The 55888-nt window shown below is 71.7% G+C and carries 54 protein-coding genes, 2 pseudogenes and 1 riboswitch (1 of these 57 cut by a window edge); of the genes and pseudogenes, 25 read left to right on the forward strand and 31 right to left on the reverse strand.

Annotated features, from left to right (window positions below; all coding sequences use genetic code 11):
* Window positions 1-262 precede the first annotated feature (262 nt).
* The 11 genes from IRQ30_RS16735 to yczE form a co-directional block, all read right to left on the reverse strand.
* The gene (locus IRQ30_RS16735) at window positions 263-1012 is read right to left on the reverse strand and encodes an FHA domain-containing protein (RefSeq protein ID WP_338089760.1); all 750 of its coding nucleotides are present in this window, start codon (window positions 1010-1012) and stop codon (window positions 263-265) included.
* Window positions 1009-2286, reverse strand: a complete 1278-nt coding sequence (locus IRQ30_RS16740; RefSeq protein WP_193614119.1) for a vWA domain-containing protein — start codon at window positions 2284-2286, stop codon at window positions 1009-1011. Before IRQ30_RS16740 ends, IRQ30_RS16735 begins: the two co-directional genes overlap by 4 nt.
* A complete protein-coding gene (locus tag IRQ30_RS16745) occupies window positions 2279-3490 on the reverse strand; it encodes a PP2C family protein-serine/threonine phosphatase (protein WP_193614120.1) in 1212 nt (403 codons plus the stop codon). Before IRQ30_RS16745 ends, IRQ30_RS16740 begins: the two co-directional genes overlap by 8 nt.
* Window positions 3487-5868 (reverse strand): serine/threonine-protein kinase, encoded by a 2382-nt coding sequence (locus IRQ30_RS16750; protein ID WP_193614121.1) that lies wholly within the window; start codon window positions 5866-5868, stop codon window positions 3487-3489. The genes IRQ30_RS16745 and IRQ30_RS16750 overlap by 4 nt, the downstream gene beginning before the upstream one ends.
* Window positions 5865-6998, reverse strand: coding sequence for a hypothetical protein (locus IRQ30_RS16755; RefSeq protein WP_338089761.1), 1134 nt, complete (start codon window positions 6996-6998; stop codon window positions 5865-5867). The genes IRQ30_RS16750 and IRQ30_RS16755 overlap by 4 nt, the downstream gene beginning before the upstream one ends.
* Window positions 6995-7981 carry a glutamate ABC transporter substrate-binding protein gene (locus tag IRQ30_RS16760; RefSeq protein WP_193614122.1) on the reverse strand — a complete coding sequence of 329 codons (987 nt, stop codon included), beginning with the start codon at window positions 7979-7981 and terminating at the stop codon, window positions 6995-6997. The genes IRQ30_RS16755 and IRQ30_RS16760 overlap by 4 nt, the downstream gene beginning before the upstream one ends.
* Entirely contained in the window at window positions 7978-9261 is a 1284-nt protein-coding gene (locus IRQ30_RS16765; RefSeq protein WP_193614123.1) for a hypothetical protein, read from the reverse strand. Before IRQ30_RS16765 ends, IRQ30_RS16760 begins: the two co-directional genes overlap by 4 nt.
* Complete coding sequence (locus IRQ30_RS16770; RefSeq protein WP_193614124.1) at window positions 9258-10826, reverse strand: AAA family ATPase; 1569 nt, start codon at window positions 10824-10826, stop codon at window positions 9258-9260. The genes IRQ30_RS16765 and IRQ30_RS16770 overlap by 4 nt, the downstream gene beginning before the upstream one ends.
* Complete coding sequence (locus IRQ30_RS16775) at window positions 10819-11334, reverse strand: hypothetical protein (protein WP_227467734.1); 516 nt, start codon at window positions 11332-11334, stop codon at window positions 10819-10821. Before IRQ30_RS16775 ends, IRQ30_RS16770 begins: the two co-directional genes overlap by 8 nt.
* Before the next feature lie 21 nt (window positions 11335-11355).
* Window positions 11356-12612, reverse strand: coding sequence for a toxic anion resistance protein (locus IRQ30_RS16780; RefSeq protein WP_193614125.1), 1257 nt, complete (start codon window positions 12610-12612; stop codon window positions 11356-11358).
* A 67-nt stretch (window positions 12613-12679) separates the two neighbouring features.
* Window positions 12680-13345 carry a membrane protein YczE gene (yczE, locus tag IRQ30_RS16785; protein WP_193614126.1) on the reverse strand — a complete coding sequence of 222 codons (666 nt, stop codon included), beginning with the start codon at window positions 13343-13345 and terminating at the stop codon, window positions 12680-12682.
* 62 nt (window positions 13346-13407) lie between these two features.
* Between yczE and yczR the strand changes: the two genes are divergently transcribed.
* Window positions 13408-14850, forward strand: coding sequence for a MocR-like transcription factor YczR (gene yczR, locus IRQ30_RS16790; RefSeq protein WP_193614127.1), 1443 nt, complete (start codon window positions 13408-13410; stop codon window positions 14848-14850).
* Window positions 14851-14869: 19 nt separating this feature from the next.
* On the opposite strand, the gene serA is transcribed toward yczR, so the two are convergent.
* Complete coding sequence (gene serA / locus IRQ30_RS16795; RefSeq protein WP_193614128.1) at window positions 14870-16456, reverse strand: phosphoglycerate dehydrogenase; 1587 nt, start codon at window positions 16454-16456, stop codon at window positions 14870-14872.
* A gap of 218 nt (window positions 16457-16674) precedes the next feature.
* Here serA and IRQ30_RS24380 point away from each other — a divergent pair.
* From IRQ30_RS24380 to IRQ30_RS16820, 6 genes and pseudogenes are all read left to right on the forward strand, one after another.
* Window positions 16675-17172, forward strand: a pseudogene (locus tag IRQ30_RS24380) (ATP-binding cassette domain-containing protein); the annotation flags it as partial.
* 570 nt (window positions 17173-17742) lie between these two features.
* Window positions 17743-18123, forward strand: a pseudogene (locus IRQ30_RS24385) (ATP-binding cassette domain-containing protein); the annotation flags it as partial.
* Window positions 18124-18257: 134 nt separating this feature from the next.
* On the forward strand, window positions 18258-18644 hold the full coding sequence (locus tag IRQ30_RS16805) for a GNAT family N-acetyltransferase (protein WP_193614130.1): 387 nt from the start codon (window positions 18258-18260) through the stop codon (window positions 18642-18644).
* Window positions 18617-18757, forward strand: coding sequence for a GNAT family N-acetyltransferase (locus tag IRQ30_RS24390; RefSeq protein WP_193614131.1), 141 nt, complete (start codon window positions 18617-18619; stop codon window positions 18755-18757). Before IRQ30_RS16805 ends, IRQ30_RS24390 begins: the two co-directional genes overlap by 28 nt.
* Before the next feature lie 43 nt (window positions 18758-18800).
* Window positions 18801-19337 carry a dihydrofolate reductase family protein gene (locus tag IRQ30_RS16815; RefSeq protein WP_193614132.1) on the forward strand — a complete coding sequence of 179 codons (537 nt, stop codon included), beginning with the start codon at window positions 18801-18803 and terminating at the stop codon, window positions 19335-19337.
* A 120-nt stretch (window positions 19338-19457) separates the two neighbouring features.
* On the forward strand, window positions 19458-20258 hold the full coding sequence (locus IRQ30_RS16820; RefSeq protein ID WP_193614133.1) for a hypothetical protein: 801 nt from the start codon (window positions 19458-19460) through the stop codon (window positions 20256-20258).
* Between the two features lie 49 nt (window positions 20259-20307).
* Here the strand turns inward: IRQ30_RS16820 and IRQ30_RS16825 are convergent, their stop codons facing one another.
* The 8 genes from IRQ30_RS16825 to IRQ30_RS16855 form a co-directional block, all read right to left on the reverse strand.
* The gene (locus tag IRQ30_RS16825) at window positions 20308-20952 is read right to left on the reverse strand and encodes a response regulator (protein ID WP_193614134.1); all 645 of its coding nucleotides are present in this window, start codon (window positions 20950-20952) and stop codon (window positions 20308-20310) included.
* On the reverse strand, window positions 20949-22118 hold the full coding sequence (locus IRQ30_RS16830; RefSeq protein WP_193614135.1) for a sensor histidine kinase: 1170 nt from the start codon (window positions 22116-22118) through the stop codon (window positions 20949-20951). The genes IRQ30_RS16825 and IRQ30_RS16830 overlap by 4 nt, the downstream gene beginning before the upstream one ends.
* A 3-nt stretch (window positions 22119-22121) precedes the next feature.
* On the reverse strand, window positions 22122-24236 hold the full coding sequence (locus tag IRQ30_RS16835) for an MMPL family transporter (protein ID WP_193614136.1): 2115 nt from the start codon (window positions 24234-24236) through the stop codon (window positions 22122-22124).
* A gap of 401 nt (window positions 24237-24637) precedes the next feature.
* Entirely contained in the window at window positions 24638-24847 is a 210-nt protein-coding gene (locus IRQ30_RS16840) for a KTSC domain-containing protein (RefSeq protein ID WP_193614137.1), read from the reverse strand.
* Window positions 24848-24872: 25 nt separating this feature from the next.
* On the reverse strand, window positions 24873-25253 hold the full coding sequence (locus tag IRQ30_RS24395; RefSeq protein WP_420827613.1) for a ubiquitination-like system serine protease family protein: 381 nt from the start codon (window positions 25251-25253) through the stop codon (window positions 24873-24875).
* Window positions 25250-26722, reverse strand: coding sequence for a HesA/MoeB/ThiF family protein (locus tag IRQ30_RS16845; RefSeq protein ID WP_193614138.1), 1473 nt, complete (start codon window positions 26720-26722; stop codon window positions 25250-25252). Before IRQ30_RS16845 ends, IRQ30_RS24395 begins: the two co-directional genes overlap by 4 nt.
* Window positions 26722-27111, reverse strand: coding sequence for an E2/UBC family protein (locus IRQ30_RS16850; protein WP_193614139.1), 390 nt, complete (start codon window positions 27109-27111; stop codon window positions 26722-26724). The genes IRQ30_RS16845 and IRQ30_RS16850 overlap by 1 nt, the downstream gene beginning before the upstream one ends.
* Window positions 27112-27114: 3 nt before the next feature.
* On the reverse strand, window positions 27115-27438 hold the full coding sequence (locus IRQ30_RS16855; RefSeq protein WP_193614140.1) for a multiubiquitin domain-containing protein: 324 nt from the start codon (window positions 27436-27438) through the stop codon (window positions 27115-27117).
* A gap of 331 nt (window positions 27439-27769) precedes the next feature.
* Between IRQ30_RS16855 and IRQ30_RS16860 the strand changes: the two genes are divergently transcribed.
* The 5 genes from IRQ30_RS16860 (at window position 27770) to IRQ30_RS16880 (ending at window position 33647) form a co-directional block, all read left to right on the forward strand.
* On the forward strand, window positions 27770-28768 hold the full coding sequence (locus tag IRQ30_RS16860) for a hypothetical protein (RefSeq protein WP_193614141.1): 999 nt from the start codon (window positions 27770-27772) through the stop codon (window positions 28766-28768).
* Window positions 28769-28973: 205 nt separating this feature from the next.
* Window positions 28974-29960, forward strand: coding sequence for a hypothetical protein (locus IRQ30_RS16865; RefSeq protein WP_193614142.1), 987 nt, complete (start codon window positions 28974-28976; stop codon window positions 29958-29960).
* A gap of 2 nt (window positions 29961-29962) precedes the next feature.
* On the forward strand, window positions 29963-31066 hold the full coding sequence (locus tag IRQ30_RS16870) for an ImmA/IrrE family metallo-endopeptidase (protein ID WP_193614143.1): 1104 nt from the start codon (window positions 29963-29965) through the stop codon (window positions 31064-31066).
* 335 nt (window positions 31067-31401) lie between these two features.
* Window positions 31402-32775 carry a hypothetical protein gene (locus IRQ30_RS16875; protein WP_193614144.1) on the forward strand — a complete coding sequence of 458 codons (1374 nt, stop codon included), beginning with the start codon at window positions 31402-31404 and terminating at the stop codon, window positions 32773-32775.
* 215 nt (window positions 32776-32990) lie between these two features.
* Window positions 32991-33647 (forward strand): hypothetical protein, encoded by a 657-nt coding sequence (locus IRQ30_RS16880; RefSeq protein WP_193614145.1) that lies wholly within the window; start codon window positions 32991-32993, stop codon window positions 33645-33647.
* A 138-nt stretch (window positions 33648-33785) separates the two neighbouring features.
* Here the strand turns inward: IRQ30_RS16880 and IRQ30_RS16885 are convergent, their stop codons facing one another.
* The 5 genes from IRQ30_RS16885 to IRQ30_RS16905 all read right to left on the reverse strand — a co-directional run bounded on the left by IRQ30_RS16885 (window position 33786) and on the right by IRQ30_RS16905 (window position 38097).
* On the reverse strand, window positions 33786-35087 hold the full coding sequence (locus tag IRQ30_RS16885) for an HNH endonuclease (RefSeq protein WP_227467735.1): 1302 nt from the start codon (window positions 35085-35087) through the stop codon (window positions 33786-33788).
* Between the two features lie 128 nt (window positions 35088-35215).
* Window positions 35216-35950, reverse strand: coding sequence for a hypothetical protein (locus IRQ30_RS16890; protein WP_193614146.1), 735 nt, complete (start codon window positions 35948-35950; stop codon window positions 35216-35218).
* A gap of 191 nt (window positions 35951-36141) precedes the next feature.
* Window positions 36142-36288 carry a hypothetical protein gene (locus IRQ30_RS16895; protein ID WP_193610218.1) on the reverse strand — a complete coding sequence of 49 codons (147 nt, stop codon included), beginning with the start codon at window positions 36286-36288 and terminating at the stop codon, window positions 36142-36144.
* A 31-nt stretch (window positions 36289-36319) separates the two neighbouring features.
* Window positions 36320-37081: a hypothetical protein gene (locus IRQ30_RS16900; protein WP_193614147.1), complete on the reverse strand. Its 762-nt coding sequence runs from the start codon at window positions 37079-37081 to the stop codon at window positions 36320-36322.
* A 122-nt stretch (window positions 37082-37203) separates the two neighbouring features.
* A complete protein-coding gene (locus IRQ30_RS16905; protein ID WP_193614148.1) occupies window positions 37204-38097 on the reverse strand; it encodes a hypothetical protein in 894 nt (297 codons plus the stop codon).
* 468 nt (window positions 38098-38565) lie between these two features.
* Between IRQ30_RS16905 and IRQ30_RS16910 the strand changes: the two genes are divergently transcribed.
* The 3 genes from IRQ30_RS16910 (at window position 38566) to IRQ30_RS16920 (ending at window position 41326) form a co-directional block, all read left to right on the forward strand.
* Window positions 38566-39117 carry a GNAT family N-acetyltransferase gene (locus IRQ30_RS16910; protein ID WP_193614149.1) on the forward strand — a complete coding sequence of 184 codons (552 nt, stop codon included), beginning with the start codon at window positions 38566-38568 and terminating at the stop codon, window positions 39115-39117.
* 325 nt (window positions 39118-39442) lie between these two features.
* A complete protein-coding gene (locus IRQ30_RS16915; RefSeq protein ID WP_193614150.1) occupies window positions 39443-39667 on the forward strand; it encodes a tautomerase family protein in 225 nt (74 codons plus the stop codon).
* Window positions 39668-39706: 39 nt separating this feature from the next.
* Window positions 39707-41326: a LuxR C-terminal-related transcriptional regulator gene (locus tag IRQ30_RS16920; protein WP_193614151.1), complete on the forward strand. Its 1620-nt coding sequence runs from the start codon at window positions 39707-39709 to the stop codon at window positions 41324-41326.
* A gap of 42 nt (window positions 41327-41368) precedes the next feature.
* Here IRQ30_RS16920 and IRQ30_RS16925 read toward each other — a convergent pair whose 3' ends face one another.
* Window positions 41369-42385: a hypothetical protein gene (locus IRQ30_RS16925; protein WP_193614152.1), complete on the reverse strand. Its 1017-nt coding sequence runs from the start codon at window positions 42383-42385 to the stop codon at window positions 41369-41371.
* Window positions 42386-42411: 26 nt separating this feature from the next.
* On the reverse strand, window positions 42412-42777 hold the full coding sequence (locus tag IRQ30_RS16930) for a DoxX family protein (RefSeq protein WP_193614153.1): 366 nt from the start codon (window positions 42775-42777) through the stop codon (window positions 42412-42414).
* Window positions 42778-42876: 99 nt separating this feature from the next.
* On the opposite strand from IRQ30_RS16930, the gene IRQ30_RS16935 reads away from it, so the two are divergent.
* Both IRQ30_RS16935 and IRQ30_RS16940 read left to right on the forward strand, forming a co-directional pair.
* The gene (locus IRQ30_RS16935; RefSeq protein ID WP_193610211.1) at window positions 42877-43254 is read left to right on the forward strand and encodes a winged helix-turn-helix transcriptional regulator; all 378 of its coding nucleotides are present in this window, start codon (window positions 42877-42879) and stop codon (window positions 43252-43254) included.
* Between the two features lie 4 nt (window positions 43255-43258).
* Window positions 43259-43774: an NUDIX domain-containing protein gene (locus IRQ30_RS16940; protein WP_193614154.1), complete on the forward strand. Its 516-nt coding sequence runs from the start codon at window positions 43259-43261 to the stop codon at window positions 43772-43774.
* Window positions 43775-43935: 161 nt separating this feature from the next.
* Here the strand turns inward: IRQ30_RS16940 and IRQ30_RS16945 are convergent, their stop codons facing one another.
* Together IRQ30_RS16945 and IRQ30_RS16950 are read right to left on the reverse strand one after the other, a co-directional pair.
* On the reverse strand, window positions 43936-44409 hold the full coding sequence (locus tag IRQ30_RS16945; protein ID WP_193614155.1) for an SRPBCC family protein: 474 nt from the start codon (window positions 44407-44409) through the stop codon (window positions 43936-43938).
* A 53-nt stretch (window positions 44410-44462) separates the two neighbouring features.
* Entirely contained in the window at window positions 44463-44741 is a 279-nt protein-coding gene (locus IRQ30_RS16950; protein ID WP_193614156.1) for a hypothetical protein, read from the reverse strand.
* A gap of 195 nt (window positions 44742-44936) precedes the next feature.
* Between IRQ30_RS16950 and IRQ30_RS16955 the strand changes: the two genes are divergently transcribed.
* The 8 genes from IRQ30_RS16955 to IRQ30_RS16990 all read left to right on the forward strand — a co-directional run bounded on the left by IRQ30_RS16955 (window position 44937) and on the right by IRQ30_RS16990 (window position 53479).
* Window positions 44937-45557 (forward strand): RNA polymerase sigma factor, encoded by a 621-nt coding sequence (locus tag IRQ30_RS16955; RefSeq protein ID WP_193614157.1) that lies wholly within the window; start codon window positions 44937-44939, stop codon window positions 45555-45557.
* Window positions 45554-46024, forward strand: a complete 471-nt coding sequence (locus IRQ30_RS16960) for a hypothetical protein (RefSeq protein WP_193614158.1) — start codon at window positions 45554-45556, stop codon at window positions 46022-46024. Before IRQ30_RS16955 ends, IRQ30_RS16960 begins: the two co-directional genes overlap by 4 nt.
* 13 nt (window positions 46025-46037) lie before the next feature.
* Window positions 46038-47606, forward strand: a complete 1569-nt coding sequence (locus IRQ30_RS16965) for a S8 family serine peptidase (protein WP_193614159.1) — start codon at window positions 46038-46040, stop codon at window positions 47604-47606.
* A 4-nt stretch (window positions 47607-47610) separates the two neighbouring features.
* On the forward strand, window positions 47611-50028 hold the full coding sequence (locus IRQ30_RS16970) for a CHAT domain-containing protein (RefSeq protein WP_193614160.1): 2418 nt from the start codon (window positions 47611-47613) through the stop codon (window positions 50026-50028).
* A 64-nt stretch (window positions 50029-50092) separates the two neighbouring features.
* Window positions 50093-50764 (forward strand): response regulator transcription factor, encoded by a 672-nt coding sequence (locus IRQ30_RS16975; RefSeq protein ID WP_193614161.1) that lies wholly within the window; start codon window positions 50093-50095, stop codon window positions 50762-50764.
* Between the two features lie 218 nt (window positions 50765-50982).
* Window positions 50983-51366, forward strand: a complete 384-nt coding sequence (locus tag IRQ30_RS16980) for a VOC family protein (protein ID WP_193614162.1) — start codon at window positions 50983-50985, stop codon at window positions 51364-51366.
* A 110-nt stretch (window positions 51367-51476) separates the two neighbouring features.
* Window positions 51477-53051, forward strand: coding sequence for a hypothetical protein (locus IRQ30_RS16985; protein WP_193614163.1), 1575 nt, complete (start codon window positions 51477-51479; stop codon window positions 53049-53051).
* Window positions 53052-53091: 40 nt separating this feature from the next.
* A riboswitch (guanidine-III (ykkC-III) riboswitch) is annotated at window positions 53092-53156 on the forward strand.
* A gap of 8 nt (window positions 53157-53164) precedes the next feature.
* A complete protein-coding gene (locus IRQ30_RS16990) occupies window positions 53165-53479 on the forward strand; it encodes a DMT family transporter (RefSeq protein WP_193614164.1) in 315 nt (104 codons plus the stop codon).
* A 6-nt stretch (window positions 53480-53485) separates the two neighbouring features.
* On the opposite strand, the gene IRQ30_RS16995 is transcribed toward IRQ30_RS16990, so the two are convergent.
* Both IRQ30_RS16995 and IRQ30_RS17000 read right to left on the reverse strand, forming a co-directional pair.
* Window positions 53486-55240 carry a substrate-binding domain-containing protein gene (locus IRQ30_RS16995; protein ID WP_193614165.1) on the reverse strand — a complete coding sequence of 585 codons (1755 nt, stop codon included), beginning with the start codon at window positions 55238-55240 and terminating at the stop codon, window positions 53486-53488.
* Window positions 55241-55321: 81 nt separating this feature from the next.
* A protein-coding gene (locus IRQ30_RS17000) for an RNA polymerase sigma factor (protein WP_338089762.1) crosses the window boundary here: on the reverse strand, window positions 55322-55888 show its 3' portion. It continues 693 nt past the right edge of the window; the window shows 567 of its 1260 coding nt (coding positions 694-1260); its start codon lies beyond the right edge, outside the window — the gene reads right to left on this strand; it ends in the stop codon at window positions 55322-55324.

A 55888-nucleotide genomic window follows, 5' to 3' on the forward strand; every position in this document is an offset into this window, starting at 1 on the left:
AAGCCGGTCGAGAGAGGCTCCGGGTCAAGGACGCCCGAAGGGCGCCGCGAAGCGGGCGCCGCAGGCGATCCTTGAGGCGGAGACGCGACCGGCTAAGCGCGCGGCACCCCAGTCCGGCCCCGAGGAGGCAGCCAGAGGTGCAGGGGTCTCGACGGACGCTCGTCGCTGGCGCTCCTCGCTGCTCGACCACCGGTGCAGTGCGTCCGGCGTGGTTTCGAGGCTCGCTGCGCTCGCACCTCAACCACCGACGCGGTGCGCCCCGCTAGAACTCGCCGTCGGTCGCCCGTCGGACGACGATGCGGGTCCAGGCGCCGACGTAGACGCGGTCGTCGGAGGCGATCTCCTGCTTCTGGCCGGGAGGGACCGGGGTGCTGGGGAGGGGGCCGACGGAGCTGCCGACGTAGGTGCCGTTGGAGGAGCCGAGGTCCTCGACGAACCAGCGGGTGCCGTCGGTGGTGAGCTGGGCGTGACGGCGGCTGATGCCGTTGTCGGACGAGAGGTCGATGTCGGGCGTGATGTTGCGGCTGCGGGACGCGCGGCCGATGAGCACCGACGTGTGCTTGAGCGGTACGACGGTGGGCAGGCCGGGCGAGGGCAGGGGGTCGGTGCTCTTCTGGTCGGCGTACCAGTCGGGGTCGATCCACACCTCCGCCACCCACGCGTCGGCGAGCGGCGGGGCCGGGTTGGCGTCGGCCGGAGCAGCTGAGGCCGCCGGAGCCGCAGGTGCCTCCGGAGCCGGATCGGCCGAGGGCGACGACACGTCCAGCGGGTTGAGCGGGCGAGGCAGCGTGCCGGTGGTGAAGTCGTAGCCGCACGCCTCGCAGAACAGCGCGTTGGGCGGGTTGGCCGCCGAGCAGTGCGGGCACGAGGTCGTGTCCGGGGCCGCGGCCGGGGTGACCGGCAGCGTGCCGGTGGCGTCGCCGGGGTCGCTGCCGCCCGCGGGCATGACGATGCCGCAGACGTCGCAGTAGTCGGTGGCGGTGGTGTCGTGGCCCGCCGGGCAGACGTTCACTTCTTGATCCGGGTCGTCTTGGTCGACGCGGTGTCGAGAGCCATCTCGTCGGCCTTCGCGATGGCCGCCTTGAGCCGGACGGTGCCCTCGCGCTCGTCGGTGATGTCGACGACCTTCTTCAGCTTGGAGGTGGCCTCGTCGTTGCCGGTCTCGGCGGCCAGCTGGACGGCGCGGCCGAGCTTGGTCGTGGCGGTCGCCTCGTCGCCGGACGCCTTGGCGGCGAGGCCCTCCTGGATCATCGAGGCCAGCTCGGTCTGCCCGGTGTAGTGGGCGACCTGCTGGTCGATGCGCGTGGTGAGCTCGGAGTTGTTGGACCAGGTCGCCTTCACCAGCGCCTGCGTCACGACGTTCTCGCCCAGCGCCAGCTGCACGCGCGCGGCCAGCTGCTCCTGGCCGATCGCCTTGGCCGCGACCCGGACGGCGACGTGGTAGTCGCGCGACTCGTCGGCCCAGGCACCGGTCGGGTAGGAGCCGGTGAGCGGGTTGACCTCGACCCGACGGTCGGTGAGGTCCTCGACCGTGGGCGAGACCTGGCGGACGAACAGCACCTGCGCGCCCTGCGGCGTCCACACGCGCAGCTGCGCGTCGGCCACGCCCCGGGCCATGGAGCTGCGCATCATCTCCTGGAACTGCGCCTGCATCTGCGAGGGCTCCGGGATGATGTCGACGCTGCCGAGCAGCGCCTGGGCGATGCGGCGGATCTCCTCGACCTGCCAGTCCGTGCCGGCGCCGCGGCAGTCGCACTGGAAGACGCCGGTGGCGCGGCGGATGGCCTCGTCGAGAGAGCCGGGCTGCTCGCGGTTCTCGCCGTCGGTGAGCAGGATGGCGTGGCGCTGGGTCACCTCGGGCACCGACGCGAACAGCGTGCCGGCGAGGTCCAGCCAGGTGCTGATCGCCGTGCCGCCGCTGCCGATGAAGCGGCCGACGGCCGCCGAGGCCTCCTGCCGAGTGCGGGCGTCGGCCTGGATCATGCCCGGTCCGGACGAGACCTGGGGGTAGGCGAGCATCGCGCGGTCGGAGCCGGCGACGACAGCGAACCACGTGCCGTCCACGATCTCCGCGATCGCGGCCTGGGCGGCCTGCTTGGCCGCAGCCATCGTCTGCGGGCCCATCGAGCCCGAGGTGTCGACGATGATGATCTCGCCCGCGGACCCGCCGCCGGACTGACCGGCCGTGCCGGCGCCTGCGCAGGTCACGGTGACGATCGCGTTGACGTCGGTCCCGCCGTCCGGCAGGAACTCGTTCTGGTAGACGGCGGCGGTGAACTCAGCCATGGGTCTCCTCCTGGGGTACGACGGGGTAGGCGGCGGTCTCGGCGTTCGGGTCGCTCGCGCCCTGGGCCGCCGGAACCGCATTCTGCCCCGCAGGCGGCAGGTCCAGTCGTGCCACGGTGACCGTGATGTTGTCGATGCCGCCCTGGGCGTTGGCCCAGTCGGTCAGCGCGAGCGCGAGGGCGGCGGGCTCGGTCGTTCCGCTGGCGCGGATCTGCGCGGCGAGCGCCTCGGGCTCGGAGGCGTAGTTCCACAGACCGTCGGAGCACACGAGCACCCAGCCGGAGCCGGCGACCTGGAGCTCGCCGACGCGCGGCGAGATGTCGCGGGCGTCGCGCCCGAGCCACTTGGTGATCGCGTGGGCCTGCGCCGAGGTCTCCGCCTGGTGGCGCGGGGTCCCGGCGGCGATCATCTGCTGGGCGACGGAGTCGTCGACCGACAGCTGGACGCCGGGGGCGCCGTCGGGGAGCCAGTAGGCGCGCGAGTCGCCGACGTTGGCGAAGGAGAGCGTCGAGCCCTCTACGACCACGCACACGAACGTCGCCGACGGCGGGCTCGGCGTGCCGTCGGGGGCCGTGGCGACCACGGCATCGTTGGCGGCCGAGACCGCGTCGGTGAAGACCTTGGTCACCGCAGCGATCCGGCTGTCGGGCGTCCCCATCCCCCGCGGCAAGGGCGTGCGCAGCACCTCGACGGCGGCGCGCGCCCCGGCGAGCGAGGCGATGTGGGAGTCGTCGGTGTTGGAGACGCCGTCCATGACGAGCAGCACGGCCCGCTCCCCCGCGGTCGGCGAGGCGAGCAGCGCCATGGCGTCCTCGTTGCGGCTGTGGCGGATCCCGCGGTCGCAGACGCCGGCCACCCACGGCGCCGGGGCCTCGCGGAAGTGGTCGCGCTCGCTGGGCGCCTTGGTGCCGCACTGACCGCAGTAGCCGTCGGGTCCGACCTCGCCGCCGCAGGTGCGACACGGGATGCGTCCCGGCACGGCGGTCGGCGCGACCGCGCCGCCGGTGGCGTGGGTGGCCGCGCTGATCGGGGCGACGTCGTCGATCGGGGTGCTCGCGTCGGGCGCGACAGCCCCCTGCAGCGAGACCGGGAGGGGGTTCTCCCCCGTCGGTGGCGCGCCCAGCGAGAACCCGCAGTTCTCGCAGAACAGCGTGCCCGCGGCGGTGGCGGCCCCGCAGGAGGGGCAATGAGGGGCGTCGGTCATGTCAGCGTCCACATCCGTACGGCGTTGGCCTGGTTGACGAGCTCGACACGCTGCCGCAGCTCGGTGGCATCACGGGCGAGGGCCCGGAACGAGCGCTCCAGCGCGTCCCGCAGCCCAGGCTCGGTCGCCGGGTGAGCGCCTACCTTCGCATCCGGTCGCGGCGCACCCTTCAGCACCACGTCCAGCGCCTGCTCGAGGATCCGCACCGCGTAGGTCTCGCGGGTGCGCGGGTCCATCGGCACCGACTCGATCGAGCGCATCGCCTGGTCGAGGAGCGCGAGGTCGCTGCTGCCTCCGGAGAGGAGGACGTCGGCGCGCAGCTGACGGCTCTCGGGGTAGCCGCGGCTGGTCTTCGGCACCATGTCCAGCGCGGCGACGGCGCCCTGGAGGTCGTGGCGCTGGGTGCGCACGCGGGCCATCCCGAACGACGCCGCGGCGACGTACGTCGCGTCCGTGGCGGCACAGGTCGCGTAGAGCCGCTCCGCGATCTCTCCCTGCCCGCCGCGCTCGCACGCCAGCGCCAGCGCCAGCTTGGGCGCGAGCTCGCCGGGGACCTGCTGGTAGACCGCGTTGAACGACGCCGCGGCGGTGTCCCAGTCCTCCAGCTGCAGGGCCGCGAGGCCGTCCATCCACAGGGCCCGCCACTCCCACGGGTCCTGCGAGAGGAGGTCGGCGGCGTAGCCGCGCGCCTGCTCCGGCTGGCCGAGCTCGAGCGCCGCCTGGGCCCGGGCCAGCCACACCTCGGCGGTGCTCTCGGGGGCCGCCTGGAGGTCCTCGAGGCGCTGCTTGGGGTCCTCGGCGCCGATGCCGGAGAGCCAGGCGTGCTGGTCGTCGGTGGTGTCGGGTCGCAGGTCGGGCAGCTGCGACCACTCCAGCGCGGACGCCGACGTGGACGGCGACTCGAAGAGCACCGACGCCGCCGAGGTGAGCGCCGTCCCGCTGGTGCGGCCGGCGACGACCTCGCGCAGGACGCCGAGCAGCTGCGTGCGCAGCTCGTCCGCGGACGCGAAGCGGTCGGCCGGGTCGGGCGCGCAGCACTTGGCGATCAGCCAGTAGAGCGAGTCGTGCTCGGCGAAGAGCGGCGTCGACTCCGGCGGGGGCAGCGCGTGGAGGTAGGTGCCCTGGTAGCCGCGGAACTCCATGCACAGCACGACCAGCGTGCGGCCGATCGTGTAGATGTCCGAGGCCACGCTCGGGCCGACCTCGGCCACCTCGGGCGCCTGGTAGCCGACCGTGCCGTAGATCGCCGACTCCTGGTCGTCGATGCGTCGCACGCCGCCGAGGTCGATCAGCTTCACCGCGTCGCCGACCTGGATCAGGTTGTCGGGCTTGAAGTCGCAGTAGACCAGGCCGAGGTCGTGCAGGTACTGGAACGCCGGCAGCACCTCGAGCAGGTAGGCCAGCGCCTGGTCGACCGGCAGCGGGTCGTAGGCGCCGTTGTTGTCCTTCATCCGCTGCTTGAGGATCTGCTTGAGCGACTTGCCGCCGACGTACTCCATGACGATGTAGCCGGCACCCTCGTGGGTGACGAAGTTGTAGATCTCGACGATCAGCGGGTGCTCGACCTGCGCGAGGAACTGCTGCTCCGCGATCGCCGCGGCGAGCGCGTCGGGGTCGCCGGAGTTGAGCAGGCCCTTGAGCACCACCCACCGGTTGGAGACGTTGCGGTCCTTGGCGAGGTAGATCCAGCCGAGCCCGCCGTGCGCGATGGCGCCCACGACCTCGTACTGCCCGCCCACCACGTCGCCGGGCCCGAGCTTGGGCGAGAACGAGAACTCCTGGCCGCACTGCGGGCAGAAGCCCTCGCTGCGCCCGGGCTTGCCGTCGCGCGAGCGGCCGATCTCGGTGCCGCACTTGGAGCAGACCCGCTTGTCCTCGGGCACCGAGGGGTTCGGGTTGATGGCCTTGCTCGCGTCGACCGGCGGCGCGGGCGGTACGACGGTCAGGCCGGCGCCGAGCCGGGCGGCGCGCATCCGCTGCGACCCCGCGCGGGTGCGGTGCGTGGACGAGGTGCCCTGGGCGCGGCGGGAGCCGATCGCGGCCGACTGCACCTGGCTGGAGGACGTGCGCGCGGAGACCGCCGCGTCGGCGTCGAACGCGGCGGGGGCGGCGTCTGCGTCCGAGCCGCCCGCCATCCCACAGGTGTCGCAGTAGCCGTCGGCGATGGTGCCGGTGCAGCCGGGCTGCGCGCAGGGGCTGCCGTCGGCGACGGGGCCTGCCCCAGCGGCCGGGCTGGACACGGGCGCGGCAGGCGCCACCGGCGAGACGCCGACGGACGGCGGGGCCGTGGCCGCGCCGCCGGCCGGAGCCATGCCGCACACGTCGCAGTAGCCGTCGGCGATGGTGCCCGTGCAGCCGGGCTGGGTGCAGGTGGTCATGCGGTCTCCTGCTGGTGGGAGGTGGTGCCGGCCTGGGTGAGCCAGGTCTGGTAGGTCGTCACGAGCTGGCGGCAGACGGCGATCGGCGCCGGCCGGCGGCCCAGCACCTGGCGGGCCTGGCGCTCGCTCTCGCGCAGGTCGTCACGTTCGGCCAGGCCGAGCGCGCGGGCCTTGGCGACGTAGGCGTCGAGCAGCTGGGTGAGGTCGGTCAGGTCGGCCAGCGCGGCGGCGTACTTCTCCTGCGCGAGGCTCATCGCCTGCCCCACGCGGTCGAGCCGCTGGAGGTAGGGGCCGATCAGCTCGGGGGTGTTGGGGATCGGGCCGAGGGCGTCGACGTCGGGCACGGCGTAGCGCGGCGCCGGCTCGACCGTGCGCACGCAGGTGTCGGCGAGGCTGGCCAGCGCCGCCTCGCGGGCCTCGAGGTCGGCGCGCAGCTCGCGCGCCTGCTGCACCTGACCACGAGCCTCGCGGCGTCGCGCGTTGCCGACGATGAGGTCGCGCTCGAAGCGGGTCGCGTCGATCTCGAGCGGGCCGAGGAGCCCGCCGACGTCGGCGCCGCGGCGCGCCCTCTCGGCGACGGTCTCCAGCCTGCTCATCAGGCCGGCGAGCTCGCGCACCGCAGCGTCGCGGCCGGCGGCCGGCTCCAGCCCGACCTGGTCGCGCAGCCGCTCGCACTGCGCGCGCAGCTCGCGGATGCGGGCCGCCGCGGCGTCGGCGCCCGGCGTCAGCGCCAGGCGCGTGCGCAGCTGGCCGGCGAGCGCGTCGGAGAGCCGGCAGGCCTCGGGCAGCGAGACGACGAGGTTGCCGGGCAGCGAGGCGGCACCGTCGAGGCGCCCCCAGATCAGCGTCGAGATGCGCTCGCGCTCGGCCTGGAGCACCCGGCCGCCGTCCCAGGTCGCGAAGACCAGCTGGTAGCGGTCGGAGACCGCCTTCCACAGCGCCAGCGACAGCGCCATGTCGGAGGCCACGTCGGCCCCGCGGCCCGCGGCGAGCGCGGCCTCGTCCAGCTCGTCGAGCTCCGTGCGGCGCCCACGGACCCAGGCCTCGAGGTCGCCGAGGTAGGCCTGGAGCACCGTCGGCTCCAGCGCCTGACCCATGCGCCCCGGGGCGGCAGGCGCTGCCAGGGTCACGGCTGCCTGCCGTAGACCGGCGCCGGCTGGGTCGCGGGGACGTTCAGCGCCGGCTGGAGCCACCGCTCGTAGCTCTTCTGCCAGCTGCCGTCGGCGCGCATCCGCTCCAGCACGCCGTTGACGAACCGCACCAGGTCGACGTCGTCCTTGTTGACGCCGATCCCGTAGGGCTCGTCGGTGAACGTCTCCTGCGGCGGTACGACGGCGTACGGGTCCTGCGTCGCCAGGCCGGCGAGCACGGTGTCGTCGCCCGTGATCGCGTCGACGTCGCCCTGCTGGAAGAGCGCGAGGCAGCCGGTGTGGTTGCCGGCCTCCTCGATGAACGCGTCGGGGGCCTGCTCACGGATGTTCTCCAGGCTGGAGGTGCCGGTGGGGGCGCAGACCCTCACCCCGTCGAGCTCGGCGACCGAGTCCACGCCCTCGTCGGCCAGGTCCTGGCGCACCAGGATCTTCTGGCCCGAGCGGTAGTACTCCGCGGAGAACGCGATCGACTGCCAGCGCGTGCAGTTGATCGTCATGTTGCGCACGACGATGTCGACCCTCTGCTCCTCCAGGGCCTTGAGCCGGTCGGCCGCGGTGATCACCTTGAGCTCGTAGGCCTTCGGGTCGCCGAAGATCGCCTTGGCCACCTGCTCGACCATGTCGATGTCGAAGCCCTCGATCTGGCCGGTGAAGGGGTTGTTGGACCCGAGCAGATAGGTGTCAGCCGAGACGCCCGCGACGAGGCGGCCGCGCCGGCGGATCTCGGCCATGGTGCTGCCGGCCGGCATCGCACCGGCTGCCGGCAGGGCGCCGGTCGGCTCGTAGGAACGGGTCGCGCCGGCGGGGTCGCACTCGGGCGCCTGCGGCGTCGCGGGCGCGACGGGTCCGCCCGCCACGTTCTTGACGGGGCGGGGCTCGGTCTCGTCGTAGCCACCGCAGCCGGCGAGGGCCAGCGCGGCCACCACGACGAGGGCGGCGAGGGGACGTGCGCGCCTGCTCATGCGTACTCCTTCCGCCGCTGGTTGACTCCCCAGGCGACGGCGCCCGCCGACCCGAGACCCACCAGCAGGGTGACGGCCATCAGCAGCCAGGCCATGACGCCTCCGGAGCGCAGGGAGTCCGAGGTGCTCTCGGCCGCGTCGCTCACGAGCTGCTGGGAGGCCTGGTCGAACGCCGTGAGCGCGGCGCTCGCGCTGCCCGGCTCCGTGGACGTGGCGAGCCCGACGGCGGCGTTCCAGTCGCCCTCGTCGTCACGTGCCGCCACCGCCTCGTGGAGGAGGGTGTAGTCGTCCCACAGCGGCAGGGTCTCGCGCGACGCCGACTGGCGCACGAGCGCCGCCTTGTCGGCCCAGCGCTCCTCCGCGGTGGCCCCGGACCCGCGGGCGATCAGCCGCAGGCTCTCCTCCACCTTGGCGTCGTTGGCCGCGGTGCGCGCCGCCGACTCCTCGATGGCCCGGGCGAAGCTTCCCTCGCGGAGGCGGTCGTGGCTGCCGGACGTGCCGGCGCTGACCGCCGCCACGATGAGGGTCACGACCGTGATCGCGAGGGCGGCGACGGCGACGCCGACGTTGAAGCGGCGGCGGAAGCGCTTGGCCAGCTCGCGGTTGACCCACCACAGCGCGACCACGGCGGCGAGCCCGACCAGGAGGATCGGCAGGGTGTTCTGCCCGTCCATCTCGTCCTCGGCGCGCTGGGTGTTGGCGTCGCTGAGGCCCTGGAGGATCGGCACGGCGTCGGCACGCAGCTTGGACCCGGCCTGGCGCAGGTACTCCGCGCCCACCGGGAAGCCCTGGCGGTTGTTGTCGCGTGCCTGAGTGATCGCCGTGGCGTACGCCGCCACCTCGGTGTTGAGGTCGGCCAGGACCTTGCGGTCGGCCGGCTGGGCGTCGGCGGCGTCGGCGATCTGGCGCAGGGCCTGGTCGAGCGCGGCGTCGTACTCCGCGCGCTGGTCGGCGTCCTCGAGCCCGCCCACCAGGAACGCGTTGGTGGCCAGGGCGTCGGCGCGGAAGAGCGAGGACTGGATCTGCTGCACCCGGACCAGCTGCTCGGTGTTGTCGGCGGCGCGGCCGCTGGCCTGCCAGGCGAGCAGCTGCAGCAGCGCGGCGAGCACGCCGAACAGCACGCAGACGGAGACCGCGACGACCTGCAGCCGGTTGAGCAGCCTCGGCACGTCCTCGACGGTCGCCGGGGCGGGGTGGCCGGCGATGGCGACCTGCGTCTGCACCCGGCTGGCGGGGGAGACCGCGGCGGGCGACGGCCGGCCCTGGGTGGCCTGGCTCATGCGGGCTCCTCCTCGGTGGGGGCGTCCTGCTCGACGTCGGGCTCGGGGGTGGGGTCCCACTCGACGGGCTCGGCGGGGCCGTCGGGCACGACCTGGTCCAGGTCGTCGGCGTGGAGCGTGCGCAGCTCCTCGAGCGTGGGCTTCTCGACCTCGCGCAGGCGCCAGGCGTGGCGGCCGATCGCGGCCTCCAGCACGTTGCGGACGTAGCGCGCGTTGCCGAAGCTCGAGCCGCGCTGCACCGCCCCGAGCAGCTCGCGGAGCCGGGCCAGGACCGCGTCGTCGACGTCGTACTCCGCGCCCTTCGCCATCACGCCGAAGATCCTCGCCAGCTCGTCGTCGGTGTAGTCGGCGAAGTCGATCTGGGTGCGGAAGCGGCTCTCGAGGCCGGGGTTCTGGGAGATGAAGACAGCCATCGGGACGGGGTAGCCCGCGACGATGACGACGAGGTCGTCTCGCTTGTCCTCCATCTCCTTCACCAGGGTGTCGATGGCCTCCTGGCCGTACTGGTCACCGGCCAGCGAGTACGCCTCGTCGATGAAGAGCACGCCGCCCTCGGCGGACGCCACGACCTCCGCGGTCTTCATGGCCGTCTGCCCGAGGTAGCCCGCGACCAGCTCGGAGCGGTCGACCTCGACGAGCTGACCCTTCGAGAGCAGGCCGAGCGCGCGGTAGATGCCGGCCACGAGCCTGGCCACGGTGGTCTTGCCCGTGCCGGGGTTGCCGTTGAAGATCATGTGGCGCGTGATCGTGGGCGACGTCAGGCCCGCGTCCTTGCGGAGCCCCTCAACCCGCAGGATCGCCGCCTGGCGGTGGATCTCGGCCTTCACGTCCGTCAGCCCGACCAGCTCGTCGAGCTCGGCCAGCAGCTCCTCCACCGTCTTCGGCTCGGGCTCAGGGACGGGCTTCTCGTCGGTCGAGGAAGGCGCGCCAGCTCCTGTCTCGAGACCCCCGGGCGGGGGCGCGGCGGCGACCGGGTCACCGGGGTTTCGAGACGGTTGCTGCGCAACCTCCTCAACCCCCGGGGAGGGCGTGCCCTGCTGCTGGAGGTCGAGGTTGGCCAGCGTGCGCTGGACGGTGCCGAGCTGGTCCATCATCTGCGCGAGGAAGTGGTCGCCGACGCCGGGCACGGGCTCGCGCACCGGGGGCAGGTCGAGGCTCGGCGCCGGCGTGCGCCGCTCCCCCAGCTGCGCGGCCGCCGCCGTGGCGGCGTTGCCGACGGTGCGGGGGTTCTCCTCGCCGAGGGTGGCGGCGGCCAGGGCGACGTCCGCGAGCGCCTGCGCGTACGCCGGCGCGTGGGCCGAGCCGGCGAGGGACAGCTCGCCCATGGCCGGCGTGGGCGCGGAGCGGTAGCGGCGGCCGCGGGAGGCGGCGTCCATGAACTCCTCGGCGGAGCGCTCGCGGCCGGTCGCGGCGGACCAGTCGACGAAGGCCCCGCGGGCGGGCTCGGCGATGGTCGCGGCCAGGCACTCCCCCTCACGGCGCGCGGTGGAGGCGTCGACGCCGGCGGTCGCGGCGACGGCGACGAGCGCGTCGAGCGCGGCGGAGAGGGACAACGCGTCAGGCATCAGGAGACCCCAGTGTCATGTCGGTGCCACCGGAGTGGCCGAACTTGCTCTCGAGGAACATGCCATGCGCGAGCAGCGCCTGCGCGTCGGCGCGGTTGGCGGCGTCGAAGATCTTGTCCATGGTCGAGCCGAGCAGCTCCAGCTGGTCGATGAGCACCATCAGCGAGGTCTTGTAGCCGTCGATCGGCCGGGTGTCGGCCCACTCGCGCGGCAGCCGGAGGTAGCCGCCGACCGCCTCCGGCAGGTAGTCGGTCGCGGTGGCGACCACCGAGTAGCTCTCCATGCTGCCCAGGCCGAGGTGGCGCAGCCGGGGCAGCGTGTCGTTGATGGTGCGCGCGATCCGGATGACGCGCGACGTCACCACGGGCGGCGCGTTGCCCTCGGTGAGCATCGCGTGGACGCGGTTGAGCGAGACCAGGATGTCCTGCTCGGTCGGCGCCGCCGGGACGGCCGGCTGACTCTCGTCGTCCGGCTCCCGCCGACGCTTCAGCCACGACTTGAGACTCAAGGTGTCCTCGGGGATCGGGCGTCAGCGGGTGGGCACGTTGGTGAGGTCCAGGGTGCCCGCGGAGTTGCGCTGGTCGTGGGCCTGCACCCGGTCGAGGTAGTCGCGCGACTTCACGACCTCGCCCTCCAGCACGCCGATCGTCGCCGACATCGAGTCGAGCGCCTTCAGCTTGAAGTCGTCGATGGAGTCCATCGTGGCGTAGATGTTGGCGAACGCCGCCTGCAGCTGCTCCATGCCGATCGTCGAGGACGCCGCCTGCTCCTGGATCGCCGCGCTGTTCTCGCGCAGCATCTCCGAGGTGCGCTGGATCATGTTGGACGTCGTGGTGTTGAGCGCGGTGATCTGGTCCAGCACCAGCTTCTGGTTGCCCAGCGCCTGCGCCACGATGACCGCCGTGCGCAGCGCGGAGATGGTGGTGGTCGAGGCCCGGTCGACGCCCTTGATGAGCTCGACGTTGTTCTTGATGATGATGTCGATCGCGAGGTAGCTCTGGATCGACACCGCCAGCTGGGTCAGCAGGTCCTGGTGCTTCTGGCGGACGTAGAAGAGCACGTCCTGCGACATCGCCTTCGCGGCCTCGGGGTCGGACAGCTCGAGCTCGGCGATCTTGGCCGAGAGCTTCGCGTCGAGGCGCTCGGCGACGTAGACGTACTGGTTGAGCCGGCCCATGACCGACCACAGGTTGGTCTTCTCCAGGTTGAGCGCGACGTTGTCCTTGGTCAGCTCGTCCTGGCCGTTGCGCAGGCTGTGCAGGATGCCGTTGAGCTGCGTCTGGCTCGACTGGTACTTGCGGAAGTAGTCCTCGACCTTGTCGCCGAAGGGCAGCCAGTCCATGAACTTGCGGGCGCCCTTGGCCTCGCTGGGGTCGAGGTCCTCGATGGTGCGGCGCAGCTCGAGCAGGGTCTTGCCGACCTGGGAGCCCTGCGAGAGGCCACCCTCCTTGAGCGCGCGCACAGGCTGGTTGAGCATCCGGTTGGACGTCTCGGCGGCCTTGCGGATGTCGGCGTCGCCCATCGTGCGCACGCTCTCGGCCTGCGCGGCGAACTCCGGGCTGCGCGCGGCGGTGTTGGTCAGCGCGGTCATGAAGGAGTCGACCTTGCCGTCGAGCTCGGGGATCGCCTCGGCCGAGACCTGCGGCGCCATCTTGGGCGCCTGCGTCTCGATCACCAGCGCGGGGGCCGCGGGCGCGGTCAGCGTGAGCGCCTGGTCGGGCGGGGCCAGCGGCGCCGGGGCAGCGGCAGAAGCCGCGTCGTTCGGGGATCCAGCGGGTGTCGTCATGGGGGCCTCCGGAGGCTGTGGACTGCGCCGTCGGCGGAAGTCTGTCACGCCCCCGTGGTTCCGTCTCCTAGGTAGTCCGCCCGCGGTCCAGGTCGACGGTGAAGAGCGGCAGCAGCACCTGCGTGATCGGCCCGATCGTGAGCGCGAAGACGACCGTGCCGATGCCCAGCGCGCCGCCGAGAAGCAGGCCGAGGAGCACCACGCTGACCTCGAGGCCGGTGCGCACGAGACGGATGGAGAGGCCCGTGCGCCGGACCAGGCCGGTCATCAGCCCGTCGCGCGGACCGCGGCCCAGCTGGGCGCCGATGTAGAGCGCCGTCGCCAGCCCGCAGGTGCCCACGCCCCCGAGCATCAGCGCGATCCGCACCGCGAGCACGTCGGGGCGCTCCAGCACGGCCAGCGTCGCGTCGCAGGCGAGCCCGACGACGACGGCGTTGCTGATCGTGCCGAGGCCGGGCATCTCGCGCAGCGGGATCCACAGCAGCAGCACCAGGAAGCTCATCACCACGACCGCCTGGCCCAGGGTCATCGGCAGGTGGCGGATCAGCCCGGAGTGGAGCACGTCCCAGGGCGCGAAGCCGAGGTCGGCGCGGGCCATCATCGCCAGCGAGGCGCCGTAGATCACCAGGCCGACGTAGAGCAGCGGCAGCCGGACGGCCAGGCGCCCGGCGCGCAGCTGCGCGACCGGCCCCAGGTCGACCAGGGGCGGGGCGGCGGGGGGGCTGATGCTCATGGGTCCATGCTGGACCCAGATTGGCCCTTGAACAAATAGCCAATCGTGAGACAGTGGCCTGCATGAGCACGTCCACCGCGATCTCCCCCGCCCGCACCGCCGCGCTCGTGGGCGACTTCGACCGCAGCCCCGCCTACGCCGGCCTCGCCGACGCACTCACCCTCCTGATCGGCGACGGCCGGATCGGCCTCGGGACCCGCCTGCCCAGCGAGCGCGAGCTCACCGACGCCCTCGGGGTCTCGCGCACGACCGTCACCCGCGCCTACGCCGCCCTGCGCGACACCGGCTACGCCGAGGCCCGCCGCGGCGCCGGCACGTTCACCCGGGTGCCCGGCGGCCGGGCCCGCGCCCACGACCGGGCCCTGCTCCCCCGCGCCGGCGACCACGAGGCGATCGACCTCAACTGCGCGGCCTCCTCCGCCCCTCCGGGCGTGGCGGCGGCCTACGCGGAGGCCGCGACCGAGCTGCCGGCGTACTTCGGCGGGCACGGCTACTTCCCCGCCGGGCTGCCCGAGCTCCAGGCCGCGATCGCCACCACCTACGACGCGCGCGGCCTCCCCACCACGCCCGACCAGGTGATGGTGACGCCGGGGGCGCTGTCGGCCGCCGCGATCGTGGCGCAGGCCTTCACCGGGCCCGGCGACCGGGTGCTCGTCGAGTCGCCGGTCTACCCCAACGCGACGCTGTCGATCCGCAACAGCGGCGCGCGGCTGGCCGGCGTGCCCGTCGACCCCGACGGCTGGGACCTCGGCGCGGTGGGCGCCGCGCTGCGCCAGACCTCGCCGCGGCTGGCGTACCTGATCCCGGACTTCCAGAACCCCACCGGACACCTCATGTCCGAGCAGCAGCGCGAGCAGTACGCCGCCCTGCTGCGGCGCGCGGGCACCGTCGCCGTGGTCGACGAGGCCCACCAGGCGCTGCCGCTCGACGGCCAGGAGATGCCGCGGCCGTTCGCGGCGTTCGCGCCCGACACGATCACCATCGGCAGCGCCAGCAAGACCTACTGGGGCGGCCTGCGCCTGGGCTGGATCCGGGCCCCGCACGGGCAGATGGACCGGCTCACCCAGGCGCGCGTGGGGCTCGACCTCGGGGCGCCGGTGATGGAGCAGCTGGTGCTGGCGCGGCTGCTGGCGCGCGGGGCTGAGGTCGTCGACGTGCACCGTGACCGGCTCCGCGAGCAGCGCGACCGGCTCGCCGCCGGGCTGCGTGAGCAGCTGCCCGAGTGGCGGTTCCGGCTGCCCGGCGGCGGGCTCGCGGTGTGGGTCCAGCTCCCCGGCCCGCTCGGCACGGCGCTGACCGACGAGGCCGAGCGCCGCGGCGTGATCATCGCGCCCGGGCCGGTGTTCGCGGCCGAGGGCGGGCTCGACCAGTTCGTCCGGATCCCCTGGACCCGGCCGCCCCACGTCATGGACGAGGCCGTCACGCGGCTCGCCGCCGCCTGGACCGCCGTACGAGACGGTCAGGCCACCACCCGGCGCCCCTCGGCGCGCGTGATGGTGGCCTGACTGCGGCGGTCGGTGGGCGTCAGCCGAGGTCGACCGCGCGCACCGAGGACGCGGAGATCGCGCCCTCGATCTCGGCGAGGGCCTCGGCCGGGATGACGGAGTCGACCGAGAGGGCGACCAGCGCCTCGCCGCCCTTGGCCGCGCGGGCCACCTGCATGCCGGCGATGTTGACCTGGGCGTCGCCGAGGATCTGGCCGACGGTGCCGACCATGCCCGGGCGGTCGCTGTAGGTGAAGAAGGCGAGGTGGTTCGTCGGCTCGATGTCGATCTCGAAGCCGTTGACCTCGACCAGGCGCTCCTTCTGGTTGAGGCCGACCAGGGTGCCGCTGACCGAGACCTGCGAGCCGTCGGCGAGGGTGCCGCGGATCGTGATCAGGTTGCGGTGGTCGGGGCTCTCGGCGTCGGCGACCAGGCGTACGGCGGTGCCGCGCTCGGCGGCCAGCAGCGGGGCGTTGACGTAGGAGACCTGCTCCTCGACGACGTCGCTGAAGACGCCCTTGAGGGCGGCCAGCTCGAGCACCTTGACGTCGAACTCGGTGATCTCGCCGCGGACCTCGACGTCGATCTGCTGGGCGACCTCGCCGGCCAGCGCGGTGAAGACGCGGCCGAGCTTCTCGGTGAGGGGGATGCCGGGGCGCACGTCCTCGGCGATCACGCCGCCCTGGACGTTGACCGCGTCGGGCACGAGCTCGCCCGACAGCGCGAGGCGCACCGACTTGGCGACGGCGATGCCGGCCTTCTCCTGCGCCTCGTCGGTCGACGCGCCGAGGTGGGGCGTGGCGACGACGTTCTCGAGCTCGAAGAGCGGGCTGTCGGTGCAGGGCTCCTTGGCGAACACGTCGAGGCCGGCGGCCGCGATGCTGCCGGTCTTGAGGGCGTCGTAGAGCGCGGCCTCGTCGACGATGCCGCCGCGGGCGGCGTTGACGAGCACCAGCGAGGTCTTGGCCTTCGCGAGCTCGTCGGCGCCGATCAGCCCGACGGTCTCGGGGGTCTTGGGCAGGTGGACCGACATGAAGTCGGCCTCGGCGAGCAGGGTGTCGAGGTCGACGAGGCGCACGCCCATCTGGGCGGCGCGGCCGGCCTGCACGTAGGGGTCGTAGGCGATGACGTTCATGCCGAAGGCGCTCAGGCGCTGGGCGACCAGGACGCCGATGCGGCCCAGGCCGACGATGCCGACGGTCTTCTCGTAGAGCTCGATGCCGGTGTACTTGGAGCGCTTCCACTCCCCGCCCCGCAGCGCGGCGTGGGCCGGCGAGATGTGGCGGGCGGCGGCGAGCATCAGCGCGACGGCGAGCTCGGCGGCGGAGACGATGTTGGAGGTCGGGGCGTTGACGACCATGACGCCCGACTGGGTCGCGGCCTTCACGTCGACGTTGTCCAGGCCGACGCCCGCACGGGCGACGACCTTGAGCCGGGTGGCCGCGGCCAGGGCCTCGGCGTCGACCTTGGTCGCGGAGCGGACCAGGATCGCGTCGACGTCGGCGATCGCGGGCAGCAGCTCGGCGCGGTCGGCGCCGTTGCAGCTGCGGATCTCGAAGTCGGGTCCGAGCGCCTCGACGGTGGCGGGGCTCAGCTCTTCGGCGATGAGTACGACGGGCTTGCTCACAGCGATGTCCTCAAGGTTGATGCAGAAGGGAGGTCGCACGACGCTGTGCCGGGTCCACGTTACCTGACTGACACACGGGTAAATGAATCGCGCGCCGGTCGCAAGACACCTAGCCTGGAGGAGTCCGTGTCCCCGACCGAGGTGGTCGTCTTGCTGCTCTGAGGTGCCGTCCCCGCGCCGCCTGCCGGCGCACCGACCCCACCCTGCTCGGAGCACGCATGTCTGCTGTCATCACCTTCTCCTCCGTCGGCTTCTCCTGGCCCGACGGCACCCCCGTTCTGGACGGGCTCGACCTGCTCGTCGGCTCCGGCCGCTCGGGCCTGGTCGGCACCAACGGCGCCGGCAAGTCCACCCTGCTGCGGCTCGCCGCCGGCGCGCTGACGCCGAGCGCCGGCCGGGTCACCGTGACCGGCGAGGTGGGCTACCTCGCCCAGGACCTCACGCTGCGCACGACGCAGCCGGTCACCGACTTCCTCGGGATCGGGGGCGTCCTGCGCGCCCTGGCGGCGGTCGAGGCCGGCTCGGTCGACCAGGCCGACTTCGACGCCATCGGCGACGACTGGGACGTCGCGCACCGCGCCGAGGCCGAGCTCGCCCGGCTCGGCCTTCCGCCCGACGTGCTCGGTCGCACGATGGGTGGGCTCTCCGGCGGCGAGGTCACCCAGCTGGGGCTGGCGCGGCTGCTGCTCCGACGGCCCGACGTCCTGCTGCTGGACGAGCCGACCAACAACCTCGACGCCGCCGCGCGCGAGCGGCTCTACGACGTCGTGGAGACCTGGAGCCGCACGCTCGTCGTGGTCAGCCACGACCGTGAGCTGCTGGGGCGCGTCGACCGCGTCGGCGACCTGCGCGACGGCGTCGTGCGGTGGTACGGCGGCGGCTACTCCTCCTACGCTGCGCAGGTCGCGGCCGAGCAGGAGGCGGCCGAGCACGCCGTCACCAGCGCGCGCTCCGACGTACGCCGCCAGCGTCACGACGTCCTCGAGGCCGAGCGGGTGCTGGCCCAGCGACGGCGCACCGGCCGGCAGGCGCAGCTCTCGGGCAGCCTCCCGCGCATCGCCGCCGGCCGGCTGCGCAACAACGCCGAGCGGTCCGCCGCCTCCTACCGCAAGGTCCACGAGGAGCGGCTCGGCGACGCGAGGTCGCGGCTGACGGAGGCCGAGTCGCGGCTGCGCGAGGACCGCGAGATCCGGGTCGACCTCCCGGACACCGTCGTGGCGCGCGGCAGCTCGGTGCTCACGACGCGGGACCTCGTCATCCGCACGGGCGCGGCCGTCGAGATCGACGTGCACGGCCCCGACCGGATCGCGCTGGTCGGCGCCAACGGCAGCGGCAAGACCACGCTGCTGCACACGGTGGCCGGCCGGGTGGCGCCGGTGTCGGGGTCGGTCGAGGTGCACGTGACGCTGGGGCTGCTCCCCCAGCGCCTCGACCTGCTCGACGACGACGCCACGGTGTTCGAGAACGTCGCCGCGCGCGCTCCGGGCGCCGACGTGAACGCCGTACGGGCTCGGCTGGCGCGGTTCCTCTTCCGGGGCGCGGCCGCCGACCGGCCCGTCGGCGTGCTGTCGGGCGGCGAGCGCTTCCGCGCCTCGCTCGCGGCGGTGCTGCTCGCCGAGCCCGCTCCTCGCCTGCTGATGCTCGACGAGCCCACCAACAACCTCGACTTCGCCTCCTACGACGCGCTGGTCTCCGCGCTGTCGTCGTACGGCGGGGCGCTGCTGGTCGCCAGCCACGACGAACGGCTGCTCGCCGACATCTCGGTCGACCGCACGGTGGAGCTGCTGCCAGAGTGACGCCCGTGCATCTCGAGACCGACCGGCTGCTCATCCGTCCCTGGCGCCTCGACGAGGCGCCCCGCGTCCTCGACATCCTCAGCCGCGTCGAGGTCGTCCGCTGGCTCGGCGACGGCGAGCCGGACCTCCTCGCCGACCTCGACGCCGCGCACGCCAAGATCGAGTCCTGGCACGCGATCGAGGCGCCGCGCGGCGTCTGGGCCGTCGAGGTCAGGGAGACGGGCGTCCCGGCAGGGTCGGTGATGCTCGTCGGGATCCCCGACTCCGACGGCTTGGTGCAGATCGGCTGGAACCTGCACCCCGACAGCCACGCCACGGCTACGCCGCCGAAGCGGCGCGCGCGGTCCTCGACCACGGCCTGGCCGTGGGGATCGGCGAGATCCGAGCGCTGACCCACCTCGACAACGAGCCGTCGATCAGGGTCGCCCAGCGCGTCGGCATGCGCGACCTCGGCACCACCGACCTCTGGTACGACAGTCCCTCGCGCGTGTTCATCGTCCCCTGAGCGCGGACCGATGAGTCCGGGGTGACCCGCTGGTCAGAGGCCCATGCGCAACCTGGTGATGTACGAGCTGATGTCCCTCGACGGCGTGGCGGAGGAGCCGGGCGACTGGATGTTCGACGTCGACGACGACGTCTTCGCCAACCTCGGCCGCGTCATCGCCGCCCAGGACGACGTGCTCCTCGGCCGCGGCACCTACGACTACTGGTCGGGCTACTGGCCGACCTCCGACGTGCAGCCCTTCGCCGACTTCATCAACACCACCACCAAGCACGTCGTCACCTCGGGCGCTCCCGAGGAGCCGTGGGAGAGCTCGGTGGTCGTCCAGGAGCCTCTCGTCGACTACGTGCGTGCCCTCAAGGAGCGCCAGGGCGGCGACATCGGCGTCCACGGGAGCCTCACGCTGGCCGCCTCCCTGCTCGAGGCCGATCTCGTGGACGTGCTCGAGCTGGTCGTGGTGCCCACGCTCGCGGGCGCGGGGCGGAGGCTCTTCGGCGACCGGTCCGAGCCCGGACGGCTCAGGCTCGAGAGCGTCGCAGGCAGCCCCACCGGGGCCGTGTTCCTGCGCTACGCCCGCGGCTGACCTCGACGTCAGCGGATTCGCCACGCGATCGCTTGGTAAAGACCGAGCCGAAACGCCGCGAGGCGCTTCTGTGGGAACTACGTTCACAGGTGACCTGACCCCGACCCCCCGGAGCACCCCATGCGGAAGAAGTCCTGGCTGTACCTGTTGCCACTCGTCGCCGGCCTGCTGGGGGCGTCCGGGGCGCCCGGCCAGGCCGCCGCCGCCGAGAGCTGGTCCGTGACCGGAGTGAACTCGACGGGGTGCGCCAGTGGCGACTGGAACATCGACGTCTTCGCCGCGAACTTCGACGGGAACGACTACGTCATGCACACCATCGTCACCTCGGGCGGCCTCGTCTACATGAACGAGGACGCCGGGTCGATCACCAACGGCTCGGACACCTGGGGGCTCTACGCCACGGACACCTACGGCCCCACGACCGGCACCTACCCGATCCCGGCAGGACAGCCGATGAAGGTGGTGCTGCGGGTGGAGCGCCCGAAGGGCACGGTGCTGTCGTCGTGGACCATGGAAGCCAAGTCGTGCGACAGCGCGACGCTGCTGTTCAACGGCTCCGACCTCGACGACGACCGCCTCTCCCCGCCTGCAGACAAGTGCCCCACGCGTGCCGGCAAGAGCGCCAACGGCTGCCCCGTCGTCACCCGCGCCCTCAGCGTCAGCAAGAAGAGCACCCCGATGCGGGTCACCGGACGCCTCCGGGCGCCCGGCCAGCCGGCGTACGCCGCCAAGCGCAAGGTGCGGGTCTGGAAGGTCCGCCCCGGTCCGGACAAGCTGGTCGGTGTCCGGACCACCACGGCCAAGGGGACGTTCAGCAAGCGCGTGCGCGCGGGTCGCTACTACGTCACGACCGTGGCCGTGCTGGACCCGGCGACCGGCTACGCGCCGCCGATCAGGTCACGCAAGGTCCGCGTCCGCTGACGGCGCTCCCACGAGCCGTGGGGCTCCACCGTGATGCACCGCGAGGCGACTAGGCGAGGCCTGCCTCGTACGCGGCGATCACGAGGTGGACCCGGTCGCGCGCGCCCATCTTTGCGAGGATGCGAGCCACGTGCGTCTTGGCGGTCAGCGGGCTGACGACCAGCTCGTCCGCGATCTCCTGGTTGCTCCTTCCCGCGGCGACCAGCAGCAGCACCTCGCGCTCGCGCGCCGTCAGGCTGGCCAGGCGCTCGGGCGCCGGCGCGTCGGGGCGACTCAGCGCCCGGGTGATGACCGTCCTGGTGGCGCCGGGCGAGAGCAGCGCCTCGCCCGCTGCGACGGTGCGGATGGCGTCGAGCAGCGCGTCCGGACGGGTGTCCTTGGGCAGGAACCCACAGGCGCCTGCGCGAAGGCCGCGCAGCACGTTGGTGTCCGTCTCGAACGTCGTCAGGATCAGCACCTTGCTACCGCTCGATCCGGCGTCGGCGACGATCTGGCGAGTCGCCTCGATGCCGTCGGTGCTCGGCATCCTGATGTCCATCAGGACCACGTCGGGTCGCAGGTCCCGGGTCAGCGTCACCGCCTCGTCGCCGGTGCCGGCCTCCCCGACGACCTCCATGTCGGCAGCGGAGCCGACCAGCAGCGCGAACGCGCCGCGCACCAGGGCCTGGTCGTCTGCGAGCAGGACCCGGATCACGGCGACACCCGCCAGGTCCTCGGCAGCGGCAGGCTGGCCCGCACCGCGAACCCTCCGGACCCGTCCGGGCCGGCGGACAGCTCGCCGCCGACGGCCTGCGCCCGCCCTGTCATCCCGAGGATCCCGAAGCCGGCCGGTGTCACGGTCGAGTCCGCTCGCGCCGGTCCGTCGTCGACGACCACGATCCGCAGCTGGTGGTCGTCCTGGTCGAGCCGGACGGTCGCGTGCCTCGCCGTCGAGTGTCGAACGACGTTGGTGAGCGACTCCTGGATGATCCGATAGGCCACGACGGACACCGTCGACGGCAGCTCGTCCGACACCCCGTCCGCCTCCACCTCGACCTGCACATCAGCCGCCCCGGCCGTCTCCACCAGGCGCTGCAGCTCACCGAGGTGGGGCGCTGGTCCGGTCGGCTCGGCCTCGCCGCCGTGCAGCACGTCGAGCACGGCACGCAGCTCGTGGAGCGTGTCCCGGCTCGTGTCCGACAGCTGGTGCAGCGTGCTGGACAGCTCCCGCAGCGACGCGTCCCCGCGCTCCGCCTGCTGGTCGATCAGGTGGGCGGCGACGGAGGCCTGGACGTTCGCGACCGCGAGGCCGTGCGCCAGGACGTCGTGCAGCTCGGCGGCGATCAGCACCCGCTCCTCGGCGACCCGGCGCTCGATCTCGTCGGCACGCTCCTGCTCGAGTCGCGCGGTGACGGCGGCCGTCCAGTTTCCGTAGAAGCGGACCGTGAGGCCCGCGAAGAAGGCCATGAACAGCCAGCCGACGCCGAGGAGAGCGTCGCCCAGCGCCCCCGACGCGGCGACGGCCGGCAGGCCCACCGTGGCCAGCACCACCAGGGCGGCGTACCCCGGTCGCGGCCGCTCGCTGTATCGCGCCGCCGTGAACGCCGCCACGACCAGGGCCGGCATCGTGGCCTCGTGGGGGTAGTCGAGGAGGTGGTAGGGCGTCGACACGGCGAGGACCGCCAGGACGACGGGGATCGGCCACCGCCGCCGAGCCAGCAACGGAGCCGACGTCGCAGCCAGGAGCGCGATCGCGCCGAGGTCCACGCCTCGCTCGTCCTCGGCAGTGACCGCCTGGAGCGTGAAGGCCATGACGACGCCGAGCGCGAACGACCCCGCCGCCAGCAGCCGATCGGCCACCGGCGGACGGAGCGCCGTCATCGTTCACACACGGTCATCGACACTGTCCTCACTCGTCCGCGAGAGGTTGCTGGGCCACCAGATCCTCGAGCCCAGCGACATCGTCAGCGCCGGCACCACGACGGACCGCACCAGCAAGGTATCGATGAGCACGCCGACGGCGACCAGTATCCCGATCTCGACGAGCATGACGAGCGGCAGCGAGGCGAGCACCGCGAACGTCGCCGCCAGCACGACGCCGGCCGAGGTGACCACGCCGCCGGTGACGGCGAGGCCACGCTTCGTGCCCTCGACGGTGCCGTGCCGGACGGCTTCCTCGCGCACCCGGGTCATCAGGAAGATGTTGTAGTCGACACCGAGCGCCACCAGGAACAGGAACCCGATCAGGGGCACCGACGACTCCAGCCCGGCGAACCCGAGGACATGGTCGAACACCAGGGTGCACAGTCCGAGGGCGCCGAGGTACGACACGACGACGGTGGCGACCAGCACCAGCGGAGCCACGATCGCCCGGAGCAGCAGGCCGAGGATGGCGAGCACCACCAGCAGGATCAGCGGCATCACCAGGTTGCGGTCGGTCCTGTTGGTCTCGGCCTCGTCGAGCTTCTCGGCGCTCGGCCCGCCGACCAGCGCGGCCTCACCGGCGACCTCGCGCAGGCTCTCCCGCAGCTGCTTGATCGTCGCCGTCTCCCCCGCGCTCTCGGGAGGGCCGACCGGGAGCACGGACATCTCCACCCAGTCGTCGCTGGACCGGCCGATCTCGGCCCGGGCGACCCCCGGCGTTCCCTCCACCGCGGCCAGGACCTCGCGGCTCTGGTCCGGACGACTCAGCACGGTGAGCGGCTGCCCGCTCGCGTCGGGGTAGCGCGCCTCGATCAGCTTCGCGCCCGTCACGGAGTCCGGTGTCGATCGGGCGAACTGGTCCAGCTGCGGGAGGGCGCTGTTGACCCCCACGATCCCCAGCGCGAGAGCGCCCAGGATCACCATCGGGACGGCCCAGCTGACGACGCGGCGACGCGCCACCAGCTCGCCGAGCCGAGCCCATCGCGACCCGGACGCGCGCGCCTCAGCCCCGAGCCTCGGCACGAACGGCCAGAAGACGCGGCGACCGAGCACCACCAGCAGAGCGGGGAAGAGCGTCAGCATGACGAGCAACGAGGCCCCGATGCCCGCCGCCCCCACGGGGCCGAGGCTGCTGATGCTGTTGAGGTCCGCGGCCAGCAGGCACAGCAGACCGGCGACCACCGTCGCCGCCGACGCGAGGATGGCCGGACCGGCGCCCCGCAGGGCCGCCACCATGGCGTCCATCGGTCGCTCGTGGCGGTGCAGCTCCTCGCGGTAGCGGGACACGAGCAGCAGGGCGTAGTCGGTGCCCGCGCCGAAGACCAGCACGATCAGCAGCGCCGAGCTCATGCTCGTGATGGTGAAGTCGAACAGCTGGGTCAGGGCGTAGACGACACCCATCGACGTGACCGCCGCGACCCCGACCGCCGTGAGCGGGACCAGCCACAGCAACGGACTGCGGTAGGTCAGGATCAGCAGGACCGCGACGACGATGGCCGTCGCGAGCATCAAGGTCGCGTCGACGGCATCGAAGACCTCGTCCATGTCGGCCCCCAGCGCGGTCGGACCGGTGACGTAGGCGTCCAGTCCACTCGGCCGGTCGTCAAGGAGGGCACGCGCATCCGCGGTAGCGCCGGCCTCCTCGGCGACCGCCTCGCGGTCGAGCGGAAGCGTGTACATCAGGGCCGTGCCGTCGTCGGAGCCGACGATCTCGGGCAGGGCGTCGGCGTCGCCCCCGAAGCGCTCCGCGAGCTCGGACTGGCCGCGCTCGACGGCCTCCCGGTCGCCCGGCTGGAGGCCGCCCGGTCGTTCGTACACGACCATGAGCAGGCCGCTCTCGCCGCCGGGCAGCTCGGCCTCGGCCTGGAGGACCTTGGTCGACTGGGCGCTGGCCGGCAGGTAGTCGGCCTGGCCGTCGCGGGTGACCGAGTCGAGCTTGCCGGCGAGCGAGTAGCCGCCCACCAGCAGCCCGACCCACACGGCCAGCACGAGCCAGGGCAGCACGGTCATGGTGCGTGATCTCGTCGGGCTGGTGTCGGCACCGGACTGGTCGGGCGCCGTGAGCTGAGAAGTCATGGCGTTCACGCTGTCAATCCGGCGGCGCCGACGCGTCTGGCCACGGCAGGCACTTCGCCGTACTCCGTTCGGCGTACGGCGGGAGGGAAGGATCGCCGCGTGATCCGGGTTTTCAGTACGTGGACAGAGGCTTCGGCAGGCTGAAGCTGGTCGTCTTACCCGCACTCGCAGGGTCCGGGCGCAGCCCGTGCGGTGACCGCTCGAAGCCCCGGACACCCCAGGCTCAACACCGTGGCCCGGCAGTCCCACCGGTGCAGTTTCCTGAGCCACCTCCGAGGCTGACCTCTGTGACCACCTAAGAGCCGGCTCGGCCGCCCCTGCGGCTAGGGCGCCGGATCGCGCCGTATGAGGTTGGGGCATTCCGCCCAGAATGTCGCGGGCGCGCTGTGCAGCGAATCTTGTCAGGCCGCGATGCGCCGGTACCGGTGGGCACGGATCTGTCGGCCGACGCGGCGCCAGGTGTGCGGGAGCAACATTGCCTCGCACAGGAAGGCGGGGACGTCGTAGTAATCGTAGGTGCCGCCACTGCGGAACCTGACCCGCAGGGTGCGCGTGGCGTGGTCGTAGCCCATGAAGGCGACGTTGTCGGAGACGACGGGGACCATGTTCATGTTCCGCTCCTCTGGTTGAGGTTGTTCAGCTGCGGGTCCGGTTGGGGACCCAGTGAATGCGGCCGTCGCGGAGCCAGTAGTGGCATCGGGGATTGCCGCGGTAGTCGATGGACGGGTGGACGGACGGCTGCCCGGCCGTATTGGCGGTGACCGTCCAGCGGGTCCGTGCGGGGTTGGCCAGGTTGAGCTCGATGGTGTGGCCGCGTCCGCACGGGCAGTCGAGGAGCGCCCACTTGGGTGTCGTCGCTCCGAGGACGTAAACGCACCGGGGGTCCAGGTGCTCAGGCAGACCACTGCGGTCTGCAAGAACCACTACCTGGCTGACGCGGGACTTCGCGTGGCTGTTGCGGGCACGCCGGTACGCGCGGACGACACGGGTGCGGGCGTTGGCCAAGAGACGCTTCACTGGAGGACTCCGAGGAGGTCCAGGTACGGGGCGCGGATGCCGCGGCCGATGAAGGCCGCGGTGGCGCAGAAGCAGCCGCGGCGTGCCGGTCGGGCGTTGCGGCGCAGCTCACTGAGGTGGGAGCGCATCAACAGCTCCGTCGCTTCGGTCTTCCCGAGGCCGGTCAGGCGCAGGACGAACTCGGTCGCGCCGAGCGCCGCGACGCTGGTGGTGAGGGTGACGACCGCGGGCTGCGGAGTCTCGGCCGCCTGCACGTACCCCTCGCCGGCGAGCGCCTTGCGGGTCTCGGGGTCGAGGTTCTCGGCGGCCGCGAGGCCCGGGTCGATCCGGCCGCGGCACAGCAGGCACGCCGTGCCGGGCGCCACCCAGGTGACGCGCTGCTCGATCTGCACCTCTCGGCCTCCGTCCTCGCGCTCGGTCGGCGCGACCAGGACAGCGACATCGACGACGGGAGCGATGTGCGCGTACGCCCATCGGTTCAGGATCAGGCGGGCGCCATGCCCGTCGACGCAGCTGAACACGACGTCGGAGTGCGCGATCGCGGCGAGCGCGTCCGGGTGGTTCAGCGGCTTGTCGATCCGGACCACCGGGGTGCCTAGGCCGATCTCGTCGAGGTGGTCACCGAGCGCGTCCACCTTGAGGCGGCCGACGTCACCGGTCGTGATGCCGTGCCCGCGGGTCGGCGTCGGGTCGGTGACGACGTCGTCGTCGACGATGACGAGCTCACCCAACCCCAGGCGTGCGACCTGCACGGAGACCGCGGACCCGGTGCCGCCGCCACCGATGACGGCGGCGCGCACGTGCTTCAGGGTCCGGTTGCCGTCCGGGCCGAGCATCCGAATCTGCCGGTCAAACACCGACATCTGCTCCTCGTTCGCCAGATCGCCCAACTCCTCAGCGTCAGCGGGCGGCAGGTACAGGCGGAGACCAGCGCCAGCGACCCGGACCGCGTCGACGACGACGAACTGCGGCGCCTGTGCGTCGAAGGTCTCGCCAAGGTCGTACAGGCGGGCGGCGACCTGCGGGGCGTCCAGGCTGCCGGCGACCACGATGGCCGCGTAGTACGGAGCGCCGAACTCGCGGGCCGCGTTCGCCAGCTCGACGTCGACCTGGTCGTCGTAGGTGGAGAACTCTGGCAGGCCACGCGGGTGGGTGTGGACGAACATCGGGACCTGGTCGTGCGCCACGGCCGCACGGAACGCCGGCACCCACCCGGACGAGGAGATCGACAGGCTTATCGGGCCGCGCTCGACGTAGGCCCCCTCGGGGACCGGCGTGACGGTCTGCGCGAGCAGCGTGATCGACCCGGCCACCTTCGGGATCTCGGCACCGGCGACGGACGTGTCCACGGTGGTCGCCACGGCCCCCACGAGGGAGGTCGCGACGACCGCCGCGGTTTCGTCACCGGCGCCGAGGGAGGAGGCCAGCGGGGTGAACTGGTCCTCGGTGAACGCGATGCGGGTCGACATCAGTGGCCGCCCGCGATCGCCATGGCCCGGCGGACGTACGCGAGGTACGTCTCGAGGTTGTCGATGCCCGGTCGCCACTGGCCCCCGATGTGGCGGCTCCACCGCTGCCAGACCCGGCCGACGTGGTTCTCGATCACCTCGGTGCCCGGAATCGCGGCGCCCTTGGCTGTCAGGGCCGGCGACACCCAGAACATGTCCGGGGTGGCGTCGGGGAACCCGATCGGCAGGCGCAGCAGAAGGTCGGCCTCGGACCGGTCGAGACCCGGGGTCGGGAAGTCGGCCAGAACGACGTTGATGAACCCGTCAGACACCTCGACCGTGGAGCTATAGCCCAGCGAGTCGAGGAGGGATTGGTCTTGTTCGCGGAGGACCGCCACGAGCGCACCCATCGCTCAGGTCCCGGAGTGCGGTTCGATGACCTGGCCCGGGTTGATCACGCGCGGCACGGTGAAGAACCGCATGTTCTTCTCCAGTTCGACGACCTCGTCGTCCTCGATGAGCTTGTCGAGCTCGTCGATGATGTCGAGCCACAGGTCGCGGTCGCTGCTCACCGGCGGGGACGGGACGGTACGCAGCTGCGCCCCGGTGAGCTTGCTGCCCTCGGGGTGGTACTTCGTGCCGTCGATGTAGATGGGCACCTTGCCCGGCTTCTGGTCCTTCGCGTTCTCCGTAGACACACTGCGTCCGTTCTGCTCGGTGTTGTCGTTGTCGTTCATGGGGTGTTTCCTCCTTGACTTCCGGGATCGCCCGACGGGCGCGAGTGGGCTTGTGCAACGGACCAGGTCCGTGCACGTGCTCACCCGGAACAGACGAGCCAACTCTGGGAGACCGATCGGCCGGATTGGATGCGCATGACGAGGGCATCCAGCTGGCGTTGCGACACAAGCGGAGAGACCGGTATGAGCCACCGCTCGAGCCGGCATCCGCGCTCAATGGACTCGCCCGTCAGGCGCAGATGCGGGCCCACCGCTCGTCGAAACGGCACACTGACCTAGGGCGGGAGGGATGTACCCGCTGGCCAGTCGCGCGCGGGGATGGAACAAGGGCATGTCCAGCTACGAAGAGGAAGACGAGCTGACGCTCGTTGTTCGCCTCGTCTGGCAGGTTGTCCGGCAGTCCTCGTTCCCGCCGCCCGGGGACCACGACAGTTGGACCGAGACCGCGGTCACCGACCAGGCCGTCGACCTGTACCTGCACAAGGGCGCCGCCATCGTCGCCGAGGCCAAGGCAGCCGCAGGCGGCGACCCGGGTCACCTGGAACGACGACTCCTCAAGACCATCCGCAACTACATGATCGACGTCGCCAAGAGCACTCCCGTCGGCCTCATGCGGAACCGACTCGCGACGATGCTGCTGCGCCACCCTGACTACGTCCGACTCGACGACGCCGCTAACCCGCTTGACGGGTGGGCGCCCGTCGCGTCCCGGGGCGCCCGCGGCGAACTGTGGCAGGGCGACGAAGATGATCTTCACGCGGCTGCGGCACGAACCCCGGTCCCGCCTGGCGTGAAGTTCAACAGGTCCGGCCCGCCGCCCCCGGTCACGAAGCAGGCACTACTCGACGTCATCACCGCGATCTTCACCGCTGCCGGCAGCTGCTACCTCCCTGACCAGATCCTCGCTCGGGTAGTCGCCCGCCGCTTCGACGAGTTCCTCGACCCGGACAACCGCGACGTCTCCGACACCACCAGCCCGACCGACCCCGAACACCTCGCCGTGTACGGTCCCGCCGACCCGACTGCCGAGGACCAGCTCGACCGAGTAGCAGCAGCAGACGCCGCAGACTGGCTCTGGGTCGAGTTCTCCGCCGAGGAACGCTCGATTTATCCGTTCCTCGACGTCCCCGAGACTCCAGATGCGCGCATCGCAGCGGTGGTCCTCATTCTTGGCTGCGGAGAAGGCGAAGCCCAGGCCATCCTGGAGGCAATGTTCGCCAAGATCCGTGAACACGCACCGACCCCCGAGTTCGGCCGGCACATCCTGGACGAACTCACAGCTATCTACAGCCGCGAGCACCCCAACGGCCCCCCGGGCGGAACCCCATGACGCAAACAACCACCGGGACGGGCCTCGAACTCCTAATCGCACGAATGACTAACTCCTGTCCGACCAGAACCTGTAGTCGTGGCTCTGGGCGAGATGGCTCGTCAGTTCACATGGAGAGGCGAGCAACGCTGCCGCCCATGAACCGCGACCATGTCGAAGCACTCGCCACCGCCGCCGTCGCAGAAGGTGCTCTGTCGGTGCGCCCATGGGCGGCTTCAACGATGATGAACGTGGAAACGAGGTGACTATGGGCGACGGACAGCGCACCCCGAACGGTGGTGACAAGTTCAACTTCGCAGCGGCGGCAGACTCCGTTCGCGAGCGACTACTCGCCGCACGAGGCATCAGTGCGCCCACCTTTGCCGACGAGACGGCCGAACCGCCCGACCCCGGAATCAATCAGATCTGGCGAGCACGATGGGAGAAGACGGCGCTCGCGGTCATCATCGTGACCAACCCAGACGACGACCATGTGAGGGTCGCAGCAGTCACCTTTGACCCGGACCTTGCTGACTCCAGCGCAACGGTGACCCCAGCGTCCGCAACGACGATCGGGATCTCCGCGGTTCTCTGGCTCGACGCCACACAGACCATTCCTCTCGCCACACTCGACGCGCATCTGGGGAACGTGAAGACGCCGTCCCCGGAGCGGAAGCTCGCCTCGAACGAGCTCCTTCACTATCAAGCTATCCCGACCAACCGGACCTACGACGGCGTCATGCGCGCGAGCATCATCGACGACCTCAAAACCCTTACCTACGCCAGCTGGATCCCCGAATCCGGTGGCGACATAACAGAGCTCCTCGCCAACGTCAAAAGTTCCGAGATCGTCCAGGCCGTCGGCGTGAGCACTGCCGAGGCGCTGCAGATCAAACGCGGCCAAAGACCGCTTCAACCTGACGAAGCGACCATGATCGCTCCCCTTGCCGGGCACTCGGCCGATGAACTCGTCGCAGCTGCCTCACAGCTCCCGTCCGCTGTCATTCACCTGTTCAACACACCAGCGGTCCGCGCCCGCATTACTAAATACGCGAGGGCGACTGGCGCCGACGAAATCACCGCGCGTCGCGATTGCGCCTACGGGGTCTACGCAGCAGCGGCGCGCGCCACCGGACAAGCCAACGACAACGAACTCGACCAGTGGCGCCAACGCATCAACCAGTACCTCGACACCCACCTGCCCCAGGACTAGGCATGGGCAATCCCATGCCGTGGAGCCTCGTCAACAAGATGGTCCTCGTCGCACTGCGCGCACTCCAAGACCTCGTGGACGATGGCATCCTTGACCGCCGCGGACTCGAAACCGACCCACTCACTGAGCTCGAAAGTTGGGACGACGTCATCGTGCGCCGACTCCAACCGGCCATCAACGTCCCACCCTCAGCAACTCTCGGCAAAGAGTGCAGCGTCGCAGGCACCTACTACGACCCCAGCACCGCCGTGCGCGCCATCATCGCCGTCGCCGAATCCGGAAACACTCGCCGCGACGCGTTTACCGCACTGCACGAACTCGGCCACCACACCCACACCACCCCCGAGATAGCTGACGTACTCGCCGACCTGCCATTCGATATCACCTTCGCTGTCGAAGACCGGATCTGCGAACGGTTCTCCGCAGCCCTCCTCATCCCCAACGACACGGCGACTTCCATCCTCGGGACCGGAACACCCACGGCCGCCGACATCGTCGCCCTCGCCCAGAGCACCTCCGCATCCCGCCAGGCAGTCTGTGTCCGCGCCATCGAGAACTTCGTTGTCCCTGGCATGGTCGTCCTGCTCGACAACGAAGACGTTGTCCAGATTGCCCCGGCTCACGGTGTCCCACCCCCGCGCCGAGGCTCAAATCAGTCGAACTCCGACATCGTGAAGAAGGGCCGCCAACGCCAAGCCGACGGCGACCGAGACTTCAGAATCACCGAGAACGACACCACCTTCGAGTACCGCGACGGCATCCGAAGCTCGCCGATGTACGCCCAGGTCGCCGACATCGGCAGCGGCCACCTGGTTATCGTCGCCGTCACCGAGAAACCACCCTGGGCAGACCGCTTCACCCTCCCGAAGTACGACACCGGCCCTCGCGCCCCAGACCGCGAATGCCGAAACGCCGAGTGCGGCGAGTCCTTCCAAGCATGGACGCCGATCCACGACGTCTGCAGCGAGCCGGAATGTCCGGCGTGTGGCCGATGTGGCTGCTCAGCCAGCCATGTCATGGAACGGGTCTGCATGGGCTGCTACCTCATGCAGCCCAACCACTTCTACGAGGACGACGCCGCCACCCACTGCAACGACTGCGCATAGACGCCACGCGCTCCGTTCATCCCCTGCGTCACTCCGCCGCCTGAGGGCGCTTCTATCCGCGCATGCCTAGACGAGTTCTGGTGACGGCGATTGTTCCGCAACCTCCCCTACACCAACCCACCGCGCTGACGATCTGAGCCACGCAGGTGCTCCACCGCACGCCGTCACTGATTGAAGCGACTTTCACTCACGTGGCGCCGTCCCCGACTACGTCGGTCGGTACGCGTCGTCAGACTGCCCGCACGCTCGTCTTCTGCACGACCGCGTACAGCGTTGAGCCTCCTGCGTCGGCACCCGCCGATAGTCTCCAGTATGCGAGTGTTCGGGAGAAGGCGATGACAGGCGAGATCCAGCTGATCAGCGACGGCGACGGGCTGGCGGTCGTGGGGCAGAAGGCAGACGTGGAGGCCTTCTTTGCCGACCGCGAACTGAGCGAGACGTCAAGACCGCTCGAACTGCACCAGGTGAAGGCACTGCTGAACGCGGGCTCCGGTGTCGCAGGGATCGGTTCCGAGTGGGCCGCAACGCACGGCCGCTGGATGAAGTTGACCGAGGATTCCTACCAGCGGATGAAGAAGGAGGGTCTGCGGAAGTCGAGGCGCACCGGGTTGCGCACCGGGGTGTTCGACGGCGGCAAGGGTCAGACTGGCGGCTTCACCGAGTTTCTGGACACCGGCCGCTCCTTCCTCGCGAATCCCGCCAACTTGGCTGGCGCTGCGGGTGTCATGGCACAGCTGTCAGCGCAGGCGATGATCGGTGAACTGAAAGCTCACCTTGACGCGATCGAGGTGAAAGTCGACGAGGTGCTCGCCGCTCAGACCGACATGCTTGTCTCCGGTCTAGTAGGAACCGGGAGGGTCATCGACGACTGCCTGCTCGTGCGCGAACTCGAAGGCGGGATCGATGAGCGCACATGGGCGAAGGTGCAGGGCTCGCCGGCCCAGATCCATCACGTGCTCGAGTACGCGCTGACGCAGTTAGGCAACGCTGAGCGAAAGTTGCGCGGCGAGACGAGCGTGCGGGACCTGGCGGTGGCAGCCCAGGAGGCCGAGGGCACGGCGCTTGAATGGCTGGCTGTTGTGGCCCGGTGCGTGCAATTGCTCGATGAAGTCGATGTGCTCGAGCTCGACATCGTGCTCAGCACCGACCCAGGTCGCGCGGAGCGGCGACTCAGCACGATGCGGCAGGCACGTGCTCGACGGCTTGAACAGATCTCTGCGCGAACCGAGTCCCTGGTTGGACTGCTGAATCAGGCGGCCGAAAGGGCGAACGCGAGGGTACTGCTGCACCCGAGTGCGTCCCCCGCTGTGGTCGAAGCGCGCAATCATGCTGCTACCCGGGTGCAGCGGTTGAACGCGGTCCTTGGCGGCGCCGACGATGAGCCGGAGGAGGACCTGGCCTTAGTGCGCACGTGGACAGGCGCGATGGCCGAGGTGAGGGTGAGAACCTCGAGTCGAGCGAGCTCGGCCCGGGACCGAGCGTTCGACGCAGGTGCCGGTGGCGCGGGTGCAGCGGCGCGGCTCGGTGCGCAGGCACGCTCGCGGGCCGCGCGGACACGTGGCAGGTTGGCGGGGCCAACGACGACCCAGGCGTGGCGCCGCCTCAAGGGACCCCAGGACTTCGGTGAATTGAGCTCGCCGGACGAGCGCGAGTTGATTGAGCCACCCCGACTTCCAGCGCCAGCGGACGATGTCGAGAAGCTGGAGTAGGGCGGATCCGCCCGTCCTGGTCCGCTGACGAGCAACGTCTTGCCGCCGCCCGAGGTCGAAGGATACGAACGGTGTGTCCCCAAATCGCAGCGGTTCTCGGCGGCGGGTGAGAACCTGCTCACGTGCAGTCAAGTGACTTGGTGTCAGCACCCGGGCCGGGCGAGATTAGTGTCCGGGCGCGCCGCGGATTGGTCGCTACGGGCCTACTTTCGTGGGTGGCCGGAGCAGTTGCGACTTTCACCAACAGCGACGCTTCGGGTGCGGTCGCGCTGATTGCTACTGGCGCCCTCGGCGGCCTTCTTGGTCTGGTCGGCCGCTGGCCCACAAAACTGGTCGTGTCAGGGAACGAAATCTCCTGGTCCGAGGTGACGGAGACAGTTGACGAGCAGATCGATGCTGCCCAAGACGCAGGCGACCAGGACGCCGTGCGACAACTTGAAGAGCTTCGTCGGCGTCTCGAGGAGATGCAGCGGACGGGCTACGCGCCGCGGCACCCAGCAGCCGAGTACGACGAAGCAGTCGAGCAAGCCCTTCGGCGAGCGCTTCCGGGAGCCGCCATCCGCAAAGAGGCAATCAGATCTCGGGGCATGGCAGACTTTGAAGTCGCCAGCGGTCCAGTACCTCTCTACGTCGAGTCCAAGTTCAAACGCGACCCCAGCACCCCCTTCCAAGGCAGCACGCTTGCACCACTTCTGGATCGGCTAACTGAGTCCGACCGGCTACTCATCGTCACGAACTCACTCGATACCCGGGGTGCTGACGCCGTGGTCAGCGGCCGCGCAGATCGCGTTCGAATCGTGACCTGGCTAGGACCCGGAGACGACGCGATACTCCAAGATGCCCTCAACCAGCTGGCTCGCGACGCCGCCTGAATAGTTGAGCCATCGCGCGCGCCGCGTCGCCGCAATTAGCGGCTCTGAGCAGTCCAAGCGCCATGGATCCCAACCGCGTCTTCGCGCCGCGATAGCCACGCGCCCCTAGGAGAATGCGTGTGGCAGCTGCACGTCGGCTCAGCCCGTGAGCTCCAACCCGAGCGGTCCGGATGAGCTCGAGACGCCATCGGCGCCGGGTGGCGCGGGCGCGCGGGAACGATGTCGGTGGCCAGTGGGGGTGGTGGTCTCGACGGTGTGCGTGCCGTGCGGGTCGGTGAAGGCGATCGCGGACCAGCCGAGGGCCTCCTTGGCGAGGTTGTGGCGCTCGCAGAGGCCCTGGGTGTTGGCTTCGCTGGTCGGGCCGCCGTCGGCCCAGGCCGTCACGTGGTCGGTCTGGCGGATCGGGGCGCCGCACCAGGGGATGCGGCAGAGGCCCTGGTCGCGAGTGGCGACGAAGTCGGCGAGGCCGGCGGGGGCGCAGCGGGCGCGGGAGTCCATGGCGACCAGCTGGCCGGTCGTCGGGGCGATGTACAGCCGGCGGATCCAGGCACGCGTGGCGCGCATGGCGCCGATGACGAAGGCGCGGGCCCAGGGGGCGGGGACCGGACCGTAGCCCTCGACGTGGACGGCGTCGTCGGCATCGCCGAGGAGCGTCCGGTCGGTCATCACCAGCTTGATCTCGACGCGCGGTGCCTCCTGCGCCGGGCGGCCGGTGACCTTCTCGACGAGGGTGTCGGCCATGGCCTGCCCCTTCGACCGCTCGTCGCCCTGGGCGCGGGCGGTGGCCGCGGCGGCCAGGAGCACGGCGTAGATGCTGACGGCCTGCTTCACCGGGAGCAGGGCGGTCACCCAGCACATCGTGTCGGGCGCGGGGCGGATCGAGACGTGGCGCTCCGACTCGGCCCGGCGGGCGCGCTCGGCGACGGAGGCGGGATCGAGCTCGCAGGCGAGCTTCTTGGCTGCTCGCGCGAGGCCGAGGTCGCTCATCGTCGCGGCCTCTCCCCCGGCGCACAGGCGCTCGTCGACGGTACGGCGGTCGGCGAGCGAGAGGCAGGCGGTCTCGCGGGCGAGGATCGTGGCGCGCCACTCGTTGAGCCGGCCGTCCCGCATGAGGGCGAGCGCGTGGGGCATCTCGCCGTCGAGAACCTGGGCGAGCCCGAGCAGCCGAGCACCCTTGGCCGCCGACTCGCGACGAGCCAGGCCGACCTGCTCGGCGATGCCCTCGCCCACGCGCTCCGCCCGCAGCCCGGCCTCGACCTGCGCCGCGCGCTGGGACTGCTCGAGCCGCACGGCCGCCGTGGCCTGAGCAGCCGCGGCGACGCACTTGAGCTCCTCCGCCCCACGGATGAGGTCGACCAGCTGCGCGTCCGAGAGGTCGCTCAGGTCCTCCACGAGGGCAGCCTTCGCCTCGTGGATGGCGGCCATGGACGTGTCGAACATGACCCCGACGCTAGACCGGACGGCCGACAGTCAGAGGCCGATGCGACAGGACCTGTGGAGCGGGTCTGCGCGGACGTGCTCTGTGGACAGCAAGTGGCTCACGGCGCCCTGATGCGCTGGTCTCCGACCTACCCGAGCCGACGCCAGGTCCAGCCCGACGGACGAACTCGCACCGCCTTCGTCACCGGCCCTGCCTCGTCCGCGGCCGGGCGGAGGGCTCGCTGGAAGCGGGCGACCCCGCTCGCGCGGTTGACGGACCACAGTCCGAGGTAGGAGCGCTGCCTGGCGTAGTTAGGCGACATGCAGTAGCCCGCGCGAAGACCGGTGACCTTGCCGTAGCCCGACGACCGGAGCACGGTGTCAGTGGACCCGTGGCCGTGATCGGCGACGACGTGGAGCGCGCCTGCCTTGTCGGTGTAGTAGATGCGCCGTCCGAAGTCCGCCTCGAAGCCCGTCATCGCAGTGGCGGTCCTGAGGGACACCGGCAACGTCATGGGCCGGCCGAACCGCGAGCCGTTCCAGGTCTTGCGATGCAGTGACCCGTCCGCGGCGACCCAGAACAGATGACGGTCGGTGACGCTCACGAGCCGGCTCGGGTAGCCCCGGCCGACGACCTTGAGGACCCGCACGTCCAAGGCGCTGCCGCTGTGCCACTCGGTCTCGACGAGTCGCACCTTCCCGTCCGTGGCCGCGACGAGCTGGCGCGTCGTCTCCGTCCCCGGCGAACCGTTGGAGCTGACGAGTGCCCACGAGATCGGTCGCCACGTGACCGTGCCGGGTGACGTCTTGGAGACCTCGACCCGCGCGTTCACCACCCGGCGGAACTTGATCCGACCGCTGGTCGTGTGACCGAACGCGTCCATCAGACATCGGTACGCCGGGCGCTGCGACGTACCCGGGTCTGACGAGGAGGCAGACGCGGACGGCGTAGGGACGGCCGTCGTACTGATCAGGGCCGACCCGACGGTGGCAAGGACGAGACCGAGGACCCGAGAGCGCTTCATCACCGGGTCAACCTAGAGGGCCGGGCGCGTTCCCGCAGGAGATCGGGCGACTAGGTGCGCTGCTGCAGGAACGTGATGATCGCGAACACCACCGCGATCGTCACCACCAATGCCAGGAGGGCCAGCAGCGACGGCAGCTTGCGCCGCGGCTCGGCGTTCAGCGGCTGCTCGGTCGTGGGGTGCTCGCGCTCGTCCATGTCCTGCCGGTGCCCGACGGGGCTGGGTTCATTACCCGATCCGCACGAGGTACTTCGTGAGCGCGTCGTAGCCGCTCGGGTCGACGCGCACACCCGTCACCAGCTCTGCCATCGCCAGCGCGGCGACGAACCAGTCCCCGGTCTCCGCCGAGAAGCTGCCCGGGCCCGCCCAGACGAGGGCCGCGAGGTCCCGCACCTCGGCCGGGATCCTCTCCAGGTCCTCGACGAAGGCGTAGTCGACCTCGTCGAAGACGATCTTGCCGTCGCGGGCGTAGCCGAACCGGCTCATCGCCTCGACGTCGCCCGTCGCCACCGCGCTGACTCCCCCGCCGGCCGAGAGGGCCGCGAGCCGGCGGCCGCGCGGGTCGGCGAACCCGGTGCGCTCGAACGCCACGACGCCCGTGCCGACCGGCGTGAAGGAGTACGCCGACCAGGCGCCACTGTCCAACCGCCGCTCGTCCTTCGGCGTCACCACCCGCGGCTCGGGTCCGAGGAGCCGGTCCACCGCCTCGTCGACGGTCATGTCCGCGACGAAGACCCAGGTCCCCTCCTGGCTGGAGTTCTCGTCCAGCAAGGACGCGTAGTGGGTGTAGAGCTCCTTCTGCTTCGCTGGCAGACCCGACAGGTCGGGCTGGAAGACCGGCTCCTTCGCAAGCTCCGTCTGCGTCTCGCCGTCCGAGGCGGCGCTGGAGTCGCTGACGACCGGCTCCGGCTCGGCAGCGCACGACGACGATCCGAACGCCGTTCCCACGACGAACACCGGCACGGTCAGTAGCGATCGGTTGAGAGGCACGAGGCCAGTGTGGTGACTCCGCACGCGCGATGCGGCCAAACCCGGTTGCTCGCGCCGAGCGTTGGCATCCGCCAGCCGGAGGAGAAGCAACGGCGCAGTGACCGGTAGGCCGTGGCGCTTGGTCAGCGGCGCGTGACGCGGAACGTGGGGCCTACGTCACCCCGGGTGCTTGCGTTGCCGGCGACGGCGAACCGGAACGGGATGCGCGCACCGGGCTTTCCGCAGAATCGCTGCTTGTTCCAGCCCGCCTCAGGGTCGGCTGTGAATGCGGCCCGGCCGCGAGCATTCGTCCGCTTCGTGAACATCTTCTGCCAGCCGCCGCACAGCTTCGCCTGCATGACCACCTGCGTGCCACCCCACGCCCTGTTTGCACGCGTGACGCGCACGTTCCACTTCCAGCCGTGCGCTCGGTACTTCTTCTTGCTGTGCGACACCTTGGACGAGGCGACAGGAGCGACAGGCGGAGGGCTGACAGTAAAGGGCTGCGCCTCAGCGTCGTATCCCACCTGGTAACCATCGAGGTCGTAGTAGGTAACGCTCACGCTGAGAGTGAACGTGCCGAAACCGTCCACGTTGGGGCACCAGTAGAGAGCATCGAACTCGTAGGACCCATCGCTGTAGATGCTGCCGTACTCGTAGTTCTCGCCCCACGACGTCGGGACCTGCCACTCCACGGTGGCGCTCGCCCATTCGCCCGTTCCGGACTCGTAATCGGCGCCCGTACTCACATCCAGTTGCGCAAGCAGACTCTCACATTCCCCGCTGGGTGAACGCGTATAACTCTGGGGGTAGACGGTCAGGCTGTCGGGGTACGACCGGGCATCGACCTGGGGCCTGTGCCCGCCCTGCAGACGGTCACGTGCTTGGCCAAGCTGGGCAAGATTCCGTGGGATAGGGGTGATCGTGCCGTGATGGTCGGGCTTGGTCTCCTCAGCCTGGGCCGGCGTTACGCCCAGTGTCGGGATGAGCAGGGCGGCGCTGAGGAGCAGCGCAGCAAGAGGCTTGATGGTAGTCATGGTGGCACCTTTTTCTTCGCGTCAGCCTCGCCGACAACGCATGGATCTCGAATTCGGAGGTTCCTCGAACGAGCAATTGGCCGCCTGACCCGAGCCGCTGACCTCACCGCGAACGCCTGCACGAGGCCGGGGTCGAATCGACGAGGTGGCGACACCCAGCCACCTCGACACCCCCGCCCCCGTTGTTGGGCACACTGACACACCAGAAGTCTGCGCGTTCATCTTTTGGCTAAAGCCAAGAATTCCTTCTGGCTTGTCTTCGCGGAGGATGCTCTGGAGCTGCCAGACCCAGACCGTCATCGGGAGCAACGGTGATCTGGCCGCCTCTGACACACCAACTCAGGCAGCCGCATCGTGACGGTCACGGGCGGGGACTATGCAGCCCCCATGGTCGTGGTCCCCGGGTGCCTGCCAACCCTTGTCCGCTTCTGATTGCCGTCGGGCACGCGTTGGCAGGACGATGACCACATGTCCCTGCCCGCCCCGACCGTGCACAGCGCCCGCCTGCGTCTTCGGCCGTTCGTCGACGCCGATACGGAGTCGCTGTACGCGATGCACAGCGACGCCCACGTCCTGCGCTACTGGGACGCCCCTCCGTGGCAGGACCCCACGCGCGCTCAGGCGTTCCTCTCCCGCAGCCGTGAGATGGCGGAGGAGGGCAGCGGCGTCCGGCTCGTCCTGGAGCTCGCCTCGGACGGCTCGTTCCTGGGGTGGATCGGCCTCACCCACTGGGACCCCGCCCATCACAAGGCCTCGCTGGGCTACGTCCTCGCCGAGACGGCCTGGGGCCACGGCTACGCCACCGAGGCCGGGCGGGCCGTGCTGCAGTGGGCCTTCGACACCCTCGACCTCAACCGCGTGCAGGCCGAGACCGACACCCGCAACCTGGCCTCCGCCCGCGTCCTCGAGAAGCTCGGGTTCCGGCACGAAGGCACGCTGCGCGAAGACTGTGTCGTCGCCGGCGACCTCTCCGACTCGTTCGTGTTCGGGCTGCTGCGGCGCGAGTGGCAAGCGGCGTAGCCGGAGCACCCCGGGCTGGTCCTCGGGTCGCCACCGCCGGAGGTGCGTCACTCCGTCGCCCGTCGGCGCGGCCCAAGAAGCAACCGAACCTGCCGAGAACGGGTCGACCGGGAGCTGGAGGCACGGTCGGGCTCCTGGGCCACACTGGTGCGGTGGACACCTCGAACCCGTCCCGTGAGCGAGCGGGACCGGCCGTGGCCCGTGCGGGCCATCAGCGCCGAGCAGCACGATGGCCCGTTCAGTCGAAGCGAGACCCAGCGTGTGCGACGCAGTCTAGGAGTCCAGGCTCCACGAGGGAGTCGCACAACGAGAAGGGTCTGCTGCCATGCCGCTCATCGAGGTCAGTGTCATCAAGGACGTCTTCACCGCCGAGCAGAAGCGGCAGATCATCGCCAAGCTCACCGACGCCCTGGTCGAGATCGAGGGCGAGAACGTTCGGCCGGTCACGTGGTGCGTCGTGCGGGAGGTGCAGAGCGGCGATTGGGGAATCGCGGGCAACGCGCTCACCACGGCCGACGTCCACGCGCTGGCTGCCGGCGCCGGGGTCTAGCGCGCTGCGCGCGACCGGTCGGCAGGCCGTGCGGTCGTCATGACCTCGCGGGAGCTCCTCACGGCTCGAGCGGCACTGAAGGGTGGGCGGTGGAGCGAGGCTGCTGCCGGCTTCGCCGCGGTCGTCGACCGCACCGACGACCCGCGCGCCCATGATGGGCTCGCCCAGGTCGCGTGGTGGCGCGACGACGCCGAGACCGCCCTCGCCGCCCGCGAGGCGGCCTACCGTGGGTTCCGCAGGGCCGGTGACCGACGTGCTGCCGCGTTGATGGCCGCAACCCTCGGTTACGACTCCATCCTGTTCGGTCGGGGCACCGCCGTGGGCCGCGGCTGGTTGGCGCGGGCCGCGGCCCTCCTCGCCGGGGACGACGATCTGCCCGAGGTCGGGTGGTTGGCGGTCCGCAACGCCGAGGTCGCCCTCAACATCGAGGGTGCGGCTCGGGTGGGCCTGGTGCACGCCCGCGCTGCCGAGTCACTGGGGCGCGCGGCCGGTGACGATGATCTGGTCTGTGTCGGACAGGCCCTCGCGGGACTCGCTCTGGTCCGGCTGGGCGAGGTCACGCCGGGAATGGCATTGCTGGATGCGGCCGCCGGAGCCGCCACCGCAGGCGACATCGACGACCTCATGTGGATGGGCAAGATCTGTTGCTGGCTCATCAGCGCCTGCCAGGATGCGCACGACTTGACCCGTGCTGCCACCTGGTGCGCGCGGGTCGAGGAGATCTGTGCCCGCCATGATCTCGCGCCGCTGTTCTCCGTGTGCCGCATCCAGTACGCATCCGTCCAGATGGCTCAGGGCGAGTGTGTCGAAGCCGAGGCGACCCTGTCCGGGATGCTGCAGCTCCTCGAGCACTCGCAGCGCAGCGCTCGCCTCGAGGCGGTGGCCCACCTCGGTGAGCTTCGACGCCGTCAGGGTCGGCATGACGAGGCCGAGACTCTGCTCCGCCAGGCGGGTCTCCAGACCAATGCGACCATCAGCCGATGCCGCCTTCAGCTCAGTGACGGCGACGTGGACCTTGCGTGGTCGACGGTGTCCGAGCTGCTGCGGATCCTGCCTTCGGACCAGCAGCTGGAGAGGGCCGAGGTGCTGGCACTCGTCGTCGAGGTCGCCGCCGCGGCCGGGCGTGCCGAGGAGGCCCGCACGATGGCCGACGAGCTGCGCACCATCGCGGACGAGGTCGGCACCGACGCACTCCGGGCGGCAGAAGCAGGCTCACGAGCGCGACTCTCGCCTGTCGGCGTAGACGCGGTCGCCCTGTGGCAGGACGCTGTCCGGCACGCCGTAGTTGCTGGACTGCGATTCGACGAGGCCGAGTACCGGCTCGAGTACGCCTCCTGCCTCCAAGCGCTGGGCGACCACAAGAGCGTCCTCGACCAGGCAGGACGAGCGCTCGACCTTCTGCAGCCTCTCGGGACGGGACCGAGCATCGATCGGGCTCGCAGTCTCCTGGGACAGCGCGACGCCGGCGACCCGCTGTCCCCGCGGCAGGTCGACGTGCTGCGACTTCTGGCGCGGGGCCTGTCCAACGCCGACATCGCCGCCGAGCTGTTCCTCAGCGAGCACACCGTGCACCGGCATGTCGCCAACATCTACCGCACCCTCAACGTCTCTTCGCGCGCCGCGGCAGCGACCTACGCGGCGAGCCATGACCTGATCTGACCTGGCACCTCCGTGACGGGGCCACCACCTACGAGCCCCTACTCAGCGCAGGACGGACCTGACGATCGTCGGGCGGCGCGCGCCCAGGAAGAAGATCCCGGGCAGACCTCGCGTCTCGAAGCCGCGGCTCGGGTTGCGGATGAGCCGTGAGCGGCGGATGAGCATCGTGCCGGTGCGGTCGTTGCTGACGAAGAAGACGGCGCCGCCGCCCTCGCGGGCGACGTTGCCGCGCATCGTGGTGCGGATGAGGGACAGGGTGAACCGGTTGCCGTCGAGGTAGACAGCACCGCCACTGCCTCCGCCGCGCGTGCCGGGACGGGCGGGGTTGGCGCCGCGGCCGATGGCGCGGTTGCCGAGGAAGGTGCTGTCGGTGATGCGCCAGGACACGCCGATGCTGCTGAGCGCGGCGCCGTTGCTGCAGCGGCCGTTCTTGAAGGTGCTGCCGACGACCTGCACGGGGCGGTCGCGGTACTGGTCGAGCACACGGACCGCTCCCCCGCCGAGGTCGGGGCCGCGGCGGTCGCAGCGGTTGCCGAGGAACGTCGAGCGCACGATCTTCAGCTGGCCGCCGCGGACGAAGACCGCGCCGCCGCCACCGCCGTCGTACCGCTGGCCGGTCGCGTCACCGCGGATCAGCGTCAGGTTGCGCAGCGTGAGGCGCGGGGAGGCCTGGTCGTCGCAGTGGGAGGTGGTCCAGGTCTGCTTGGGGTCGCAGGTGTTCTGGTAGAGGATCCGGCGCTTGCCCATCCCGCTCAGGGTCACGCGGCCGCCCCCGTCGATCACGACGGCGGCGGAGGTGTTGACCACCTTCGCGGTGCGCCGCATCTTGATGGTCACCGGTCGAGGGCCGCAGTCGAAGCGGATCACCCCGCCGCGCGCCACGGCGCGCACCACCGCGGCGGACGTGCAGCTCGCCCTCGAGCCGTTGCCGACCGTCTGCCCGGCGGCGCGGGCGACCCGCTGCTGCGGCTCGTCGTGTGGCGCCGCGGTCGACGTCGGCGTCGGCGTGACGCCCATGGCTGCCAAGGCCGCAATGACGGCGACCGAGAGACGAAGCATCTCGCGATCGTACGACGGCCGAAGACCTAGAACGCCGTCGCGAGCCAGGCCGCGACCGCGGCGAGGACCACCAGGACGACGTTCATGATCGAGTCGCGTCGCTCGCCCCGACCCCAGTGGACGCGCCACGCGAGCACCTGCAGCACGGCCAGGCCGACCGCGGCCGCGATGGCGAGCTCGACCGCGACGTCGAGCATCGGCGGCAGGACCAGGCCGAGGGCGCCGAGCAGCTCGACGACGCCGATGAGGCGCACGACCGGCATCGGGACGTCGGTGCCCGCCCAGGCCATCATCGGTTGCAGCTGCTCCTGGGTGCGCACGACCTTCACCGCCCCGCCGTAGGCGTAGAACACGGCGAGCAGGCCGGCGAGGATCCAGTACGCGGTCTCCATGGTGGCTCCTTGGTTATCGTCGGTGACGAGGGCCATCCTGGGTAAGTCCGGGAGGGCTTACAAAAGGCACACCGGTGTGCGTGAGGGACAGGGACGTCCGTGTCGAAGTACGAGAAGACCTGCCTGATCCGGGGCGACGGCGGTCGCGCGATCCGCGGCATCCTCGACCGCATCGGCGACAAGTGGACGCTGCTGGTCGTGGCCACGCTGGACGGGCCGCCGCTGCGCTTCACCGAGCTGCAGCGCCGGATCCCCGGCATCTCCCAGCGGATGCTGACCCGCACGGTGCGCAACCTCGAGCGGGACGGGCTGGTGTCGCGCACGGTCTACGCCGAGGTCCCGCCGCGCGTCGAGTACGAGCTGACCGGGACCGGGCGCACCCTCATCGCGCCCGCCGTGGCGCTCGCGGAGTGGGCGGTCGACCACAACCCGGACATCGAGGAGCACCAGGCGACCTACGACTCGGACCAGGACTAGGCACGTGACCGAGCCTCCCGCCGCTCCGCGGCTGCGTCGCACCGTCCGGGCGGTCATCCTGGACGAAGACTGCGTGCTGCTGTGCCGCTTCCGTCCCCCGCACCCGGCGGTGCCGCCGCATGTGACGGGGATCTGGGCCGCTCCGGGCGGCGGCGTCGAGCCCGGTGAGCTGCCGCTGGAGGCGCTGCGCCGCGAGCTGCACGAGGAGACCGGGCTCGTCGTCGACGCCGACCCGCCGCACGTGTGGCACCAGGAGCTGGCGATGCCCGGCCTGGAGGGCGCGTACGACGGGCTGGTCAACGACTACTTCCTGGTCCGCACCGCGCGCTTCGAGCCGCGGGGGGCGTTCTCCGACGAGGAGCTGGCCGCCGAGCTCATCAGCGAGCTGCGGTGGTGGCGGCACGCCGACATCGCCGGCTACCACGGGCCGGACCTCTTCTCGCCGCGCGACCTCGCCACGCCGCTGGCGGCGCTCATCGACGGCGTCGTCCCGGACCAGCCGCTGACGTTGGGTCTCTGACGCCGCCCCTCTGACGCCGCGCTCAGCCGGCGTCGTAGGCGGGCTGCGTGTACCGGAGCCGCGGGCTGAGCTCGGGGGTCGCGTCCTTGGCTGCCATCTCGGCTCCTTCTCGGGGTGGGTGTCACCCACCTGACGCGCGCGGCAGGGGGGTGTGACCGTGGCTAGATCGCCTTCAGCACGTCCGGGCTCTCGCAGGCCCTGGCGAAGGCCGAGATCCGCGCCCGGATCTCGCGGCCGAGCAGCCACCGCCCGATCGGGTCCGCGACGGGAGCCAGCCAGGCCGGACGGGCCGACCAGGTGTACTTCCACACGGCGCGGGTCCCGGGCACCCCGCCCTGCTCCTCGGCGGTGAAGCGCCAGCCGCCGCCGAAGGAGGCGAAGAACCACGGGCCCTTCTCCATGGTCATGCCGACCGAGGTGGGCGGCCGGTAGGAGACGTAGCGGCTGATCATCGTCGGCCCGACGCGCGCCTTGGTCAGGGTGCGCACGTCCTTGGCCGGGCGCTCGGCGTCGATGAGGTGCTGGTGCCGGATGAACGGGTCCCAGCTCAGCCGCACCTCGCCGGTCGTCTGCGAGACGGCGAACGCCGTGTCCGGCGGGACCGGGACCCACTGCTCTGCGGTGACCTGGGGCATGCCGCGCAGCATGGCACGGGACGGCGGACCCGGGCGCGGAGGTCGTCGTCGGGTCAGGAGCCTGCGAGCTCCTCCCGGAGCGCGATGACCTCCGCGAGGGCCTGCTCGGCGGTCGCGGTCGCCACGGCCAGGGCCTTGATCAGCGTCGCGATGTCCACCTTCTGGCGGACGGCCGGACTGCGCAGCGCCTCGTCCAGGTCGAGGCCGAGGTCCCCGACGGCGCGCAGCTGGTCCCGGAGCTCCTGGAGACTCCGATGGCTGGTGCGCCCCTCGATCCTGACGTCGCGCTCTGCCTGTGCCTGCGGAGTTCTGCTGATCTTGAAGAGACCCATGGGGACTTCCTTCGGTTGGCGGTCCCCCAAGGTACGCAGCGATCTGCCCCACCGTCGCGGGTGCGAGCGAACGCCGTAGACATTTCAGGCGCCGGAGAACAAGATGTATCAGCCCGGTGAAGCGCGCCTCCTTGCCTGGGTGAGCCACCTGGAAGCCTCTCCCGGACGGGCGCGTCGGGGGATCGGATGAGAGTCATGACCGCTGGGCAGTCGGGGCGGGTGCCCGAGACGTCCGCAGCCCCCGGGGTGTGGTCGGTCGCCGCCGACGCCTTCGAGCGCTGGCGCGACGGCGACCTCGACGCCCTCGACGAGCTGGTGGCGCTGATGACGCCGGTGCTGTGGCACGTCGTCCGCGCCTACCGGCTCTCCCACGAGCAGGCCGAGGACGTCGTGCAGTCGACCTGGCTGGCGCTCGTCCGCCGCCGCGACGCGATCGACGACCCCCAGGCGGTGGGTGGCTGGCTCACGCTGACCTCGCGCCGCGCCGCCTGGCGGGTCAGCGCACGGGCCGGATCCCACGTCACGCTCGAGCCCGACGTCCTCGAGCGGCACGTGCCGTCGGAGCCCTCGGCCGAGAGCACCGTCGTCGCGCACGACGAGCGGGACCTGCTCTGGCGGGCGGTGGCCGAGCTCGACGAGCGGTGCCAGCGCCTGCTGCGCGTGGTCGCCTTCGAGCAACGACCCGACTACGCCGCCCTGTCCGCCGACCTGCAGATGCCTGTCGGCAGCATCGGACCCACCCGCGGCCGCTGTCTGGCCAAGCTGCGCACCGCCCTCACCCGCCCGTCCGGGAACGACCTGGGGAGCCCGACATGAACGACGACACCCGGTTGCGTCAGCTCGCCGACCTGTGGCGCGAGCGAGACCCCGTGCCCGACGGCCTGGTCGGACGCATGCAGGCCGTGGCCCGCGCCGAGGTGGACCTGCTCGCCACCGACTGGGACCACGAGCTGCTCGAGCTCGTCGAGCGCTCCACGGAGCTGGCCGGAGCACGCGGCACGTCGACGTCGCTCACCCTGCGCTACACCGGCGTCGACCTCGACGTCCTGGTGCGCGTCGGTCCCAGCACCGACGCACCCCGCATCGACGGGTGGGTGGTGCCGCCCCTGCCCACGGTCGTGCGCCCCCTGCACCCGGACGGCAGCGCGGCAGGGGCCCCCGCCACCGTCGGCGAGGAAGGTCGCTTCGTGCTCGTCGACCTGCGCCCGGGACTGGTCCGGCTCGCTCTGGAGCCGACCGACCCCCAGCACGCATCGTTCGTGACCCCCACCTTCGAGATCTGACCGGAAGGACCCGATGAAGCCCCTCGACGACGGAGCCGCCCCGCCCACCCGCAGCCCCCTCGACCGCGACCCGACGCCACCTCCCCGCGACGTGATCAGCGCCGTCCAGGGCCGGGTCCTCGACCCGAGCACCGCCCTGCAGGTCGAGGGCGTCGCGGCCAGGCCCACCGTCTACGTCGGCCCGCGGCTGGTGATCTCCAAGGCCATCGACGTCGACGGGGCGATGCAGGTGCTCGAGGCCGTGGCCAAGCGGCTGGGCTGGACCGTCACCCTCGACCCCGAGGACCCACGCACGGCCCGGCTCCCCCACGGCCTGCGGACGGTGACCATCCGGCTGGCCTCCGACACCGCCGCCACCGCCCCCGACGGGTGGGTGCTGCTGCAGCAGACCCGCGCACAGTTCGGGGTCCGCTCCGTGCTCGGGGTGGGCCTCGACCACGTCGTGTTCTCCGGGTCGCTGGAGTCGAACCCGTTCCACATCAGCAGCCCTTTTCACATCAGCAGCCCCTTCCACATCAGCAGCCCGGCCGGGGGCGGCTCCTCCGCTCCGGTCTCGACGTACGGCCTGCCCGGTTCGGGCGGCCGCCAGCCGGTGACGTACGTCGGAGCCCCGCCGCATCGCCGGAAGAGGATCGAGGGCAGACGCCCCGTGGTCGCCCTGCTCGACACCGGCTGCGCCGTGCACCCGTGGCTCAACCACGTCGTGACGAAGGACGTGACCCTCGACGGCGTGCGCATCGGCTACTCCGACCCGGTGACCGACCCCGAGCTGCACGGTGACCTCGTGGGCCAGCTCGACGGCGTCATCGACCCCCTCTCGGGCCACGGCACGTTCATCGCGGGGCTGGTCCACCAGAGCTGCCCGGACGCCGACATCCTGTCCTGGCGGGTGGTCCCCTCGGAGGGGCCGACCGTGGAGTCCGACCTCGTCGCCTCGCTCGCCCAGGTCGCGGAGCTCGCGCGGCGACACCGGGAGGGTCGTGACGACGGGCACGCCATCGACGTCCTGAGCCTCTCGATCGGCTACTACCACGAGACCCCGTCGGACGCCCTGTTCGACGTCACGATGTACGCCATCCTCGAGGACCTCGCCAGGCACGGCACGATCGTCGTCGCGTCGGCCGGCAACGACGCCACGAGCCGGCCCAGCTTCCCCGCTGCCTTCGCGCCGTGGTCGGACGGCAACGGGCCGGTGCAGCCCGACCCCGCGTGCCTGCCGATCGTGTCGGTCGGCGCCCTCAACCCCAACCGGTCGACCGACGCGCTGTTCAGCAACGTCGGTCCGTGGGTGCGCGCGTTCGCGCCCGGTGCCGCGCTGCTGAGCACGATGCCGCGCTTCCAGGGTGGCCTGCAGCCGATGGCCCGGTCGAGGGCCTTCGGTCGCCCACGCGAGGCCATCGACCCCGACGACTACCGCGGCGGCTTCGGTGTCTGGAGCGGCACCTCCTTCGCCGCGCCGGTCCTCGCGGGGTGGCTGGCCGCGGCCCTGGTGGGCGAGCTCGTCGGTCCCGAGGACCCGGCCACCGCCGTACCGCTCGGCTGGTCGGTGGTGGAGAAGGTGGTCGAGTTCGGGCCACACTGACGGGGTGCTGTCGGCCGAGGAGCTCCACGCACGAGGCGTCGCGGCGATCAACGCGGGCCGCGTCGCTGCGGCGCGCACCCCTCTTGAGACCGCCCTGCGGCGATCGACGAGCGATGCGCTGAGCGGGTCGATCGAGGCCAGCCTCGCGTACGTCGCCTCGGAGTCGGGCCGACGCGACGAGGCGATACGCCTGCTCGAGTCGGCGCTGCTCCGCCCGGGCCTCAGCACCGCGGAGCGAGGACGCATCCACGGCCAGCAGGCCCTGCTCGCCATGCTCACCGGGCAGAACGCCGAGGCCATGTCCGCGTTCGGCGCCGCGATCCGGATGCTGAGCACCTCGCCCCTCCACCTCGGTCGTGCCCACGTCAACCGGGGCAACCTCTACCTCCAGCAGAACGACGTGTCCCGCGCGGCGCAGGACTTCGAGGCCGGGCTGGCGCACCTGGAGTCGACGGCGGAGCCACCCGAGGTGGCCATGGCGCGGCACAACCTGGGCTACACGCGGTTCCTCGCCGGCGACCTGGCCGAGGCCCTGCGCGACATGGACGCGGCCCGCACCGTGCTCGCGCCGCTGAGCGCCGTGGCCGAGGCGACCTGCGACCAGGACCGGGCCGAGGTCCTGATCGCCGCCGGACTCGTGGACGACGGCCGCGCCGCCCTGGCAGGAGCCGCCCGCGCCTTCGGGTCGCGGCGCCTGCGCCGGCGGCAGGCGGAGGCCGAGCTGACGCTGAGCCGGACCCTCCTGCTCGACGACCCGGCACAGGCCCTGGAGCGGGCGCGGTCGGCGCTGCGTCACCTCGACGCGTCCGCCACCGCGTGGAGGGCGCGGGCGGCCGCCGTGGTCCTGGCCGCCGAGGTCAGGCTGGGGCGCTCCCCGACCGCCCTCGTGGACCGCGGGCGCGACCTCGTGCCCCTCCTCGAGGACCACGGCCTGCACTGGCCCGCGGTCGAGACCCGGATCCACCTCGGCCGGGCCCACCTCCTGCGTCGGGACCCGGACGGCGCCGCAGCGACCCTGGCCGGGATCCGCACCGGTGCACGCGCTCCTCTGGCGGTCCGGCTGCTCGAGCGCGAGACGCGTGCCGAGCTGGCGGCGCACCGAGGTCGTCGAGCCGACGCCCTCGCGCACCTGCGCGCCGGCCTCGACGACCTCCACGCCTGGCAGAGCTCGTTCGGGAGCCTCGACCTGCAGACCATGGTCACCGGTCACGGCGTCCGCCTGGCCCGCACCGGCCTGCGCCTGGCCGTGGAGTCGCAGTCCTCCCGCACCCTCTTCGAGTGGTCGGAGCGGGCCCGGATGCTCGCCAGCCGCGTCCTGCCGATCCGCGCCCCCCAGGACGAGCAGACGCGCGCCGACCTCACCGAGCTCCGCTCCGGCCCGGCGCCGAGCCGCGAGGCGGAGCTCCGTCGACGCGTGCGCGAGCAGGCGTGGCGTCTGCGCGGCTCCGGCGAGGTCACCGAGCCCGTCGAGCTGGACGCCGTCGTCGGCGCCCTGCCCCAGGCCACGGCGGTCGTCGCGCACGTCGTCACGGACACCCACTTGGTCGCCCTCGTGATCACCGCCCGCGGCGTGGCGCGCCACGTGGTCGGCTCTCGCGCCGACCTCGTGGGGCTGCTGGACGGTCTCGCGCCGGACCTCGACGTCGCGGCGTCGTACCTGCCGGCGTCCCTCGCGGGCGCCGTGCGGCACGGGCTCGCGACCCGTCTGTCGCGGCTGGCGTCGCTGCTGCTGACACCGGTCCTGGACGACGTGGGAGACCGTGACGTGGTGCTGACCCCCTCCGCGCTGCTCGCCGGAGTGCCGTGGACCATGCTCCCCGGCCTCACCGGTCGCCCGGTCGCCGTCGCGCGCTCGGTCACCTCGTGGCTGTCCCGGGCGGGGGTGACGCCGCTGACCACCGCCGGGCTCGTGGCCGGCCCCCGGGTGGAACGCGCGGTGGCCGAGGTCGAGGCCGCGTCACGGCAGTGGCCCGGGAGCCGGGTCCTGACCGGGGAGGCGGCCACGGCCGCCGCGGTCTCCGACCTCGCTGCCGGCGTCGACCTGCTCCACGTCGCCGCGCACGGCCGGCACTCGGCCGACAACCCCCTGTTCTCCGGGCTCGAGCTCGCCGACGGCTCCTGGTTCGGCTACGACATCGACCAGCTGTCCTCGGTGCCGCAGGTGGTGCTGCTGTCGGCGTGCGAGGGGGGCCGGTCGTCGGTGCGGCACGGCGAGGAGCTGATCGGGATGGCGACCGCGTGGCTGCACGCGGGCGCCCGGTGGGTGATCGCCTCACCGGCCGCGGTCGACGACCGGGTCGCGCACGACACCCTGCTCGCGGTGCACGCCGGGCTGCGGGCCGGGCTCGCCCCACCGGTGGCGCTCGCCGCCGTCGAGCACCGGGCCGACGCGGCGCCCGTGCCGTTCGTCTGCCTCACCTGAGGTATCAAGGGCGGCGCCGCCCGCTCCTCTCCCCCGAAGCCGCACCTCAACCCGGGGAGTCCAGATGAGTCTCAAAGTCGCGCTGGTGGAGCACCACGAGATGTTCGCCGAGACGCTCGACCTCGCCCTCAGCCTGCACGGCCACGAGGTCGACCAGGTGCCGATCCCGACCAGTGGCGCCTGGGGGGAGCCACTGGTCCGGGCGGTGCTCAAACGGCGGCCACACGTGGCCATCCTCGACGTCGATGCCGACCAGGTGGGGGACGTCGCGCACGTGACCGGGCCGCTTACGGACGCAGGCGTCGCCGTCGTCGTCCTCACGTCGTCCCGTAACCCGGCCCGCTGGGGCGAGTGCCTCCACCACGGCGCCCGCCGCGTGGTGCCGAAGACGGCGCCGCTGCAGACGATCGTGAGCACGCTTCGCCGCCTCGAGGCCGGCCTGCCCGTCATCCCTCGCGACAAGCGGGAGGCACTGGTCTCGTGCTGGCGACGCGAGTGCACGGCCGAGCGCGGCGCCCAGCAGCGACTCGCCTCCCTGACCGCGCGGGAGATGCAGGTGCTCGGCCACCTCTCCTCCGGGCGCCAGGTGCGTGACATCGCCAAGGCCTGCGTCGTCTCGGAGGCCACGGTGCGCACCCAGGTGAAGGCGATCCTCGGCAAGCTCGACGTCGGCTCGCAGCTCGCCGCCGTCGGCCTCGCCCACCGGACCGGATGGCGCGCGCCGCAGCTGCAGTGAGCCGTCGCCCGTCCCGGGACGAGCGCACGACGTACATCACGCCGGTCACCGTCGCCGATGCCAGGACACCGATGACGACGCCGCCCACCTCACCTTGACCACCGCGTACGTCGCCGCCACGAGGAACACCAGCAGCGGCAGCGCGCGCTGCACGAGCTCGTACCCGGCGCTGGCACCGATGCCCTCGCACCAACGCCCCGCCGGGGCTACGGTGCGGCATGGCCACCCACTGGACACTGGGCTGCGACGCCGCCGACCCGCACGCGCTGGCCGCCTTCTGGGCCGGCGCGCTCGACTACGTGCCCGAACCCGGCTACGACGACCCGGACGGTGCCTCGATCGTCGACCCCGACGGCGTTGCGCCGGCGATCTCCTTCCTGAGGGTGCCCGAGGGCAAGACGGCCAAGAACCGCCTGCACATCGACATCCGCGTCGCGGGCGAGCCGCCGTGGGACCTGGCGGAGCGCGAGCGGCTCATCCGCGCCAAGGCCGACGAGCTGCAGGCCACCGGAGCCACCCACGTCCGCGAGCAGCACTACGACGGCGCCCTGGGCCACGTCGTGATGCTCGACCCCGAGGGCAACGAGTTCTGCGTCGCCTGAGCCAACGTCGAGGCACCCGCGTGGTTGCTCGTGCGGTCCGGGACAACCGGTCGCACGCCGTCTCGGACAGCGATCCGTGACGGCCTCCACCGCACGGTAAATTGCGCGCCATGCGTCTCCTCCGCTCTCTCCTGCCTCCCTTCCTGGCCGCTCTCCTCGCGCTGGTGCTCGTGCCGACCGTCGCCCTCCCGGCACACGCCGCGACCGGCACGATCACGGGCACCGCGGTCGACGCGAGCGGGAAGCCGCTGCAGAACGTGTACTGGGAGCTCTACACGCTGGAGGGGGGCACCTGGACGACGCTCCAGTTCGGTCCGAAGCTCACCGACAGCAAGGGCCGCTTCTCCCAGCCGGTGAAGGTCGGCGGCCAGTACCGCGTCTGCTTCTCCGACTCCTACTACGGCGAGTCGACCTCCGCGGAGTTCTACTGGCAGCCCGAGGTGCGCCACGCGGACCGGTGCTGGCCCAACGCCACGTCGTGGCAGACCGCCCAGACGTGGACCTCGACCGCGGCGACGCCGTCCAGGTCGGTCTCCGTCACGCTGCCGAGGCAGGGCCTCGGGATGGCGCCGGTCGACCCCTTCATCACCGGCTCGTACCAGGTCGGCGACCGCCTCAGCATCGTGGGCCAGGAGGGATGGCGGCCCACGAACGCCACCTTCAGCTACCAGTGGATGTCGCGGACCGACAACGCCCCGGTCGCCCCGATACCCGGCGCCACCGCGGCCACCTTCGTCCCGACGGCCGCGCAGTCCGGGAAGTGGATCTACGCCACGGTGACCGCCAGCCGGCCGGGATACAAGCCCGCCAGGCTCACCACGCCGGTCACCAAGGTGGGCACCGCCCACGTGCAGCCGACGTCGCCGCTGGCGATCACCGGCTCGGCGAAGCCGGGCGCCACCCTCACGGCTGCGTTCGGCAAGCCGGCCAACACCTACAGCGAGATCCGCTGGTACGTCGACGGCGTGCCGCAGCCGAGGCACACCTCGTACGACTCCGGCGCCTCCACGTTCCCGGTCGCTGCCGCCCACTCCGGGGCACGGGTCGACGCGCGCCTGAAGATCTACAAGAAGGACGCCAACGGCAACTACGTCGACGGAAGCGACACCTTCCAGCGGGCCCTGGTGCGGATCAGCGGGAGCCGGCCGGCCCAGGCGCTGCCGGCTGCCGCAGCCCCGGCGGGCAAGCCGACCGTCGGCCGGGTCCTCTCGGCGCCCGCACGCGTCACCGCCGACCCGCAGGCGACGTTGAAGTACCAGTGGATGCGCGGAGCCGCCGCCATTCGGGGCGCGACCGCGCGTCGCTACCAGGTGCGCTCCGTCGACGTGAACAAGAAGCTGAAGGTCCGCGTCACCGTCAGCCGCCCCGGTTGGCCGAACACGTTCGTCCGCACCTCGACGGCCACCGTCGCGAAGAAGGCACTCAAGGTCGGGCAGGTCAAGGCCGTGGGGAAGGCGAAGGTGGGTCAGCGGCTGACCGCGAAGACCACCGGATGGCGCCCGAGCTCGGTCAGGTTCCGCTTCCGCTGGCTGCGGGACGGGCAGGTCGTGCGTGGTGCCACCAGGGCCTTCTACAAGATCCGCAAGGCCGACCGCGGCACGGTCATCAGGGTCCGCGTCACCGCGATCAAGGCGACCTACCTCAGCGTCATCAAGACCAGCAGGGGACGCAAGGTCTCGCGCTGACGGGTCGGCGTTTCCCGTCACCGAGCCGGTAGGGTTGCCGGATCAGTCGGACGCCGACTGCCGGACGAGGGCGCCGTACCCGGACAGCGACAAGACGGCCACGAGGAGTGGTCATGTCGTGGTTCGTCCTGGTCGTCGCCGGAGCCCTCGAAGCCGTGTGGGCCGTCGCGCTCGGCAGAAGCGAGGGGTTCACGCGGCCGACGCCCAGCATCGTCTTCCTCGTCGCCCTCGCCGCCAGCATGGGCGGGCTGGGCTACGCGATGCGCACCCTGCCCATCGGCACCGCGTACGCCGTCTGGGTCGGGATCGGCGCCTCGCTGACGGTCGCCTTCGGCATGCTGACCGGCGACGAGCCGGCCAGCCTCGTCAAGGTGCTGCTCATCGTCGGCCTCGTCGGGTGTGTCATCGGGCTCAAGCTCGCCCACTGAGGAGCGTCAGCCCCGCTGCACCGGCCCGGTCGGACGCGAGGTGCGGACCAGGCGGTCGTACGCCGTCGTGGACGCGACCACGCGCACGGTGACCCGCTTGCCCACCTGGCCGCGCCTGAGGGTCCAGCGGACCTTGTGGGCACCGGGGATCCTCCTGCCGGCGGCGTACCACTGGACCTTGGTCGCCGCGCCCCGGATCGCGGCGCCGCGCACCGCCAGGGTGCGGCCGACGACCGGTCGGCCGGCGATCGACAGCCGCACACCTCGAAGGCGCCCGCGGCCGACGCGCGTCAGCGGGGTGGAGACCGTGCGAGGGGACCAGTCTGAGACCGCCCCCGTCACCTGGACCCGCAGGGATCGGCCGAGGAGGGATGCCGGGACGCGGTACGACGGCCCGGTCGCGCCGGGGATCTCCTCGTCCCCCACCAGCCACTGGTAGCCGAAGGCGTCCACGCCGGCCCAGTCCCCGCGATCGACCCGCACGGTGGCGCCGACGCGCACCGGGCCGAGCAGGGCGGGGGCGCGCGTGTTCGTGGCCGTGCCGTTGCCGCACGGGCCGGCTCCTCGTGCCTGGCACGGGTAGGGCTGAGGGGCGGTCGCGGCATGGTCCGGGGTGTCACAGCCGGCGGCGTCACGACCGGTCATGTCGACGCGGGCGTCGGCGGCTCCCAGCCGGGCGAGCTGGCCGAAGGCCTCGGCGACCAGCTGGCGAGGCAGGGGCGCGTAGCCGTAGGGGGCGGCGGAGCGCTGCCCGGCGCACACGGCGTAGGCGGCGACGTCGACGAGCGTCTGCCGCTTGGACGTGGTCATCCGACGGTCCTCGGCGCCGGTCGGGACGATCATGGACGCGTACGACGAGAGCGGGTAGCTGCGCCGGTCGCGGGAGTCGTGGACCCCCTCCAGGTCGGCGACGTGGTCGGTCCCGACCTCGGCGTGCCGCAGAGCCACGGCGACGTTGGCCGGGGTGGGCCGGACGAAGTATCCCGCCGCGTTCTCGACCGCGACCACCGGGACGTCGGGCCGCGAGTACGGAAAGGAGCTCTCGACGTAGCCGATCGACCCGTTGCCGCCGGGGCCGTGCACGGCGTCCATCACCTCGGCGGAGCCGTCCCGTCCCAGCATGGCGGAGCCGTCACGCAGCGGGTAGTGGGAGGTCGGCCCGGGCCCGCCCTGGTAGGGCCACCAGATGGTCGGGTGCTCGTGATCCAGCCAGGACGTGAGCTGGTACGTCGATCCTGCGACGTCGGCGCGCACCACCGGCACGATGGGCAGCGACGGAAGCCGGCGGCCGTTGTTGTCCGCGGAGATCGCCGGGTCCGCCCAGTCCGTCACCTCGTCGGTGAAGATCTTGGCCAGGGTCGCGCCGGAGAGCCGCAGGTTGCGCACCACCGTGTCGCCGAACCTCAGCTGGTAGGTGAAGGCCGTGCCGCCTCCGAACATCGGCAGGGAGGCGAACTCGCGCCCGGTGCCGTCGGGTTCACCCTGCTGGTCGGTGCCGTCGTACGGGAGGTCGGTGACGGCGAAGTCGGTGACGCCGCGGGCGAAGTCCTCGCCGCCTCGCGTCGACCCGCCGCCCATGTAGACGACCTTCATCCCTCGCGCGTCGACGTCGGCGATCCACTGCGAGAGGAGCCACTCCCCCCAGGTCGAACCGCTTCCCTCGACCTGCGCGTACGGCGCGGCGGCGACGGCGGCTGGCGCGGCGAGTCCGCCGAGGAGGAGGGCACAGGTCGCGAGCAGCGCAGCCAGGGAACGAGGCACAGCGCGAGGCTGCCAGGTCGTCGCCCGCTGCGGAGCCGCTTCGTGCGGCCACTCGATGAACGTCTGGTGTCCTGCAGGTCGTCAGCCGAGCGCGGCGAGCTTGCGCCGGAGGAGGTCCCGCTCGCGGTCGTTGCGGCAGCGTCGTACGGCGATCTCCAGCTCGCCCCGCGCCTCGTCGCGTCGCCCGAGCCTGGTGAGCAGCTCGCCGCGGACGCTCGGGAGCAGGTGGGAGTCGGCGAGCGCGCCGGCGTCGACGAGCTGGTCGACGACGGCGAGGCCGGCCGCCGGGCCGGAGGCCATCGCCACTGCGACAGCGCGGTTGAGCTCGACGACGGGTGAGGGCGCGAGGCGGCCCAGCGCCTCGTAGAGCAGCACGACCCGGTCCCAGTCGGTGCCGACGACCGAGGAGGCCACCGCGTGGCACTCGGCGATGGCGGCCTGGACGCCGTAGGCGCCGAGCCCGCGGCCGGACCTCCCGGCCTGCACCAGGGCGGCCCGGCCGCGGCCGATCGCCGAGCGGTCCCACCGGCGGCGGTCCTGGTCCTCGAGCAGGACCGGCTCGCCGGCGGGGCCGACCCGTGCGGGGAAGCGCGCCGCGGTCAGCTCCATGAGGGCGAGCAGGCCGTGGGCCTCCGGCTCGTCGGGCAG

The organism is Nocardioides lijunqiniae (assembly GCF_015024225.1).
Lineage (GTDB): Bacteria > Actinomycetota > Actinomycetes > Propionibacteriales > Nocardioidaceae > Nocardioides > Nocardioides lijunqiniae.

What these genes read in the sequence shown, in the direction of transcription:
- IRQ30_RS16750 (WP_193614121.1), bottom strand. Translation starts at nt 5,868, where the DNA reads ATGACCACCTGCACCCAGCCCGGCTGCACGGGCACCATCGCCGACGGC.
- IRQ30_RS16740 (WP_193614119.1), bottom strand. Translation starts at nt 2,286, where the DNA reads ATGGCTGAGTTCACCGCCGCCGTCTACCAGAACGAGTTCCTGCCGGAC.
- IRQ30_RS16870 (WP_193614143.1), top strand. Translation starts at nt 29,963, where the DNA reads ATGGGCAATCCCATGCCGTGGAGCCTCGTCAACAAGATGGTCCTCGTC.
- IRQ30_RS16765 (WP_193614123.1), bottom strand. Translation starts at nt 9,261, where the DNA reads ATGAGCCAGGCCACCCAGGGCCGGCCGTCGCCCGCCGCGGTCTCCCCC.
- IRQ30_RS16950 (WP_193614156.1), bottom strand. Translation starts at nt 44,741, where the DNA reads ATGGGTCTCTTCAAGATCAGCAGAACTCCGCAGGCACAGGCAGAGCGC.
- yczR (WP_193614127.1), top strand. Translation starts at nt 13,408, where the DNA reads ATGAGCACGTCCACCGCGATCTCCCCCGCCCGCACCGCCGCGCTCGTG.
- IRQ30_RS16905 (WP_193614148.1), bottom strand. Translation starts at nt 38,097, where the DNA reads ATGACTACCATCAAGCCTCTTGCTGCGCTGCTCCTCAGCGCCGCCCTG.
- IRQ30_RS16885 (WP_227467735.1), bottom strand. Translation starts at nt 35,087, where the DNA reads ATGTTCGACACGTCCATGGCCGCCATCCACGAGGCGAAGGCTGCCCTC.
- IRQ30_RS16815 (WP_193614132.1), top strand. Translation starts at nt 18,801, where the DNA reads ATGCGCAACCTGGTGATGTACGAGCTGATGTCCCTCGACGGCGTGGCG.
- IRQ30_RS16955 (WP_193614157.1), top strand. Translation starts at nt 44,937, where the DNA reads ATGACCGCTGGGCAGTCGGGGCGGGTGCCCGAGACGTCCGCAGCCCCC.
- IRQ30_RS16820 (WP_193614133.1), top strand. Translation starts at nt 19,458, where the DNA reads ATGCGGAAGAAGTCCTGGCTGTACCTGTTGCCACTCGTCGCCGGCCTG.
- IRQ30_RS16860 (WP_193614141.1), top strand. Translation starts at nt 27,770, where the DNA reads ATGTCCAGCTACGAAGAGGAAGACGAGCTGACGCTCGTTGTTCGCCTC.
- IRQ30_RS16840 (WP_193614137.1), bottom strand. Translation starts at nt 24,847, where the DNA reads ATGAACATGGTCCCCGTCGTCTCCGACAACGTCGCCTTCATGGGCTAC.
- IRQ30_RS16760 (WP_193614122.1), bottom strand. Translation starts at nt 7,981, where the DNA reads ATGAGCAGGCGCGCACGTCCCCTCGCCGCCCTCGTCGTGGTGGCCGCG.
- IRQ30_RS16835 (WP_193614136.1), bottom strand. Translation starts at nt 24,236, where the DNA reads ATGACTTCTCAGCTCACGGCGCCCGACCAGTCCGGTGCCGACACCAGC.
- IRQ30_RS16850 (WP_193614139.1), bottom strand. Translation starts at nt 27,111, where the DNA reads ATGGGTGCGCTCGTGGCGGTCCTCCGCGAACAAGACCAATCCCTCCTC.
- IRQ30_RS16990 (WP_193614164.1), top strand. Translation starts at nt 53,165, where the DNA reads ATGTCGTGGTTCGTCCTGGTCGTCGCCGGAGCCCTCGAAGCCGTGTGG.
- IRQ30_RS16910 (WP_193614149.1), top strand. Translation starts at nt 38,566, where the DNA reads ATGTCCCTGCCCGCCCCGACCGTGCACAGCGCCCGCCTGCGTCTTCGG.
- IRQ30_RS16965 (WP_193614159.1), top strand. Translation starts at nt 46,038, where the DNA reads ATGAAGCCCCTCGACGACGGAGCCGCCCCGCCCACCCGCAGCCCCCTC.
- IRQ30_RS16960 (WP_193614158.1), top strand. Translation starts at nt 45,554, where the DNA reads ATGAACGACGACACCCGGTTGCGTCAGCTCGCCGACCTGTGGCGCGAG.
- IRQ30_RS16830 (WP_193614135.1), bottom strand. Translation starts at nt 22,118, where the DNA reads ATGACGGCGCTCCGTCCGCCGGTGGCCGATCGGCTGCTGGCGGCGGGG.
- IRQ30_RS16845 (WP_193614138.1), bottom strand. Translation starts at nt 26,722, where the DNA reads ATGTCGACCCGCATCGCGTTCACCGAGGACCAGTTCACCCCGCTGGCC.
- IRQ30_RS16855 (WP_193614140.1), bottom strand. Translation starts at nt 27,438, where the DNA reads ATGAACGACAACGACAACACCGAGCAGAACGGACGCAGTGTGTCTACG.
- IRQ30_RS16985 (WP_193614163.1), top strand. Translation starts at nt 51,477, where the DNA reads ATGCGTCTCCTCCGCTCTCTCCTGCCTCCCTTCCTGGCCGCTCTCCTC.
- IRQ30_RS16875 (WP_193614144.1), top strand. Translation starts at nt 31,402, where the DNA reads ATGACAGGCGAGATCCAGCTGATCAGCGACGGCGACGGGCTGGCGGTC.
- IRQ30_RS16920 (WP_193614151.1), top strand. Translation starts at nt 39,707, where the DNA reads ATGACCTCGCGGGAGCTCCTCACGGCTCGAGCGGCACTGAAGGGTGGG.
- IRQ30_RS16780 (WP_193614125.1), bottom strand. Translation starts at nt 12,612, where the DNA reads ATGACGACACCCGCTGGATCCCCGAACGACGCGGCTTCTGCCGCTGCC.
- IRQ30_RS16915 (WP_193614150.1), top strand. Translation starts at nt 39,443, where the DNA reads ATGCCGCTCATCGAGGTCAGTGTCATCAAGGACGTCTTCACCGCCGAG.
- IRQ30_RS16925 (WP_193614152.1), bottom strand. Translation starts at nt 42,385, where the DNA reads ATGCTTCGTCTCTCGGTCGCCGTCATTGCGGCCTTGGCAGCCATGGGC.
- IRQ30_RS16975 (WP_193614161.1), top strand. Translation starts at nt 50,093, where the DNA reads ATGAGTCTCAAAGTCGCGCTGGTGGAGCACCACGAGATGTTCGCCGAG.
- IRQ30_RS16945 (WP_193614155.1), bottom strand. Translation starts at nt 44,409, where the DNA reads ATGCCCCAGGTCACCGCAGAGCAGTGGGTCCCGGTCCCGCCGGACACG.
- IRQ30_RS16770 (WP_193614124.1), bottom strand. Translation starts at nt 10,826, where the DNA reads ATGCCTGACGCGTTGTCCCTCTCCGCCGCGCTCGACGCGCTCGTCGCC.
- IRQ30_RS16930 (WP_193614153.1), bottom strand. Translation starts at nt 42,777, where the DNA reads ATGGAGACCGCGTACTGGATCCTCGCCGGCCTGCTCGCCGTGTTCTAC.
- IRQ30_RS16745 (WP_193614120.1), bottom strand. Translation starts at nt 3,490, where the DNA reads ATGACCGACGCCCCTCATTGCCCCTCCTGCGGGGCCGCCACCGCCGCG.
- IRQ30_RS16895 (WP_193610218.1), bottom strand. Translation starts at nt 36,288, where the DNA reads ATGGACGAGCGCGAGCACCCCACGACCGAGCAGCCGCTGAACGCCGAG.
- IRQ30_RS16865 (WP_193614142.1), top strand. Translation starts at nt 28,974, where the DNA reads ATGGGCGGCTTCAACGATGATGAACGTGGAAACGAGGTGACTATGGGC.
- yczE (WP_193614126.1), bottom strand. Translation starts at nt 13,345, where the DNA reads ATGAGCATCAGCCCCCCCGCCGCCCCGCCCCTGGTCGACCTGGGGCCG.
- IRQ30_RS16890 (WP_193614146.1), bottom strand. Translation starts at nt 35,950, where the DNA reads ATGGACGCGTTCGGTCACACGACCAGCGGTCGGATCAAGTTCCGCCGG.
- IRQ30_RS16980 (WP_193614162.1), top strand. Translation starts at nt 50,983, where the DNA reads ATGGCCACCCACTGGACACTGGGCTGCGACGCCGCCGACCCGCACGCG.